This is a genomic window from Streptomyces sp. NPDC003393 (genome assembly GCF_053589015.1).
On record NZ_JBSFRB010000037.1, the window covers coordinates 1 to 56,572 of the forward strand.

Sequence of the window (56,572 nt, forward strand, 5' to 3'; positions counted from 1 at the left end):
CGAGACGTACTACAACATCGACGGAACACTCAAGGGCACCAAGGAGCCGGCCGTCGGAGGCCTTGAGTCGGAGGCGATCGACTACGGCTACGACGACCTGGGCGACCTGACGGACTTCGGCGGACTGACCGGCTACCTGCGGAACGTGTCCTACTCGGCCCTCGGCGAGCCGTTGCAGCTGACACTGGGCACAGGAGGCACCGACAACAAGAGCATCTACGTCACCAACAGATACGAGACCGGAACCGACCGCCTCACCCGCAGCCACGTCACGGATCAGTCGCATCCCTGGATGCTGCAGGACCTCAACTACAGCTACGACGAGTCCGGCAACGTCACCGCGATCAGCGACCCGACGACGCTCGGCGGAGACAACTCGCCCGACACCCAGTGCTTCACCTACGACGGCCACCAGAGACTGACCGAGGCCTGGACGCCCACCTCACAGAACTGCGCGGACTCTCGCAGCGCAACCAGCCTCTCCGGCCCGGCCCCGTACTGGACCAGCTACACCTACAACAACGCCGGCCAGCGACTTACCGCAACGGACCACAAAAGCACCGGCGACACCAAGACCACCTACTGCTACACCAAGCCCACCCAGCCCCACACCCTGACCGGCACCACAACCAAGACCGACTGCACCAGCCCGGAACGCGCCTACAGCTACGACACGACAGGCAACACGACGCAGCGCCCCGGAGCATCCGCGGCGCAGAGCCTGACCTGGTCACCAGAGGGCAAGCTGACCAAGCTGACGGAAGCCGGAACCTCCACAAACTACGTCTATGACGCCAACGGCTCACTCCTGATCCGCGCCACCGACAACGGCGAGCGCGTCCTCTACGCCGGGGCCACTGAACTCGACCTGCGTGCCAACGGCACCGCCTGGGCGCAGCGCTACTACTCCGCGGGCGGCATCACGGCCGCCTTCCGCTCCAACGAGTCGGGAACCAACAAGCTCACCTACCTGACGGGCGACCACCACGGCACATCAACTTTGGCGCTGACCCCGGACACCGCCCAGACCTTCACCAAGCGCTACACCACCCCGTTCGGCGAGGACCGAGGCAAGCCCCAGTACGGCCCCTGGCCCGACGACAAGGGCTTCCTCGGCAAAACACGGGACACTAACACCGGCCTGACCCACATCGGCGCCCGCGAATACGACCCCGTGATCGGCCAGTTCCTCAGCGTCGACCCCGTACTCGCCCCGAACGACGTGCAGAGCCTTAACGGATACAGCTACGCGGCAAACAACCCCATCACCCAGAGCGATCCCAGCGGCCTGTGCCATCCAGACCAGTGCGGCATCGGTTATCCAATCGGCGGAACAGGTACGAACGGAACCGACAAAGAATACGTCACTAAAGCGCCTCCTGGGGCAGGAGGAGTCGGTGCTTCCGGATACAGCGGTGCGGGATATCAAGGTGATCTCCCTGATGCTGCCCATGGCGATTCAAACAACATGGTCCAGATTCAGGGTGTGTGGAATGTCAGAATTTATCCGGCCGTCTACGTGCCCGCGAACAACCCGCATCTTGAGCAGATCGCAGAAGCTTTCCATAAATGGGTCGACTACGTTTGCAACGCGCGACTCGGCTATGACTACGGCTGTATGGCTCCACGGGACGACGGGACGGACCCAAATGCCTATCAGCGAGTCAAGGGAAAGATGTTCTCCTGTAACCACGACTGGGACTGCGGTGCCAACTGGTTCAATCCGACCGATTTGGTGAAGGCCGGTGCGGCTTCTGGGCTGGTTGCAGGAAATGGTCGAATAGCTGGTCGCCTGGGACGGAGGGGCGGCCGAGGGGCTTCTGCGGGAGGGCCATGCAGCTTTGACCCGGACACGCCGGTTTTGCTGAAAAACGGCAAGACGACGCCCATCGGCACCGTGAAGCCTGGAGACAACGTCGCGGCGGCCGATCCTGAAACAGGCAAGCGCAAGGGCTCGAGAACTGTCACGGCCCGACTGGTCCACCACGATGACGACCTCGTAGACGTGACCATCGAAAGCGGTGGCGGTCGCAAGTCGGTCATTCACACAACCTCACGGCACCCCTTCTGGGACGACACCCTCAGCACGTGGGTCCCCGCCGGAAAGCTGAAGTCTGGGCACGCCCTCAATACAGCCACGAACAGACATGCGCGAGTCGTGGCCGTTCAGAACCAAGCCGGTGCCGCCGACATGTACAACCTTACGGTCGAGGACCTGCACACGTACTATGTGCTGGCGGGCGAGACGCCGGTACTCGTTCACAACAGCAACTGTGGTGTTCGGAAGCACGACAAGGCTCGGGGTGCCGCCGGTGTTGATGAAATGACGGCGACGTTCGAGAAGTTCTACAAGAAGTCCGATATCTACAGCGAGAGCTACGGGAACGGACTCGAACTCTGGACCCCCTACGGCAAGCGGCAAGTGGATATCGCGGTCAGGCAGCCAAACGGCAACCTTCACCTTTATGAGGTGAAGGTGAATAAATCGAACTACACGAGGGGTCAGCGAAGGAAGGACGAATGGCTAGCGAAGACGTACGGGTTTGAAACCTCGGTAGTCCGTCGCGGCACAGAGTGTCCAATCTGCAACCCCTAACCTGAGAGGATGGCCAGTGAGTAGCGACTTCGGCTTCTGGAAGCGTTGCATCGGGGACCCCGAGGAAGTCTTTGACGCCCTCGCTGAAGGCGACACCAGTGACCTCGTGGCAAGTCCTGACGTATTGCGGTTTCGGGAAGAACTGCTGGCTAGGTGGCCGGACGTGGCCGACGTTCTGGAGCCGTCCCAGTTTGACCTGGAGGAGGAGCCTGACGATGCAGCCAAATACGTCCTCCTGACCCTTTCGGTTCGCCAGCTCGACTATCTCCCAGAGATTCTCGGCATGGCGAAGAGGAACGGTCTCGTTGGTTTTAGCGGAGTGGCGGGCGAGCCAATCGCCTGATCCTCCACAGGGGTGGCCTGCCTCTTCGCTCAGGCGAATAGGCAGGGCCGCTTCATGCCCTGTATGGGGCATTACGTCCTGCCTTGACGGCAGTAGTTGACGGCAACGGCGGCGAACACCAGGAGTGTTCGCCGCTGTTGCCGTGCGTGGGTCAGGGGCGGTCGAGAGCGTTGCCGAGGGCGGTCATGGCTTCGCGTTGGAGGCGGAGTCGGACGTGGGCGTAGACGGTGGCGGTGACGCCGATGTGTGCGTGGCCGAGGAGTTCCTTGATCACTACGAGTTCGACGCCCTGTTCCAGGAGCAGGGTGGCGGTGGAGTGGCGGAGGTCGTGGAAGCGGATGCGGCGGAGGCCTGCCTTGCGGAGGAGCGTGAGGAAGGTGCGGGTGAGGTTGGTCGGGTCGATCGCACCGCCCTGCGCAGCGGTGAACACGTGCCCGCTGTGCTGCCACGCGGCGCCCGCGGCCTCCCGCTCGCGCTGTTGCTGCTCATGGTGGAGCTTCAGCGACTGGACGCAGCGGGCGGGGACAGCGATGCGGCGCTCGGAGGCTCGCGTCTTGGTGGGCAGCGTGGTGAGACCGCCGGCATTGCGTTGGAGTGTGCGGCGGATGGCGGCGGTGCCTGCGTCGAGGTTGAGGTCTTCCCAGTGGAGGCCGAAAAGTTCGCCTTTGCGGAGTCCGGTGTGGAGGGCGAGTTCGAACAGGGCGTGCAGCCGGTGGCCTTGGGCTGTGGTGAGGAGCTGGCGGGCTTCGTCGGCGGTGAGGGGTTCGAAGCGTCGGGGCCTTGGGGTGCCGGTGCGGACGTTGCGGGCGACGTTGCGTGGGATCTCTCCTTCGCGGACGGCGTGCTCCAGGGCGGATTTGAGCACGGAGTGGATGTAGTTCAACGTCAGCGGAGAGAGCAGCTTGGAGCAGCACTGGCCGATTGCGCAGCAGCGGGGCTGGTCGCGCCGGGCGTCGAGGCGGCGGGTGCAGCACTGGCAGGTGGTGCGGAGCTGGTTGAGCCAGGTGCGAATGTCCTTGGTGGTGAGCTTGGTGAGCTTCTTCTTGCCGAGGCCGGGGATGAGGTACCGGTTGACGCAGGAGGTGTAGCGGGTGTGCGTGTTCTCGCGGAGGTGGTGGACGGCGACGGTGTCGAGCCAGTACGTCAGGTATGCGGCCACGCTGCCCTGCGCGGAGGGGATGGGGAGACCGCGGTTGCTGGCGGCGATCTTCTCGGTGAGCTTGGCCAGGGCGTCCTTGCGGGTGGCGCCGTAGACGCGGACGCGGCGGCGGGTGTTGCCGGGGGCGAGGACGTATCCGGCGGCTTCCCAGCGGCCGTCCTTGCGCTGGTAGACGGTTCCGTCGCCGTTGGCGCGCACACGGCGGGAGGCGGGGGTGTCGCGAGGCGTGGCCATCAGGCAGCTTCCTGTTCGAGGCGGGCGCGGATGAAGTCGGTGAGGGCGTGGGCGGGGATACGGCGGGCGCGGCCGAGGGTGATTGAGGCGAGCTGCCTGGTGCGGAGCAGGTCGTAGACGGCGGAACGGCCGAGCTGGAGGCGGGCCATGACCTGGGGCACCGTCAGCAGATCCAGCGCTGGCTCTGTCTCCGGGCGGAGGACAGTGGGCGGGGGCAAGGTCATCAGCAGCCCCCTTCAGCCGCGAACTGCCGTTCCAGTTCTCTGCGGTGCCATACGGAGGCTGCAAGGAGTGCAGCGCCGGGGCTGGAGCCGGTGCCGAGGTAGTCCCAGTGGCCGACGACGAGAGTCGTGTCCGCATCGGAATCGGGGAGGCTGGCGTGGGCGTGGGCCTGTTCGGTGCGCCAGGCGCGGCGGGCGGCGCGCAGCGCGCCGAGGGTGGTCGAGTAGGCGCGGGACTTGGTGGAAAAGTGGCCCCGGAAGCCGAGCATGTGGTCCCGCTTCCAGAGCTTCAGGCCAGCGAGCTCGGGCAGCCTGCCGAGTTCCCAGCAGGTGCGGATCATCTGCCGCACGTGCCGGGCGACGGCGAGCCGTGGCAGTGGGCGGGCCTGTCCGGTGCCGTCGCAGGCGGTGCACGGGAGCGGGGTTCCGTGGGGGAGGACGGTTGCGCCGCGTCCCTGGCAGGGGCGGCAGAACAGGGCGCGGTCGAGGGCGCCGGAGGCGTCGGCGGACTTGGTGGCGTACTTGGCCACGTAGGCGGCCACGGGCCTGGTCGGTGAATTCGGCGTCAGCACCGAAGGCGGCGATCTCGCGTACGTCGAGTTGTTCACCCCAGGCGAGTTCGCGTTCCCCGACCGCGTCCGACTCAACCGTGACACGAACCCGTGCGGCGGCGGCGCGTACGGCGTCGGTGAGCACGGCGACGGTGGCGTAGGGCGGCGGGGGCTGGCTGGTGCCGTCGGGGCCGTCGAGTCGGATCACGGCGTGGAAGTGGACCAGGCCGCGCTGCTGGTACTCGGCGACCTTGGCGAAGGAGATCCGCAGGACCTCGTGGGCGGCCTTCTGGGTCATGCCGAGCCGGGCGGCGAGTTCGCGGCGCAGGTAGGTGGTGAAGCGGGCCCACAGGGCTCCGGCGTGGGCGTTGAAGAGGACCGCGCCCGCGTAGTCGTACGTCTTCGGGTTCAGCGGCGTGCCGAGCAGGGGGTCCGTGGGTTCGTGGAGCTTGCGGCAGCGGCAGGGACGGATGTCGCCGCCGGGGCTGGTGGGGTCGGTTGTGGACGGGGCCGAAGGACGGTGGGGTGAGGGTGACGAAGACGCGGGGGTGGGTGCGGACGGTGTCGGGGACGTTCTTGCCGCCGGAGAGGCCGGCGCGGATGAGGTGGTAGGTGTCAGCGGCGTAGAGGCGGGAGCAGGCCGGGCAGCGGGAGGCTCGGCGGTTCCCGCACGCGGTGAGCAGGCTGCCCGTGGGCTCCTCCGTCGTCGTGTAGGAGCGCAGGACCTCACCGGTCGCGGTGTCGACGGTGGTGCTCTGCCCCGTCAGGCGGACGGGTTCGGTGCAGCCCCCGAGGCGTTCGATCTGCTGCTGGGCGCGGTCGAAGTCGGGCTGGTTGGCGAGGTGGAGCAGGTCCCGCACGGCGGGGCTTGCCACGTGGCGCAGGTCCAGGGTGACCATTCGGGGCGTGTCCCTTCTGTCGGGTGGGTGCCCCCGAGCAGCAACCAACCAGGCGAGGAGGCGTGTTGGTGCTGCTCGGGGCATGACGAACCAGGCCCATGGGGTGGGCGTGGATTTCAGGGAGGGGTGATCCGGCCGGTGGCCGGGTGGCTCAGAGTTGAGCGAGGGCGGCGGTGGCCACCGGCAGGGCGATGCCCATGCGGGTAGCGAGCTGGGCGGCGGTGACCGGTGTTCCGTGCTCGGCGTGGTGGGTGTCCGCGATGCGCCGGGCCGCACTCAGCAGTGCGGCGGGCAGGCGCCGGGCGAGGGCCGGTGGCAGGGGCCTTGGCGACGGCCGGGGCGGAGCCGGGCGCCTCCATCACGGCGGGTGCTTCGGCCAGGGTCGGCGCAGGTGTCGCGGTGGGGACCGGTTCAGGGGCCGGGGCCGGGGGCGCGGTCTCGGGAGCGGGCGCGGTAGTGGGCACCGGCTCGGCGATGGGCGCGGGGGCTGGGGTGGTTGTGGTGGCGTCCTCCTGGTGTGCGGCGGTGTGGAAGTGGGCGAGGAAGGTGGGGCCGACGTGGCCCCAGCCCAGGAGCAGGAGCGGGGCGACGGTGTCCAGGCAGGCCCGGCCGTAGCGTCCGGTCAGCAGGGGTTCGGCGGTGTTCAGCGCGAGGGTGAGCAGCCCGCACAGGTGCAGCAGCCGGGTGCCGGCCTTCAGCTCCGCCTTGGGGACGCCGCGCAGGGCCAGGTACCGGAGCGCGACCAGGAGGCCGACGACGGACAGGTCCACCATGGGCGCGATCAGCGGCGCGATCGGGCGGGGGACGCCGAGCCGCAGGGCGAGCGCCCAGACGTTCCCGAAGGAGAAGACGAAGGCCAGGACCGCGATGACCGCCATCACCATGGTCACGGTGCGCCGGGTGAACCGTTCCTCCACCATGCGCGGAACCTCCTCTCAATGCGTGGGATCGGGGGCGTTCAGGGCTTGGACAGGGAGACGACCGGACCGTCCGGCCCTTCGTCGTCGCCGGGGTTCGTGTTGCTGGTGGTGTCGAGGAGGGCGTCCAGACACAGGGCGGGGTCGGCGGTCAGGTGGGAGGTGGCTTCCGCGATGCGGGCGGCGTCGGCGTCGGCGACGTACGGGGTGCGGATGCGGGTGAAGCCGGGGCGGCCCTGCATCGCCATCACCGCGACACCGACATAGGTGGGGTCCTGCAAGGTGACCGGGCTGGCATCGGGCCAGTTGCGGATGTCGTCGCCGAGCGCGGCCACCGCGGCTTCCACCGTCTTCTGCGCGAACGAGAGCCCCACGGGGCACACATCGCGGATGAAGGTCGGGATGGCATCCCCGGTGGTCTTCTGGCTGATCAGGATGGTCAGGATGCCGACGCTGCGGCCCTTCTTGACCAGATCCTCCACCAGCCGGGTGTTCTCCGCCGTCAACGCGGCCAAACGTTTCGTCTCGGCGTCGCTGCCCTTGTACTCACGGAAGAACGTGTGCGCCTCATCGATGAGCACCACCGTGAGCGGCCACAGCCGCGAGGGGCCGACGTGCCACATGTTCTTCACGCCCAGCACGTCACGGATCACTGAGGACCGCCGCCGACGCAGCTCCACCAGCCGCTTGAACAGCGCGTTTGCCTCGTCCAGGTCGTCACCGCAGAACGCGAACATCCGCTTGACCAGGTCCGCGTAGTCGCCCTCCGAGGCCCGCGACACCTTCCCGTCGAAGCCGACGAACTGCACGGCCGCCGACGGCGCGAGGTCACAGACGAACTTGTTCACCGCCGAGGTCTTGCCCGCACCCGGGGTGCCGGCCACGGTCACCCCCGGCACATTCGCCAAGGACACGCACACCGGCGCCGCATACTCGTCCACCCCCAACTCCCAGCGCGACACCTCCTCCAGCGGGCGGCCGGTAGGCCGGTGCTCGGTCGACGTGGTCAAAGGGTCGGAGCGCACGCCACGGATCACCACCCGGCCGGGCCCGTCCGGCAGGACGGAGACCCGTGTGCACCGCCAGGCGTCCGCCAGAAAGCGTGCCGCCTTCTGGTACTCCTCCAATCCGACCTGCGGCAGCGTCCTGGCCCGCACGATCACACCGAACCGGTCCGGCTTCACCTTGATCCTGGGAGTCAGCACCCGAGGGGCCGGGGCAGGGCCGTCCTTCTGCGTGGTGATCTGCGCCAGCAGACCCGGCGTCTTGTCGGTAACCGTCAGTCCGGCCATCCGCGCCAGGCGCACCCAGCCCCAGCGCACCCGCACGGCCTGCCGCATACTGACCCGCGTGCCCCGGTCGGCACGGACGTAGCGCGCCATCGCCCACAGCAGCCACGCGCCCGCCAGCACGGCCACGATCAGCAGCACCTGCGGCACGCGGTCGGTCAGATCCTCCACGTCAGTCCCCCTCGGCCTCGGATATCAGGCGGAGTATCTCGGCCAGGTCCAGCCCGGCCGCGTCCGCCGGGTTCAGGCCAAGCAGTCCGAGCACAGCACCGGAGACGGCGAACGCCGCCTTGCCCTCGGTGCCCGGCAAGGGCCGCAGCGCGTGCAGCCTCCGCTGCGGCCCCCGGTTGCCACGGCCGGTCACTGGGCCGCCTCCGCCGCGACCAACTCCAGGCGGGCGGCGCGGTAGGCGACGCCGTCGGAGAGCTGACCGTTGAAGATCCGCGCCCACGGGGTGGCGAACAGTTCCACCGGCCGGACCATCACACCCGGCTTCAGTCCCGCTGCGAGGCCCGTTTCCGGGACGGTGATCTTCAGGACCTCGGCCCGGCCGTCCTCCATGAGCATCACGGTCACCGTGTACAGCGACGCGCCGGTCTCCCGGTCGGTGGCGACCCGCAACACGGATTCGAGACATGGCCATGCCATCACACCCCTTGATCGATGGGGCCGCTTGATCGGCTCGCTAGGAGCATAAAGAGATCATCGTTTAACTTGCAAGGTCGATTAGATCGTGAAGACGATTAGGTTGCGAGGTGCTCAGGTGGGGAACACGTGGATGTGCCTGTAGCGCTAGGGCTGGCCGGCGATACCGTGGTGGCATGACCCTGCCCTTGGACGAGGACTCCCGGCCGCCGTACCTCCAGGCCGCCGAGGCCCTGCGGGACGCGATCTTGAACGGCGAGTTCCGCCCCGGCGAGCGCCTGCCCTCGGCCAACGTGCTGCGGGACCGGTTCGGTGTCTCCAGCTCCACCGTCCAAAACGCCCTGCGTGTGCTCAAGCAGGAAGGGCTCGTCTACTCCCAGCTCGGTCGCGGCAGCTACGTCAGCGCCTCAGCCGGCCAGAGTGCCAGACCAGCCGACGACGACCACGGCGATGCCGAGTCCGAAGGCCCGGACTGGCCGGTCGACCTCATCCGCAACGAAGACAGCCGCCCGCCGTACGTTCAGGTGGCCGACATCCTCCGTCGCGAGATCGAGGAAGGTACCTATCCTCCGGGCTCCCAGCTACCCCCGGCCCGTGAGATCCAGGAGCGATTCCAAGTCGCCAACTCCACCGCGCAGAACGCCTACCGGAGCCTCAAGCAGGCAGGACTTGTGTACGCGGTCAAGGGGCGCGGTGTCTTCGTGCGCCAGGCCCCGGAGCCGGGCAAGCACCGCGGGCCGATCACGAACTACCTGCTGCGAGACGAGATCGCCCGCGAGGCCCGTGCGGCTGCCGCCGAGTTCGCCGACCTCAGCGATGACGAGTTGCTGGAGCGGGAAGCGGAGCTGGACCGGCGATGGGTCACGATCCGCGAGGAGCATCAGCGAGTCTTCAACGAGCGCCGGAAGGTAAAACGCGAGAAGAGCCGACGCGGCCTGTTCCTGCCACCCCTCCATGACGACGACACCACGTCGGACGTGTCGCCGAGCCAGAAGCTGGAGGCCGCACTGGCCGAGTCGAGGGAACGCCGGCAGCAGCGCACCTGATCGACAGTTTGACAGATCGATCAGTGGTGAGCTGTTCAGAGTTTCTTTACTTGATCAAGAAGGGCGCCCCGCTTTCGCGGGCCGCCGCGCGTCGGCGGCCGGTGGCCGCCGCCCGCTCCTGTCTGCCGCCCCGCTGGCGACGGCCACCGGCCACTCGGCGCGCAGTGGCAGGCAAGCGAGCCGACTCCGATCTCGGAAGCAACCGCAGCGGCGCCGCCAGGCCGACTCCGCCGAACGCCGCACAGCACCACGTCAGGCTGCGACAACCGAAGGCCGACCACGATCGATCGTCGTCGGCGTGGGGCACAGACGAAGCCACAGATCGAGCAGCCCGTCCCGCTGCCGAGCGGCCAGGCCGGAGCGGGGCGGATGCTGTGACGGAAGGAAGAGGCGTGGTTGAGGCCGGTGCGGGGTTGCTGGAAGCACACGTGGCGGGTGATCTGTCGGCGCACCCGCCGTCGTGGCTGACTTTCTGTGGCTGAGCTTGAAGGAGCGACGGGGATCAGGTGACCAGCGACGGTGGTGCGAGCGTCCGTGCTCGGTCGTACAGGTCGAGCGCCGTTGCGTTCTTCAGATGAGGGCGCAAGAGACCGAACATCGCCTTCACGCGCTCGTCGGCGCGGCCGGACTGCACCTTGGGGTAGTCGTCGAGGGCCTGGTGCCAGGTGACGCAGGCCGCTTCCAGGTGGCCGAGTTCCAACTGCCTCTCGGCCAGCAGTCCGCGACGGTGTACTCGTGTGCGCTGGTACGCGCTGGGGCGGAGCCGGTCCGCTTGTTGCATGGCTTCGACGGCTCCGGCCTTGTCACCGAGTTCGTAACGCACCTGGCTGACGTGGTAGTTGAGCGAAGAGGGGTCATACGAGCCGAACGCCTTGCCGCGTGACTCGGCACGGTCCATGGCCGCCTCGGCCTCCCGGATGTAGCGCAGCGCGCCCGCACGGTCGCCGGTCTGCGCGGCGGCGTGTGCCTGCTGGCCGACGAGGAAGGCCAGCATCCGAGGGCCGGCTTTCGGGGAAGCCGCGGCAGCGGCATCGGCCAACTCCATAGCCTTCGCCCCGTGGCGGAGGTCGACCGCCTGGACGCTCATGCCCCGCAGGGTGGTGCAGTACGTCAGGTGGTCCTCGGCAGCGCCTGCCAGCTCCAGAGCCTTGACGTAGTAGCGCTGCGCGAGACCGTGCAGACCTTCGTCCACGGCCATGTAGCCGGTCAAGTAGAGCAGGTCCGAGGCGGCGGACAGTATCGCCTTGCGTACATCCTCAGGCGCGTCAGCGCGCAGGTACGAGGCCACAGTGTTGACCATGAACGAGGCCGCCATAGGGCGTGCGTGACGGCCGCCGAACTCATCGTCCAGCTCCGAGACACGCTCGGTCATGGCAACGACCATGTCCACTTCGTTCATGCCGATGCGACTCGTGCGGCCGGACCGAATGGCATCGGCACGCCCAACCACATCAGGCCAGCCGGGAATGGTGACGGCCACGGAGAACAGGCCGGCACCCAGGACACTGCGGCGGGACGGGTCCATATCCAGCCTCCCCAGGTCGATCACCCCTTCCACGGTATCCGCAGCCGCGGAGGAGCGATCGCGTGGAACCGGCAGCCCGGCCTCGGCATGGGTGACGGGTCGGCCAAGGCGGCGGGAGAGAGCTTCGAGGATGCATCCGCGCACCGCGCCGCGAGGGACGGTGCCCCCGAGCCAGTGACTCACCGCCGACTCGTCATAGCACAGGGGGATTCCGGTCTCGGTGCCGACGCGGTTCACCGCCCGCGCGAACTGGCGGTGAGTCCAGCGGCTCTCGGTGAGCAGGCGCCCGAGCGCCCCGTTCGGTTCACGCTTGGCCATGCCCTCAACTCCCCGTGACCTTGCGAACTTTCAAGGCTTTCAAGTCCTGGCGCTGCGGCAACCGTACCGCTGAGCGTGGTCGTGCGGTTGCGTAGAGGCAGCAGGCAACGGCGAGTCCTCGCCGCAGCCGTCGTCTGAAGGGCTGAGGGATGAGAAGCGAAGCACGGGCCCGTCTGGCCCGGATGACCGAGGAGCGGGGCATGGACGGGGTGTTGAGGATCGACACCTACGAGGGCGCGGACCTGCCGCCGGGTTCGAACCGGTTCTCGCCGTGTCTCTGCCCGCGGCACGGGAGTGCCACGCCCGAGTACGGCGCGGAGAAGCTGAGCGTCGCAGTACGCGAGGCCAACCAGCGCAGCCGCGGAGAGCGGCTGTGAACCGGTTAGCCGCAGCCGTCGGCCGCTACGCCGGACCACTCCTGATCATCACCATCTCGGGATCGGTCGGCTTCGTCCTGGGCGTCGCCGCCGCATCCACACCCGCCTGACTCCTCCCCGTCACGCATCCAGGCTCCCCACCTGTGATGAGGGAGGGCCCGCCGTCGGAAGCGGTGGGCACCCCGTCCGGCTGCCTTCTTCGCAAGGGTCGGGCAGCCGGACGGGTCCAACTCCGCAGCATCCGCCGCGGAGTCCACTGAAAACCGTAAGGGAGAAAACGCCGGCGACCTGATCACCGGCGTCCCGGCCGTCGAAGCCGCGCTGCTCGACAAGATGCCGGGCGGCGGCGACAACAACGGCGACCACTGCAGCAAGTGATCCAGGGCTGACGCCAGGCGGGGCGGGGCCGTACGCGGCCCCGCCCCGCCGCACGACATCGGAAAGGGACGACATGCTGTCGATGCGTCTGCGCCTGGATGATCTCCAGGAGCCCAAGTGGAGATCGCAGGGCGGCCGTTGGACCAACGGCGAGCGCTGGATCGAGCCCGCGAACGTGTCCACTCTGGTCATGGAGGTCAACGACGACCAAGCGCCGCGCGTACGGGTCCGGGTGAAGGAGTGCAAGCGGGACGAGGCCGACTTCGTCGAACTCACGATGGAGCCGGGGGAAGCCCGTCTGTCGGCGGGTGTCTTCGGCACTGCCCCGCTCTATCTGACGGAGAAGGCCGAGGAGCTGCACGCCTCGTGGGACCTGACACTACTGCGACCGTATATGCAGGCCGATCGCCTGGTGTCGCGCGTTGTCGCCCGAACGCTGACGAGGCAGCACCGCTACACGTCCGAGACGCTCTTCGAAGGCGTCTACCGCCTCACCGAACGGGCAGCGGCCACGTTTACTCCTTCGGGACTCAGCATCCACTACCCCGACCCCGCCGAACACGTACTTGAGCCACGTACGCTGCGTGCCGGCGTTGATCCACTTGCCGCTCTGGATGAGTTGCTGACCGACGTAATCCGCCAGGCGCCGACGGCAACCGGATGCGTGGGCGTCGAACTGTCCGGCGGCGCGGACTCCGGGAACGTCGCCCTGGCCGTCAAGGCGGCCCGCTTCCCCGAGGTGTACAGCTTCGGCCTGCTGGTGGGAGGAAGCACCGGCAGGCAACAGCGCGAGCGCCGTCGGGTCCTTGTGGAGCACTGCGGCTTCCGAGACACGGCCACCCCCGCCATGCAGCACCCACCTTTCTGCCCCGGAGGCGTACGCGCTCTGCGCAAGCCGCACGATCCGGCGGGAGCCTTCTACCAGGAGGCCTTCGACGTCGTTCGCGAGCAGGCAGCCGCCCGGCGGTGCGAGATCATGTTCACGGGCAGCGGCGGGGACGAGATCAACGCCCACCACTCCAGGACGCGGGCCGAACTGCCGATGCCCGAACCCGTACCGTGGCTCGGAGCCAAGGCAGCCCGAGCGCTCACCGAGGTGAACGAGCACCTGGCGCCCATCCCGGTACTGCCCGTACCGACCCTGATGGCGTTCGGGATGCACAACCCCGGATTCCTCCGGGCCGGAATCTGGCCGGTGAGCCCGCTCGTGCACCCGCGGATCGTGCGGTTCATGGAGCAGCTGCCGCGCGAGCACAAGCGCGGCAAGGCGCTGTTCCGCGACCGGATCAGACGGGCCGGGCTGCCCGAGTGGGTAGCCGCGCCGGCCGAACCGGAGAACTTCCTGGCCGCCCTGGAGAAGGGCCTGCGGTCCTACGGTCTGCCCGTACTGGACGACATGCTGGAGGAGTCCATCCTGGTGGATCTCGGCTACGTTGACGGCAAGGCGCTCGCCGAGGCACGGAGGGATGCCGACGCTGCCCCGGTCGTTCCCGATCTGCTATGCGACGTGCTCGCCCTGGAGATCGGACTGCGAAGCCTCATGTGACCAGCCCCGACACGGAAGCCGAGCACGTGGAAGCCACCAACATCCTGTACCGCGATCCGGCACTCTACGACGTGGTCCAGTCCGACAGTACGAGCGCCGGAATGTGCCAGACCCTGATCGAACTGCACCGCCCGGACGCCCGGACCCTGGTCGACTTCGGATGTGGCACCGGCCGGGACCTTGAGATCCTGGCCAAGCACTTCGAGTGCATCGGCGTGGACCTGCAGCCCGGCATGGTCGACCACGCCCACCGGGCCCGGCCGGATCTGGACATCCGTACCGGCGACATGCGCACCGTACGACTCGGCCAGCGCATGGACGTCGTGACCTGCATGGGCAACAGCCTCGCCTACGTGCACGACAACAACGAGATCGACCAGGTCTTCGCCACCTTCGCGGCCCACGCCCAGCCCGGCACACTGCTCGTGCTGTGCTCCCCAATCGCCCCGATCACCCGGACCGAGCCGATCACCGCCACGGTGGACACCCCGAGGGGACGCGCTACCGTCACCATCCGGCACGAGTGGGACCTGCGGACCCAGATCAACACCATGCACCGGCACTGGGCGCTCCCCTCAGGTGCCGAGGCCCGAGACGAGATCCGCAGACGTGTGTTGTTCCCCCGCGAGCTGGAGCGCTACGCGGAGGGCGCCGGCTTCAAGGTCCTGGACATGCTCGACGGCACAGGGGAAGGGCTCACCGGCTCAACCGCATACACCGTGGCCCGATACACCCGGCAGTGACCGGCGGAGCGGAAGTCGCGCCAGCGCCAGCCACCTGACCCCTGACGGCAGTAGCGACGGCAACAGCCACGGATTTCCACGCACAACCACGGGCGCCAGCGGAACGCAAAACCCGCGCTGACCAGCGAAGAAGCAGGTAGAGCGGTGCTGCGTAGCACACGTACTATGTGCTGGCGGGGGAGACGCCGGTCCTCGTTCACAACAGCAACTGTGACCTTCCGGAGGGGTATACCTCTTCCCCTGCGCTCAAGGGTGACCCCTACCATCCGGACTCGGTGGCTGAGCGCAGTCGGCAGAACCGAGAGCTGTACGCCGGGACCGTGGCTGATCGGGCAGGCGCACTTGGGTACAGAACGAGAATTCCCGCGCAGAAAGCGCGGTTCAATTCGCATGGTCAGGTCGTCTTCTCCAACGGGAAGAACTACATCACGCCTGATGTCGATGGCCATAACGTGACGGACGGTTGGAAGATGTTCAACCGCAGAGGACAACGGATCGGAACCTATGACCCAGATCTCAACTACCTCAAGGAATAGCGGATTCTCGATCGAGGTGATCGACGATTCGGTTTCGGGGGGCGCGACCCCGTCACCATCTGAGGCTGTCGGCAGGATCTGGGTCGGCAGCTTCACGGAGACGTTCCTGATGGATCTGAGCTTCTGGTCGGTGGATGAATACCGTCGAAGCTGGGAGGGCGCTCTGAGGAGACTCGAAGGCTCCGAGAAGGAGATCTCTTGCCTCATTGCTTCGATCACCGATCCAGCAGCCAGTAATTTCATCTCCTGCTGGCCAATGTATCGGGACGGGGATATGATCCACGTCCAGAATTCGCTCATCTTCCTGGATGAGCTCGATGAACCCTTCGACCCGCAAGAGCCGTGGCGGTACGTAGAGCCTCACCGTGAAGTCGACGAGGATGGGAATCGCATCTCCGAGTGGGTGACGAGCGTGTCCGAAGTGCGGCAGTTCCGTGAGTCCACCTGGGGCTTGTGAGGGCACGCAAGCGCAAATATGAAGCCCCGCCAGGTTGCTTCTGGCGGGGCTTCTGCACGTCGTGACGGCAGTAGTTGACGGCAACGTCAGCGGACGAAGGCGGCGCAGGACGGCGGCTCATCGCCGTCGCTGTTGGCCGTCTCGGTGGTTTCGGGGCTGCCGAGTGCGGTGCTGAGGGTGTCGATGGCGTCGCGCTGGAGGCGGAGTCGGACGTGGGCGTAGACGGTGGCGGTGACGCTGATGTGGGCGTGGCCGAGGAGTTCCTTGATCACGACGAGTTCGACTCCCTGCTCCAGGAGCAGCGTCGCGGTCGAATGGCGGAGGTCATGAAATCGGATGCGCCGGAGGCCGGCCTGCGGAAGCGCATGGTGAAGGTCCGGGTGAGGTTGGCCGGGTCGATCGGCCTGCCCTGCGGCGTGGTGAACACGTACCCGCTGTGCCGCCACGCGGTGCCCGCGGTATCCCGTTCGCGCTGCTGCTCCTCATGGTGGTGCTTCAGCGACTGGAGGCAGCGGGCAGGGAGGGCGATGCGGCGCTTGGAGGACCGGGTCTTGGTGGGCAACGTGATGAGTCCGCCCGTGCTTGTGCGCTGCAAGGTGCGGCGGACGGCAGCCGTGCCCCGGTCAAGGTCGAGGTCTTCCCAGCGGAGGCCGAGAAGTTCGCCTTTGCGGAGTCCGGTGTGGGGTGCGAGTTCGAACAGGGCATGGAGCCGGTGTCCACGCGCGGCTGTGAGGAATTGGCGGGCTTCGTCGGCGGTGAGGGGTTCGAAACGTCGGGGCCGTGGGGTGCCGGTGCGGACATTACGGGCCACGTTGCGAGGGATTTCCTCCTCGCGCACGGCGTGCTCCAGGGCGGACTTGAGCACAGAGTGGATGTAGGTGAGCGTCAGCGGAGAGAGCAGCTTGGAGCAGCACGTTCCGACGGCGCAGCAGCGGGGCTCATCACGGCCCGCATCGATGCCGCGCGCGCAGCACTGGCAGGTGGTGCGAAGCTGGTTGAGCCAGGTGCGGACGTCCTTGGCGGAGGGGCTTGGCGAGCTTCTTCTTGCCCAGGCCGGGGACGAGGTACCGGTTGACGCAGGCGGTGTATCGGGTGTGTGTGTTCTCGCGGAGGTGGTGGACGGCAACGGCATCGAGCCAGTACGTCAGGAATGCGCCGACGCTGCCCTGTGCGGAGGGCACGGGGAGGCCGCGGTTGCTGGTGGCGATCTTCTCGGTGAGCTTGGCCAGGGCTTCCTTGCGCGTCGTGCCGTAGACGCAGACGCGGCGGCGGGTGTTGCCAGGGGCGAGGACGTATCTGGCGGCTTCCCAGCGGCTGTCCTTGCGCTGGTAGACGGTGCCGTCGCCGCTGGCGCGGACGCGGCGGGAGGCGGGGTTGTCGCGGGGTGTGGTCATCAGGCGGCTTCCTGGTCGAGTCGGGTGCGGATGAAGTCGGTGAGGGCATGGGCGGGGATGCGGCGGGAGCGGCCAAGGGTGATCGAGGCGAGTTGCCGGGTGCGGAGCAGGTCGTAGACGGCGGAGCGGCCGAGTTGGAGTCGGGCCATGACCTGCGGAACCGTCAGCAGTTCCTCGGGCGTGCTCGGCCCCTGGTGCGCGGCGGGTGCCTGCATGGTCATCAGCAGCCCCCTTCGGCGATGAACTGCCGTGCGAGTTCTCTGCGGTGCCAGACGGCGGCGCCGAGAAGTGTGGCGCCGGGGCTGTAGCCGATGCCGAGCTAGGTGTATTGCCCTGAGAGGTTAGGAACGCGGCTGGCGGGTGGTTGGCCCTTCAGCGCGGTGTGTCCGCGGTGGTGATTGTAGGTGTGCAGCCAGTCGGGGAAGGCGTCGCGTCGTTCCTGTTCGGAGCGGTAGGGGCGGGCGTAGGCCCACTCGTCGAGCAGGGTGCGGTTGAAGCGTTCGACCTTGCCGTTGGTCTGCGGCCGGTAGGGCCGGGTGCGCTTGTGGGCGATCCCGGCCGCGGTGAGGGTGTCTCGCCAGTCGCGTGAGCGGTAGCAGGAGCCGTTGTCGGTCAGGACCCGCTCGACGGTGATCCCGGCGGTGGTGAAGAACGCATGGGCCCGTTGCCAGAAGCCGGTGGCGGTCTCCTTCTTCTCGTCCGTGTGGATCTCGCTGTAGGCGAGGCGGGAGTGATCGTCGACGGCGGTGTGCAGGTAGCTGTAGCCGGCGCCGGAGCGGGTCTTGCGGCCCGCTTGCCGGCCCAGGACCTTGTGCCCGCCGCCGTCGGGGATGTTGCCGAGCTTCTTGATGTCGACGTGGACCAGTTCGCCGGGCTTCTGCCGTTCGTAGCGGCGTATGACGCGGCCGGTGGCCCGGTCCAGGTGGGTGAGGCGGGCCAGGCCGAAGTGGGTCAGGACGCGGTGCACGGTCGAGGGCACCAGTCGCAGAAGGTGGGCGATGCGGGCGGGTCCCCAGCGGCGCAGCACGCGGACCTTGATGATCCGGCGCTCGGTGCGGGTCGGGGTGCGGCGCGGGCTGGTGTGCGGGCGGGAGGAGCGGTCACGCATCCCGGCCTCGCCGGACTGCCGGTAGCGGTCGGCCCAACGTTGGGCCGTGGTCGGGAAGACCTGGAAGCGTTTGGCGGCCCTGCGCAGGGGCCAGCCGTCCTCGACCACGCATCGGGCCAGGCGCAGACGACCGGTCTCGGTCAGGGGTGCATTACCTGGGGCAAGAGGGCCTTCTCGGTGCTCGGTGGCGATGTCGCAATCCACACCGAAGCCGGAAGGCCCTCACTTGTTCAAGACCATCAAGTCGTGCCGTCCGTCACCAACCTCTGTGGACAGAACAGCTAGGCCGTGGCCGACGATGAGGGTGGTGTCCGGGTCGGGCTCTGGCTGGCCGGTGTGGGCGCGGGCCTGTTCGGTGCGCCAGGCGAGGCGGGCATCGCGCAGCGCGCCGAGCGTGACGGAGTAGCGGCGGGACTTGGTGGAGAAGTGGCCCCGGAAGCCGAGCATGTGCGCCCACTTCCAGAGCTTCAGGTGGTCGAACTCAGGCAGCCTGCCCAGCTCCCAGCAGGTGCGGATCATCTGCCGCACGTGCCGGGCGACGGCGAGCTGGGGCAGCGGCCGGGCCTGTCCGGTTCCGTCGCATGCGGTGCACGGGAGTGGAGTCCCGTGGGGCAGCACGGTGGCGCCGCGGCCCTGGCAGGGGCGGCAGAACAGGGAGCGGTCGAGGGCGCTGGAGGCGTCGGCGGATTTGGTGGCGTACTTCGCCACGTAGGCGGCCACGGCCTGGTCGGTGAATTCGGCGTCGGTGCCGAAGGCCGTGATCTCGCGTACGTCGAGTTGTTCGCCCCAGGCGAGTTCGCTAGCGTCGTCTCCAACGGGGAGCGAAGCTCCCATCGCCCCACCATCGGCCGACGAGCGTCGAGCCTTGAGCGACGACCGACTCAGGATCCGTCGACAGCTGGTGACCGAGCTGACCAGAACCTGGCTTCCGGCGCAGCAAGCTGTCCCGGCGGACGCGCTGATGCAGCAGGATCAAGTGCCTGCCCGCTCGCCGGCCCGGCGCACGGCCCCTACCCGTACCCGACCCCCACCCCAGGCAGGCGACCGGCCCAAGATCCCGCCGGCATTTGCGAGGACCGGCGCACGCACGTTCGGAGATCAGCTCCGTGGGGTGAAGCCCGGTGTCAGCGCGGGTCAGCCCCCGTATGCTGGTCTCGGTAGCCACATCCCGTCCCGTGGAGGTCCCGATGAGCACAGCCGACGCGGAGTACTCCGGCTGTCCACCGCTTCGGCCCCGCGTTTCGGTCGAGGAGCTGCTGGCCGCGAAGAACACCCAGCCGATCCGGTCCCTGGACGACCTCGCCGCCGACACCTTCGAGTCGGACGAGGAACTGGAGGAGTTCCTGGCCTTCACGTACGCCGAGCGCCACCGCGACGTCGCGTGAGCCGCCATGCAACCCGTCATCCTCGACACCGACGTCGCCTCGCTGTCCCATAAGCGCAAGCTCACCGGCCCGCTCGCCACCAGGCTGATCGGCCGCAAGCCGCTGATCACCTTCGTAACCTTCGGTGAACTGACCAAGTGGACCGAGATCCGCCACTGGGGCACCCGCAGCCGCCAGGAACTCGCCGACTGGCTCTCCGGCATCCCGATCCTGCCTGGCGATGAAGCCGTCGCCGCAACCTGGGGCCGCCTGTCAGCGGCGGGCATCCAGCGCGGACGCCCACGCCCGATCAACGATATGTGGATCGCGGCCTGTGCCCTCACCTACGACCTGCCGCTGGCCACGCTCAACCTCAAGGACTACGAGGACTTCCGAGCCCACCACGGTCTGCGCATCCTCGGCGCGGAGTAGCTGCTCGCCGCTGGCGCAGCCAGACCCGGTTCCCAGCCGAGGCAGTGGCCCGTGACCAGGCTAGCCAGAAACTGGCTGCTGGCGCGTCGCCTCCGACGGGGAGCGAAACTACCGGCCCCCTCCGAGCGGCGACCGCCCCGGCCCCCGCAACGCCAGACTGGCGGACGGACGAACCTTGCTGCGCGCCGATCGAGGGCCGCCTCGGAGGCCCGCCGCCGAGGCGGCGCGAGGCCCCAGCTCTGCCTGATTGGTCTAGGCCTTGACGGCAGTAGTGACGGCGACAACCATGAACAACCCCGGCCGAAACCGCACCCCAGCGGAACCACCAAACACCGTTTGATCTGCGAAAACGCGGGTAGAGAGGGGTCGGGTAGCACACGTACCATGTGCTCAGACCCGCGATTCGCGGCCACGTCGCCGACCACGCGCCTCGACTGGCGTACGCCCCTGGTAGCAGCCGTCCGGCCGGGGGAAGCGGTGTGAGCATGAGACAGACCGCTCGGCAGGCCAGAAGAAGTACGGGAACGGGGATGGCCACGGGGCCGAGGAAGGGCATGGGGCCGTGGCTGCGCTACGGGGCCGGCGGGGTGGCCGTGACCGCCGCCGCCGTGGTGGGGTCGCGTGCCGTCGACGCCGAGAGCCGCTGGTACAAGTCGCTGGGCAAGCCCGGGTGGCAGCCGCCGACGTGGGCATTCGGTGCTGTCTGGACGCCCTTGTACGCGACGATCGCCTACTCCGCCGGACGAGCACTGGGCACGGTGGAAGGGCGGGAGCGCAGTCGTCTGGTGGGCAGCCTGGCCGCCAATCTGACACTGAACGCGGGATGGAACTGGCTGTTCTTCGGCTTGCGCAGCCCCAGGGCCGGCCTGCTGGGCACCGTGCTGCTCGACCTCAGCAACGCGGAACTCATCCGCCGCACCGCCCGAACCGACCGCGCGGCGGCCGCCGCCCTGCTCCCGTACGCGGCCTGGTGCGGCTTCGCCACAGCACTGAACGGCTCCCTTGCCCGGCGCAACTGAGGGGCGCCGCCCCGGCGCCCAGTACCACTGGGCGGCGGCGAGTTCCAGAACGCCAAGCAACCCGGCCCCCTTCTGCCGGGCCGCGAAGGTGCGGGCGCACTCGACCCTCAGGCTTTCTCCCTCGGCGGAGCGCTGACGATCACACGCGCGGCTTCGGCGCGATGCGCCTGGCGGGGGGCACATTCGCGGTACATCCGCCGGCCGGCGCGAGATCGCCGTAGGGGCATCGGGGTGCTCCGCCGGGCGGTGGAGCCGGGCGTGATCGGCAGCGTTCGGGGGCCGCGGAAGCGACCTCGGAGAGCACCTGAAGTAGCACCGCCCACGAGGCTCTCACGGCCACACCGACGGCCGCTGGTCCCGACGGCAGCGCACGCCAGCCACTTGAGCAAACTAGAAATCAAAAGCCTGACCTGCGGAGACGCGACACGGAGAGGTTGGTCGGCGCACACGCTGTGTGCTTGCTGAGGTCACACAGGCCCTGGCGGGCAATGCCGGTGGATGCCCCGATTCGGATGCTGCCTCGCAGAGTGGGACGCGTCCAGCCAAGACTCATCCGGAACAGGTGGCGGTCGACTCCTTTCCCGCCACCTGTGCGCGGCGTGAGCCCCCTCCAGGCCGCGCACCCGCTCCCCGACCCCTACGCCGAGCGCAACATGTCCCCCAACGCCCCCAGAAACCCGTCCACCACCTCAGGCCCCCGCACCGCCACCCGCAGCCACTCGTCCCCCAGCCCGGGAAACGTGTCCCCGCGCCGCACCGCGTACCCTCGCTCGCGCAGCCGGCGCCGTACCTCCGCCGCCCCAGGCAAGCGCACCAGCACGAAGGGGCCCTCGGCCGGCTCCGCCACCCGCACCCCGTGGGCCGCGAACGCGTGCAGGCCCGCCACCAGGTGGGCGCGGTCCGCCGCGACGCGGTGGGCCGACGCTTCCGCTTCCGCCAGGGCGTGCGGCTCCATGCACGCCTCCGTCGCCGCGAGCGCCGGGGTGGAGACCGGCCAGAGCGGCTGGGCGCGTTCCAGTGCGGCGACGGTCTCCGGGGCGGACAGGACGTAGCCGATGCGCAGACCGGCCAGGCCCCAGGTCTTGGTGAGGCTGCGCAAAACCACCAGTCCGGGCATGTCCGTCCGGCCGGCCAGGGACTCCCGTTCGCCCGGTACGGCGTCCATGAAGGCCTCGTCCACGACCAGCACCCGCCCTGGGCGGGCCAACCGGGCGATCATCGCCGCCGGGTGCAGTACCGACGTCGGGTTCGTCGGGTTGCCGATGACGACGAGGTCCGCGTCCTCGGGGACGGCCGCCGGGTCGAGGCGGAAGCCCTCCTCCGCGCGGAGCAGCACCCGGTCCACCGTGTGACCCGCGGCCCGCAGTGCCGCCTCCGGCTCCGTGAACTGCGGGTGGACGACGACCGGTCGCCGTACCTTCAGCGCGCGCGCCAGCAGCACGAACGCCTCCGCCGCCCCCGCCGTCAGCAGCACCCGGTCCACCGGCAGCCGGTGCCGCGCCGCCACCGCCGCCCGTGCGGTCCGGCCGTCCGGGTAGGCCGCCAGACCGGTGAGCGACGCGGCGATCCGGTCCCGCAGCCAGGGCGGGGGAGTGTCCGCGCGGACGTTCACCGCGAGGTCGATCAGCGCCGCCCCGTCGTCCCGTACCTCCGCGTCCCCGTGGTGCCGCAGGTCGTGAGCGTCGTGTACGTGGTGGGCGTCCCCGTACGAGCCCTCAGTGCGCATGCGAGGGAGAGTGCCCTCCGTGATGGTGGTGGCCGTGTCCGTGGCCGTCGTCGTCCGGGTGGAAGTGCGGCTGCTGCGGCAGCCCCACCTTGTCCTCGAAGCCCGGCAGCGCGATGCGGTACACGCACGAGTCGCAGTTCATCCGCAGGTCGCCCTTCACCGCCTCCTCGTACCGTTCCAGCACCAGATCCAGCAGCTCGGGCTCCGGCCCGATGACGTCGGCGGACCGCACCTCGACCTCCGGATGTGCCGCCGCCCAGTCCCGCGTCTGCTGTCGCACCCGGTCCGGCAGGATGCCGGTGAACAGGAAGTAGGGGAGGACGACGATCCGGCGCGCGCCCAGCCGCGCGCACCGCTCCAGGCCGTTCGGCACGTCCGGTGCGGCCAGCGACACGAACGCCGTCTCCACGCCCGCGTACCCGCGTCCCTCCCACAGCAGCCGGGCCGCCTTGAACACCTCGGCGTTGGCGTCCGGGTCGGTCGAGCCGCGCCCGACCAGCAGCACGGTCACGTCCGACCGGTCCGCGGCGGTGCCCTCCAGGGCCTCCTCCAGCCGCCGCTGAAGCACCCGCAGCAGCGCCGGGTGCGGGCCCAGCGGGCGGCCGTAGGTGTACGAGATCCCCGGGTGCCGTTCCTTCTCGCGGGCCAGTGCTGCCGGGATGTCGCCCTTGGCGTGCCCGGCGGACACCAGCATCAGGGGGACGGCCGCGAACCGGCGCACCCCTCGCGCCACCATGCCGGCGACCGCGTCGGCCAGCGGCGGCGGGGACAGCTCGATGAAGCCGCCGGCGACGGGTACGTGGGTCAGGCGGAGCTGCAACCGCCGGACGAAGTCGCGGAACGCCTCGGCCCCGGCGTCGTCCCGGGTGCCGTGACCGGCGATGAGCAGGGCGGGCGGCGGGGTGGTCACGATCGCTCCTCGGAGTGTGAGACGGGGTGGTACAGCAGGGCGTTGAGCGCGGCGGCGGCGACCGCCGAACCGCCCTTCTCGGACACGTTGCTCACGGCGGGCAGCCCGCTCTCGCGCAGCGCGGCCTTGGACTCGACCGCGCCGACGAAACCGACGGGCAGACCGATGACGAGGACCGGCGCCGCGTCCAGGGTCAGCAGCTCCTCCAGCGCGGTCGGAGCGTTGCCGATCACCCACAGGGCGCCCGGGCCGACCTGTTCGTAGGCGAGCCGGACGGCGTGCGCCGAACGGGTCAGCCCCGGCCCGGACCCGGCGTCCCGCAGCCGGCAGACGGTCTCCCGCCGGGTGATCCCGGCGCCCACCATCTCGACGTCCACCACCACGGGGGCCCCGGCGTGCAGCGCCGCGTGCGCCGTCGCCAACTCGCCCTCGTCCATGACGAGATCGTTCGCGTACTCCAGGTCGGCGGACGAGTGGACGACCCGCTCCACCACCGCCCGGGTCAGCGGCGGGAAGTGCGAGGTGTCCAGGCGGGCGCGCAGCCGCCGGTAGGACTCCCGCTCGATCGGATGCACCACACGGGTCACCGGGTTCACCGGGCGCCCTCCTGCCAGCGGTAGCCGCGCGGGGTCACCATGCGCCCCGCGATGTTCCGGGTGGCGGTGTTGCCCACGGTGACGACCGTCATCATGTCGACCGTCGCCGGGTCCAGTCCGGCCAGCGTCGTCACCCGGCTCGACTCGTCCGGGCGGGACGCGTTGCGTACGACGCCGACCGGCGTCGTCGGCTCCCGGTGCTCGGCGAGGACGGCGAGCGCCTTGGGCAGCTGCCAGTCCCGGCCGCGGGAACGGGGGTTGTAGAAGGTCACCACGAGGTCCGCCTCGGCCGCCGCCCGCACCCGCCGCTCGATGACCTCCCACGGGGTGTGCAGGTCGGAGAGGCTGATCGACACGTGGTCGTGGCCGAGCGGCGCGCCCAGAATCGCCCCGGCCGCCAGCGCCGCCGTCACGCCGGGCACGCCGACCACGTCGATGTCGTCCGACGCCTCGGCGAGCGCGGGCGAGGCCATCGCGTACACGCCCGCGTCGCCGCTGCCGATCAGCGCGACCGCGTGCCCGCGCCGGGCCTCGGCGACCGCCGTGCGCGCCCGTTCCTCCTCGGCGCCGAGGCCCGACTCCAGGATCCGGGTGCCCGGGCGCAGCAGGTCGCGGATCTGGTCGACGTACTGGTCGAGCCCCACGAGCACGGAGGCGCGCCGCAGCTCGGCCTCCGCGCGCGGGGTCAGCAGGTCGCGGGCGCCGGGGCCGAGCCCGACGACCGCGAGCCGCCCGCGCCCCGGACGCCGTACGACGGCACAGGTCGCCATGGCCGGCCGCCCGTCGGCGCGCTCGGACTTCCGCTTCGCCACCAGGAGTTCGCCGCCGCGCGCCAGTGCCGCCGCCTCGGCCACGGACGGGGTGCCGACGGCCGCGAGCGGCGCGCCGGACGGGTTGGGCACCTCGACGGCCGCCAGTTCCCCGGCCGGGTACGTCACCAGGGGCACCCCCAGCCGTTCGGCGGCGGCCACGATGCCCGGCTCCCGCGACTTGGCGTCCACGGTGGCGAGTTCGGCCACCGACCTCGGCGAGAGACCCGCGTCCCGGAGCGCGTCCGTCACCAGCCCGAGCACCTCCTCCACGGGCGCTCCCTTGGACGCACCCACGCCGACGACCAGGGACGGCGGCCTGAGCAGCACCTCCCGTTCGCCCGGTACGACGTCCCGGTCGGTGAGCCGGATCGTGTACGCCCCCTGCGCGGAGGTCGGCAGCGGCGGCAGCGGCCACGGCACCTCGGTCTCCAGCGCCACCGGTTCGCCGTCCAGCAGGGCCCGCGACACCGCGGCCACCGACCCCTCGTACGGGAAGCCGAGCGTGTCCAGACCCGGCAGGCCCACGGCATCCGTCGCCGTCGTCACCACCGGCTCCGCGCCCAGCACCCCGCCCACCTCGCGGGCGAGCTCGTTGGCGCCGCCGCCGTGCCCGCCGACCAGCGACACCGCGAACCGGCCGCCCTCGTCCACGCACACCACGCCCGCGTCGGTCGTCTTGTCGCCGAGCAGCGGCGCGATCAGCCGCACCGCCGCACCCGTCGCCAGGAAGCACACCAGTTGCTCGCACTCCGCGAACGCGGCCCGTACGGCGTCCCCGACGGGACCCTCGTACACCCGGGCGCGGTCCGGCCACGCCGCGGCCAGCCGGTCCCGCGCCGCCGCCCCCGCCGCGGTGGCGGAAATCAGGCCGATCACTCGACAACTCCTCCATCAGAAGCCGGGGCTCTCACGCCCCAGAGCAGAAAAACGGGATTGGTGGCCGCCAGTCGGGTCACGGCTCCCGGCAGCGGCGCCAGCCGCGACGACTGGAGCAGCACGCCGTCGCATCGGAACCCGGCGGACGCGAGCGCCTCCCGCGCCGCCGGCACCCGGTCCAGCGCGGCCATGGCGACGACCACGGTCCGCCGCGCCCGCCGCGCGCACGCGCCGACGATCGCGGGCAGGTCCGCGCCCCCGCCGCCGACGAACACCGCGTCGGGGTCCTCCAGCCCGTCCAGGGCGGACGGTGCCGCGCCGCGCACCACACGCACGTCCACGCCGTGGGCCCGCGCGTTCGCGCGGACGCGCTCCGCCCCGTCCGCCGTCCTCTCCACGGCGACGACGGCCGCGCCGAGCCGCGCGCACTCCACGGCCACCGAGCCCGACCCGGCGCCCACGTCCCACACCAGGTCGCCGAGGCGCGGCCCGAGCCGGGCCAGGGCCAGCGCCCGCACCTCGAACTTGGTGATCATCGAGTCGCGGTACGCGAACGCGTCCTCCTCCAGCGCCCATCCGGCGGGCCGGTCCACAACCCCGGCGACCGTGCGCACCGCACCCAGCGCCCGCGCCTCGTCCAGGCAGACCACCACGCTCACCGCCGGCCCCCAGTCGCGGGCGGCGGCCTCCGCGGGCGTCACCCGCTCCACCTGCTCCCGCTCCGGGTCGCCGAGCGCGCTCGCCACGACCAGCACCCGATCGCCGCCCGCGCCGCCCGCGCCGCCCGCGCCGCCCGCGCCGGCCAGCGCGGCCCCCAGCTCGGCGGGCCCGGCCCCCGGCCCGGTCAGGACGGCGACCTTCGGCCGGGCCCGGCAGACGTTGACGGCCGTGCGCAGGTCCCTGCCGTGCGCGCTGACCACCACGGCGTCGTCCCAGGGCAGCCCGATCCGCGCGAAGGCGGCGGCGACGGAGGAGACGCCGGGACGGACGTCCAGCCGTCCGGACCCGAACCGCTCGGCCAGCGCCCGCACGATCCCGAAGAAGCCGGGATCGCCGGAGGCCAGCACGACCACGCGCCGCTCCTTGCGGGCGTACTCCTCGATGACGTCCAGGGCGGGCGCCAGCGGCCCCAGCACCACCCGCTCGGCGGTCTCCGGGAGCCGTGCCGCGTCCAGGTGCCGCCGGCCGCCCACGACGAGCTCGGCGCCGCGCAGCACCTCCTCGTCGTACGCCGTGCCCGTGCCCGTGCCCGTGCCGACGACCGTGATCCTGGACGTCATGTGCTCGCGCCCCGGGCGCGCAGGGCCTTGCGGGCCTCGGGGTCGGCCTTGCGGTGGCCGTGGAAGTGGCCGGGGTGGTACAGGTGCGAGCGGGTGCCGCGCGCGTCCAGCGCCGGGCCGACCAGGAACAGGGTGTGCTTCCAGAGCCGGTGCTGCTTGACCGTCTCCTCCAGCGTGCCGATCGTGCACTTCACGACCAGTTCCTCCGGCCAGGTCGCCTGGTACGCCACGACGACCGGCGTGGACGTCGGATAGCCGCCCTCCAGCAGCTCCCGCACCAGCTGCCCGCTGCGCGCCGCCGACAGGAAGACCGCCATCGTGGTGCCGTGCCGGGCGAACTCGCGCACCTCCTCGCCGGGTGGCATCGGCGTCTTGCCGCCGCCCAGCCGGGTCAGTACGACCGACTGCGCCACCTCGGGAATGGTCAGCTCGCGCTGCGCGAGCGCGGCCACCGCGGAGAAGGACGACACACCGGGCACCACCTCCGTGGCGATCCCGATCCGCGCACACCGGTCCAGCTGCTCCTGCGTGCCGCCCCACAGCGCCGGGTCGCCGGAGTGGATGCGGGCCACCTTCAGGCCCTCGGCGCGGGCCCGCTCGTACACGGCGACGACGTCCTCCAGGGACATGGCCGCCGAGTCCAGGATCTGCGCGCCCTCACGCGCGTGTTCCAGGACCTCCGCCTGGACCAGGCTGGCCGCCCAGATCACCACGTCGGCCTCGGCGATCGCGCGCGCGGCACGGAACGTCAGCAGGTCGGCGGCGCCGGGGCCGGCACCGACGAAGGTCACCTTGCCGGTGGGGGCATCGGCCATGGGGTCGGGTCCTCTCGTACGGTTTGTCATGATGTGTGGGGGTGGAAAGGCGGCCGGATGTGCGCGATCGGGGGTTGATCGGATAGCAAGGGCACATGGCGGTCTTCGTCGCGCTCGGCGCGTTCCTGATGACGCTGGCCGGCGGCTGGACGGCACAGCGGGTGACCGACCGTCGCCACCTGGTCCTCGGACTGGCCGGCGGCCTGATGCTGGGTGTGGTCGGCCTGGACCTGCTGCCGGAGGCACTGCACGCGGCGGACCGGGACGTGTTCGGCGTACCCGCGGCCCTGCTGCTGTTCGTGGCCGGCTTCCTGCTGGCCCACCTGGTCGAGCGGCTGCTGGCCGCACGGCAGGCCGCGCACGGTGGCGAGGAGCACGACCACCATCGGGCGCCCGAGGTGGGCCTGACGGCCGCCGCGGCGATGGTCGGCCACAGCGCGATGGACGGCCTGGCGATCGGCGCGGCCTTCCAGGTGGGCAGCGGCATGGGCGCGGCCGTGGCGCTCGCCGTGATCGCGCACGACTTCGCCGACGGCTTCAACACCTTCACCCTGACCAGCCTGTACGGCAACGCCCGCCGCAAGGCCCTCGCGATGCTCTTCGCGGACGCCGTCGCCCCCCTCGCCGGTGCGGCCGCGTCGGCGTTCCTCACCATCCCGGAGCCGGTCCTCGGCGGCTATCTCGGCCTGTTCGGCGGTGCCCTGCTGTACCTCGCCGCCGCCGAGATCCTGCCGGAGGCCCACCACGAGCACCCGGCCCGCTCCACCCTGCTGTGCACGCTGGCCGGCGCCGCGTTCATCTGGCTGGTGGTCGGCCTCTCCGGATGACCGCGTGACCGGAGCGCCGGACGACCGCTTGCCGGGTGTCACAGCTTGCCGCCCCGCCCGCCGTCCCGCCTGGGCGGCGCGATCAGCGTCGACAGATACGGCAACGGCGACCCGTCCAGTTCGGCGGCCCGCCGCACCGACTCCTCGGGCAGCCCGAGCGCCGACCCCCACACGGCGTCCCCGAGCCGCCCGGTCTCCCTCAGCACCTCGGCGACCTCGGCGGCCTGCCGCCCGAACTTGTACGCCACGACCGTCCCCGGCCCGGCCAGCGCCTCCTTCAGCACGGCGGAGCCGGCGGTCACCGGCACCAGCGTCAACGGCTCGGTGCCCTCGGTGAGCACGGCCCCGGACCGCGCCGCCAGATCCTGCATGGCGGTGATGCCGGGCACCGTCTCCACGACCACGCCGGGCACCAGATCCGCGACGGTCTGCGCGAGATACGTGAACGTCGAGTACACGTTGGGGTCGCCGATGGTGGCGAACGCGACCGAGCCGTGCTCCCTCAGCAGCCCGGCGACCCGTTCGCCCGCCGCGTCCCAGGCGGCCTCCCGGCGCGTCCGGTCGGTGCGCTCGTTCAGCGCGAACACCACCCGGACGACCTTCTCCGCGGGCACGTAGTGCAGCACCGTCGCCTCGGCGCGCCCGCGCTCCCCGGTGTCCATGACGGGGACGACGACGACCACGGCGGCGCGCAGCGCGCCCACGCCCTTGACGGTCACCAGCTCCGGATCGCCCGGGCCGACCCCCACCCCGATCAGCCTGCTGCTCATGACGTCCAGCACCTCTCCACGAACCGACGGGCGACACCGGGCGCGGCGGCCCAGTGCGTGTGCAGATAACTCGCGTGCACGCCCTGCTGTACGAAACCCTCGACCCGCCGCACGGGAGCCCTCAGCCCCCAGGCGGGAGCCGCACCGGCGCCGGGCTCGACGACCGTGCGGTGGAACTCGTGCCCCCGCATCCGCGTCCCGGCGGCGGCCAGGGCACTGTCCCCGACGGCCACCGCGTCCCGGTAGCCGAGGGTCAGCCGCTCACTCATGCGCGCGGTGGCGTCCAGCACGCCGCACATGGGGCGGCCGTCCAGCTCCCGGCACAGATACAGCAGGCCGGCGCACTCGGCGGCGACAGGGGCGCCGCTCAGCGCGAGGTCGGCGACGGCCTTGCGGAGGGGTTCGTTGGCGGACAGCTCGGCGGCGTACACCTCGGGGAACCCGCCGCCGACGACGAGCCCGCGGGTCCCCTCGGGCAGTCGCTCGTCGCGGAGCGGATCGAAGGGGACCACGTCGGCGCCCGCGGCGGTGAGCAGCTCGGCGTGCTCGGCGTAGGAGAACGTGAACGCCTCCCCGCCGGCCACCGCGACCACACCGGCGGCCAGGGCCGTACCGGCCGGGGACGGTCCGGCCACGGCCTCGGCCGCCTCCCAGGCCGCGTCCGTCAACGGACCCGCACTCCGCGCCAGCGCCACCAGCGCGTCCAGGTCACAGCCACCGGCGACCTGCGCCCCCATCGCCGCGACCGCCTCCACGGCCGCCGCCCGGCGTTCGGCGACCGGCACCAGACCGAGGTGCCGCGACGGCGTGTCGACCTGCGGCGCCCGCCGCAGCACCCCGAGCACGGGCACCCCGGCCGAGTCCAGCGCCTCGCGCAACAGCTCCTCGTGGCGGTCCGAGGCGACCTTGTTGAGGATCACCCCTCCGACCCGCACCCGCGGATCCCAGGTGAGGAACCCGTGCACCAGCGCGGCCACCGACCGGGACTGCGAGGACGCGTCCACGACGAGCACGACAGGGGCCCGCAGCAGCTTCGCCACCTGCGCCGTGGACGCCAGCTCGCCCTCACCCGCAGCCCCGTCGAACAGCCCCATCACGCCCTCGACGACCGCGATGTCGCAGCCGCGCGCCCCGTGCCGGAACAGCGGCCCGACCAGCTCGGGCCCGCACAGGTAGGCGTCGAGGTTGCGTCCCACGCGCCCGGTGGCGAGCGCGTGGTACCCGGGGTCGATGTAGTCCGGCCCGACCTTGTGCGGGGACACGGACAGCCCCCGCCCGGCCAGGGCGGCCATCAGCCCGGTGGCGACGGTGGTCTTGCCGCTGCCGGAGGCCGGCGCGGCGACGACCAGCCGGGGCACGGCCGCGGAACTCACCACTCGATGCCCCTCTGGCCCTTCTGCCCGACGTCCATGGGGTGCTTGACCTTGGACATGTCGGTGACCAGGTCGGCGAGATCGACGAGCTTCTCCGGCGCGTTCCGCCCGGTGATCACCACGTGCTGGGTGCCCGGCCGGTCGCGCAGCACCTCGACGACCTCGTCGGTGTCGACCCAGCCCCAGTGCATCGGGTACGCGAACTCGTCCAGCACGTACAGCCGGTACGTCTCGGCGGCCAGGTCCCGCTTGACCTGCTCCCAGCCCTCGCGGGCCTTGGCCTCGTTGTCCATCTGGGCGTCCCGCTGGACCCACGACCAGCCCTCGCCCATCTTGTGCCAGGCGACGCTCCCGCCCTCGCCGGAGGCGCCGAGCACGCGCAGCGCGTTCTCCTCGCCGACCTTCCACTTCGCGGACTTGACGAACTGGAACACCCCGATCGGCCAGCCCTGGTTCCAGGCGCGCAGCGCCAGCCCGAAGGCGGCGGTGGACTTGCCCTTGCCGACCCCGGTGTGCACGACGACGAGCGGCCGGTTGCGCCGCTGACGGGTCGTCAGCCCGTCGTCCGGTACGACACTCGGCTGTCCCTGTGGCATTACGCGGCCCTCCTGTCGCCCTGAACGTCCCTGACCAGTCCGGCGATCGAGTCGGCCCGCAGCTCGTCCAGCGTGACCGCCGTACCGCCCAGATCGGCGGCGAGCCGCCCGGCGAGCCCCAGCCGGACCGGCCCCGACTCGCAGTCCACGACCACCGAGGCGACCGAGTCGGCCGCGAACAGCCGTGCCGCGCGGCCGGCGAGCGCGACCGGATCCGGACCACCGGTGGCCCGCCCGTCGGTCACCACGACCATCAGCGCCCGCCGCGCCCGGTCCCGCAGCCGCTCCACCCGCAGCACCTCGTGTGCCTTCAGCAGCCCGGCCGCCAACGGGGTACGGCCCCCGGTCGGCAGCGACTCCAGGCGCGCGGCGGCGGCGTCCACGGACGAGGTCGGCGGGAGCGCCACGTCGGCGGCGGAACCCCGGAAGGCCACCAGCCCCACCTTGTCCCGCCGCTGGTAGGCGTCCAGCAGCAGCGACAGCACCGCGCCCTTCACGGCGCGCATGCGCTGCCGCGCCGCCATCGACCCGGAGGCGTCCACCACGAACAGGACGAGGTTGCCCTCGCGCCCCTCGCGCGTCGCCTGCCGCAGATCGTCCCGGCGGATCACCAGACCCGGCCCGGACCGGCCGCGCGCCCGCTGGTGCGGGGCCGCCGCGTGCACGGTCGCCGCCAGGTGCAGCTTGGTCAGCGCGCCCCGGGGACGCAGGGCCCCGGTCGTCCGCCCGTGCTCGGTGCGCGCCCGGGACCGCCGCCCGGCGGCGCCCTGGCCGAGACCGGGCACGCTCAGCACCTTCGTGCGGAACGGCTCCGCGGCTCGTACGGGCGACTGCTCCCGCCCCCCGGACGCCTGCGGCTCACCGCCCTCACCGGCCTCGGGCTGGGCAGCGGCGCCACCGTCCTGCCGCGGACCGTCCTCGGGTGCCGGCTGCCCGCCGCCCCCGTCCGGGCCGCCCCCGTCCGGGCCGCGGTCGGGGTCATCGTCGGGGGACGCGCCGGAGAACTCCTCCAGCGTCTCGTCCAGCTTGTCCTCGTCGAGACCGGGCGCGTCGAACGGGTTACGGCGCCTGCGGTGCGGCAGCGCGAGCAGCGCGGCCTGCCGGACGTCCTCGGCGAGCACGTCCGTCCGCCCCGCCCACGCCGCCAGCGCGGTCGCCGTGCGCGCCATCACGATGTCGGCGCGCATGCCGTCCACCTCGAAGGCCGCACAGGTCGCCGCGATCTGCCGGAGCGCACCGTCGCCCAGCCGCACGGACGGGAGCAACTCCCGCGCCCCGACGATCCGTTGCCGTACGGCGGCCTCGTCCTCGGCCCACCGGGCGGCGAAGGCGGCCGGGTCGTCGTCGTAGGCCAGCCGGCGCCGTACGACCTCCACCCGCTGGTCGGGCTCCCGCGAGGCCGCGACCTCCACGGTCAGCCCGAACCGGTCCAGCAACTGCGGCCGCAGCTCGCCCTCCTCCGGGTTCATGGTGCCGACGAGCAGGAACCGCGCCGCGTGCCGTACGGAGACGCCCTCCCGCTCGACGTAGGAGGCGCCCATCGCCGCCGCGTCCAGCAGGAGGTCGACCAGGTGGTCGTGCAGGAGATTGACCTCGTCGACGTACAGGATCCCGCGGTGCGCGTCGGCCAGCAGGCCCGGCTCGAACGCCTTCACGCCCTCGGCGAGCGCCCGCTCGATATCGAGCGCTCCGACCAGCCGGTCCTCCGAAGCGCCGACCGGCAGTTCGACCATCCGCGCCGCACGGGACTCGAACGCCCCCGGCTCGTGCGGCCCGTCCGGGCACCCGGGATCGGGGGACCCGGGGTCGCAGGAGAAACGGCACCCGGAGACGACGTCGACCTCGGGGAGCAGCGCCGAAAGGGCACGTACGGCCGTGCTCTTCGCGGTCCCTTTCTCACCCCGGACCAGGACGCCACCGACCGCGGGGCTCACGGCGTTGAGAAGCAGCGCGAGTCGCAGGTCGTCCTGTCCAACTACGGCTGTGAACGGAAAAGGGCTACTCACGCCGAGATCACTCCTTCGGGTGGCTGGTGTGATGACTGCGGGCTGCGGTCCCGATCAGCTGACAGACTGCGGGCATGTTCCCCGCTGTCGCGGGGGTGTCCCGCAGTCGAACCCCTGGGCACTGCGCGGGATGACCTGCTCCCCGCCGACGCGGGGGTTCGAGGGAGCCTCACGCGTCCCCCTCCAGATCTCCCTCAAGTTCCAGGTAGGTCGCCCGGAGCCGGTCCAGGGTCTCCTGGTCCGGCTCCGCCCAGAGCTCACGGTCCGCGGCCTCCAGCAGGCGCTCCGTGATGCCTCTCAGCGCCCAGGGATTGGACTTCCGCATGAAGTCCTGGTTCTCCTGCGAGAACACGTACTCAGCGGCCAGCTTCTCGTACATCCAGTCGTCGACCACGCCCGCCGTGGCGTCGTAGCCGAACAGGTAGTCCACGGTCGCCGCCATCTCGAAGGCGCCCTTGTAGCCGTGCCGGCGCATCGCCGCCATCCAGCGCGGGTTGACCACCCGCGCGCGGAACACCCGGTGGGTCTCCTCGCCCAGCGTCCGTGTCCTCACCTGGTCCGGCGTCGCCGAATCGCCCACGTACGCCTCGGGGTTGGCGCCGGTCAGATGCCGGACCATGGCGACCATGCCGCCGTGGTACTGGAAGTAGTCGTCGGCGTCCACCAGGTCGTGCTCGCGGGTGTCGACGTTCTTCGCGGCGACCGCGATCCGCCGGAACGCGGTCTCCATGTCCCAACGCGCGGCCCGCCCGTCGAGCCCGCGCCCGTAGGCGTATCCGCCCCACACCGCGTACACCTCGGCGAGGTCGGCGTCCGAGCGCCAGTTGCGGGCGTCGATCAGCGGCAGCAGGCCCGCGCCGTACGCGCCCGGCTTGGAACCGAAGATCCGGGCCGTGGCCCGGCGCCGGTCACCGTGCGCGGCGGTGTCCTCGTCGGCGTGCGCCTTCACGAAGTTCCGCGAGCCCGGCTCGTCCAGCTCGGCCACGGCCCGCACCGCGTCGTCGATCAGCCCCACGACGTGCGGGAACGCGTCCCGGAAGAAGCCGGAGATCCGGACCGTGACGTCGATGCGGGGCCGGCCCAGCTCGGCCGGGGGGACCACCTCGAAGCCCGTCACCCGCCGCGAGGCGTCGTCCCACACCGGCCGGCAGCCCAGCAGCGCCAGGATCTCGGCGATGTCGTCGCCCTGGGTGCGCATCGCGGACGTGCCCCACACCGTCAGCCCCACGGATTTCGGGTACTCCCCGGTGTCGGCCAGATACCGCTGGACGAGGGAGTCCGCGAGCGACTGCCCGACCTCCCAGCTGAGCCGGGAGGGGATCGCCTTGGGGTCGACGGAGTAGAAGTTCCGGCCCGTGGGAAGCACGTTGACCAGACCGCGGGTCGGCGAACCCGACGGACCCGCCGGGACGTAGCCGCCGTCCAGCGCCCGCAGGATGTGCGTGATCTCGTCGGTGGTCCGCGCCAGCCGCGGCACGACCTCGTCGCAGGCGAACTCCAGCACCGCGACCGCGTCCGGGAACCGGGTGCCGAGCGCGTCGTCGAGGACCGCGCCCACGGCCGTGCGGTCCCAGGCCCGTGCCTCCATGCCCTCCGCGATCCGCCGGCACAGCTGCTCCAGCAGGTCGATCGCGTCCGCCGCCGTACGGGACGGGCCCTCGACCAGGTCCGTCAGCTCCACCGGCGCCTTCACCGGCGCGCCCGGCTCGGCCAGCAACTCCCTCTCCACCAGCCTGAAATGGGAGGCCAGACAGGCCCTGAGGCCCGGTAGGGCGTTCGCCCGCCCGCCCCACACCTGCGAGGCGCGCAGCACGGCGAGGACGAGGTTCACCCGAGGCTCGCCGACCGGGCCGCCGCCGAGGATGTGGAGTCCGTCCCTGATCTGCACGTCCTTGATCTCGCACAGATAGCCGTCGATGTGCATGACGAACTCGTCGAACGCCTCGTCGTCCGGCTGCTCGGCCACGTGCAGGTCGTGGTGGAGCTCGGCGGCCTTCACCAGCGTCCAGATCTGCGCCCGCACGGCCGGCGCCTTCGCCGGGTCCAGGTCGCTCACCAGCGCGTACTCGTCCAGCAGCTGCTCCAGCTTGGCCAGATCGCCGTAGGTGTCGGCACGCGCCATCGGCGGCACGAGGTGGTCGACGACCGTGGCGTGCCCGCGCCGCTTGGCCTGGGTGCCCTCGCCGGGGTCGTTGACGATGAACGGGTAGACCAGCGGAAGGTCGCCGAGGACCGCGTCCGGGGCGCAGCCGCCCGACAGTCCGAGGCCTTTGCCGGGCAGCCACTCCAGCGTGCCGTGCTTGCCCATGTGCACGATCGCGTCGGCGCCGAAACTGTTCTCCAGCCAGCGGTAGGCCGCCAGGTAGTGGTGCGAGGGCGGCATGTCCGGGTCGTGGTAGATCGCGATCGGGTTCTCGCCGAAGCCGCGCGGCGGCTGGATCATGACGACGACGTTCCCGAACCGGAGGGAGGCGAGGACGATGTCGTCGCCGTCGACGTAGAGGGACCCCGGCGGCTCGCCCCACGCCTCCACCATCGCGTCCCTCAGTCCCGGGTCCAGCTTCGCGAACCACGCCTGGTAGTCGGCGAGCGGTACCCGTGCGGGCGCGGCGGCCAGTTGGTCCTCCGTCAGCCACTCCACGTCGTGGCCGCCGGCCTCGATCAGGCGGTGGATCAGCTCGTCGCCGCCGGACGGGTACGCGCTCAGCGCGTAACCGGCGTCCCTGAGCGCGTCCAGGACCCGTACCGCCGACGCGGGCGTGTCCAGGCCGACCGCGTTGCCGACGCGGGAGTGCTTGGTCGGGTAGGCGGTGAAGACCAGCGCCACCTTCTTGTCCCGGTTCGGCTTGTGCCTCAGCCGTGCGTGCCGTACGGCGATCCCGGCCACCCGGGCGGCCCGCCCGGGGTCGGCGACGTAGACCGGTACGTCGTCCGGGCCCTGCTCCTTGAAGGAGAACGGCACGGTGATCAGCCGGCCGTCGAACTCCGGGATCGCGACCTGCATCGCCGCGTCCATGGGGGACAGGGCGGCGTCGGACTCGTCCCAGGCGCTCTTCGACGAGGTCAGGCACAGTCCTTGCAGGACGGGGATGTCGAGCTCGGCCAGCGCGCCGACGTCCCAGGACTCCTCCTCGCCGCCCGCCGACGCCTGCGAGGCGTGCGTGCCGCCGGCCGCGAGCACGGTGGCGACCAGGGCGTCGGCCCGGCCCAGCAGCTCGTACAGCCCGGCGTCCGCGCCGCGCAGCGAACCGCAGTACACCGGCAGCGCGTTGGCGCCCCGCGCCTCGACCGCCTCGCACAGCGTGTCCACGAAGGCGGTGTTCCCGCTGAGTTCGTGGGCGCGGTAGAAGAGCACGCCGACGGTCGGGCGGCCGTCCCGCGGCTCGGGGGAGCCGTGGACGCCGTACTCCGGCATCTTCCGCGGCTCCTCGAAGCCCTCGCCGGTCAGCAGCACGGTGTCGGACAGGAACCGGGACAGTTCGAGCAGGTTCGCGGGGCCGCCCTCGACCAGGTACCGGAGGGCCTCGGCCACCACCCCGGCCGGCACGGACGACTCGGCCATCAGCTCGGCGTCCGGCACGGCCTCCCCGCCCAGCAGCACGGTCGGGACGCCGGACGCCTTCAGCGCGGCCAGCCCCTCCTCCCAGGCGCGCCTGCCGCCGAGGAGCCGTACGACGGCGAGGTCGGCGCCGTCGAGCAGACCGGGCAGCTCCCGCGTGACGTCCACCCGGGTGGGGTTGCCGATCCGGTAGGAGGCGCCGGAGGCCCGGGCCGCCAGCAGATCCGTGTCGGCGGTCGACAACAACAACACTGTGCTCATGCGGGCGCTCCCGGTGGAATGAAAGGCAGTCCTGGCGGCGCGCCCGACTCGATGAGCCGCCACAGCGCGTCCGTGTCCGCGTGCTGTTCGATCAGGTCGCCGAGCCGGTCCAGCTGCTCCTCGCGCAGCGCGGCGAACGAGGTGTCCGGGGCCGGAGCGAAACGGCGGCCCGCGGCGGCCGCGACCTCGCGCAGGAAGGCCCGCCGGAAGCCGTCCGACTCCAGCGAGCCGTGCCAGTGGGTGCCCCACGTCCGGCCGACCCGGCAGCCGTCCAGGAAGGGCTCGCCGCCGGTCACTTCGGCGACCCCGTGGTGGATCTCGTACCCCTCGACCCGTTCCCCGAGGGCCTCGCCGACCGGCCGGGTGAGGGTCTTCTCGCGGGCGAACCGCACCCGGACGGGGAGGACACCGAGGCCGGGGACGGCCCCGGTGCGCGACTCCACCTCGTCCTCGATGTGCTCGCCGAGGATCTGGAAACCGCCGCAGATCCCGAGGACCGGCCGCCCCTCGGCGGCCCGTCGGACAAGCGCGTCCGCGAGACGCCGCTCGCGCAGCCACTCCAGTGCCCGTACGGTCCCGCGTGTGCCCGGGACCACCACCAGGTCGGCGTCGGACAGCTCCTCGGGGCGGTCCACGAACCGCACGACGACCCCGGGCTCGGCGGCGAGCGCGTCCACGTCGGTGAAGTTGGACATCAGCGGGATCGCGCACACGGCGACGCGCAGCACGTCCTCGCCGACGGGCGGGGCCACGGCGGACTCGCGGACGGTGCCCCGCAGGGACACGCGCAGCCCGTCCTCCTCGTCGATGCCGAGTCCGTGCCGGAAGGGCAGGACGCCGTACGCGCGCCGCCCGGTGAGGTCCCGGAGCATGTCCAGTCCGGGCTCCAGCAGGCTGACGTCCCCGCGGAACTTGTTGACGAGGAACCCGGCGACGAGCGCCTGGTCCTCCGGTGAGAGCAGCGCGACGGTCCCGAAGAACGAGGCGAACACACCCCCGCGGTCGATGTCCCCGACGACCAGCACGGGAAGCCGCGCGTTCCGCGCGATCCCCATGTTCACGATGTCGGTCCGGCGCAGATTGATCTCCGCCGGGGACCCCGCCCCCTCACAGATCACGGCGTCATACGTGCCCCGCAGCTCGGTGAGGCAGTCCAGCACGGTGCCCAGGAGCCGCTGCTGCCGTCCGCCGTGGTAGCCGCGCGCGCTCATCTCGCCGACCGGCCTGCCCAGCAGCACCACCTGGCTGCTCCGCTCCCCGCCCGGCTTGAGCAGCACCGGGTTCATCAGCGCGGTCGGCTCGATCCGGCAGGCCTGGGCCTGCATGGCCTGCGCCCGCCCGATCTCCGCGCCCTCGCGCGTGACGAAGGAGTTGAGGGACATGTTCTGCGCCTTGAAGGGCGCGACCTTGACGCCTTGCCGCACCAGCCACCGGCAGATCCCGGCCGTCACGACGCTCTTGCCGGCGTCGGAGGTGGTGCCGGCGACGAGCAGACCGCCGCTCATGACGCGCTTCCCTTCGTCCGACGGTTGCCGCGCGTGCCGCGATCGCCGCGGCCGCGGTCGCACAGGAGCCCGACGGCGGCGCAGGTGCCGAGGGCGAGCCAGCCGACGCGCCGTGAGAGCCGTACCGCTCGCTCGATGTCCCCGACGCGCACGGCGCGCCCGGCGCCGTTGAGCACCGGGCGGTGCTCCAGACGCCCGCCGTACGAGAGCGTGCCGCCCATCCGCACCCCGAGCGCCCCCGCGAAGGAGGCCTCGACCGGACCGGCGTTGGGGCTCGGGTGCCGGCGGGCGTCGGCGCGCCAGGCGCGCAGGGCGCCCCGCGGGTCAGGGCCGGCCACGGCCGCCAGGACGGCGGTGAGCCGCGCCCCCGGCCATCCGGCCAGGTCGTCCAGGCGTGCGGAGGCCCAGCCGAAGCGGCGGTACCGGGGCGACTTGTGCCCGACCATGGCGTCCAGGGTGTTCACGGCCCGGAACGCGGCGAGCCCCGGCACCCCGGCGACGGCGCCCCACACCAGCGCGCCCACCACGGCGTCGGAGGTGTTCTCGGCGACCGACTCCACGACGGCCCGGGCGATCCCGTCGGCGTCGAGCGCCTGGGGGTCGCGCCCGCACAGGTGCGGCAGCCGCGCCCGGGCCGCCACCACGTCGCCCGCTTCCAACGCGCGCCCGATGGTGCGCGCCTCCCGGACGAGGGAGGTCCCGCCGACCACGGCCCAGGTGGCGGCGGCCGTCAGGGCGGCGGAGGCGACGGGGGAGGGGCGGACGGCGCGCGCGGCGGCGGCACCGAGCGCGGTGGCGCCGCCGGCGCACAGGGCCGTGTGAAGGGCGCCCCGACCTCGGTGGTCCCGCCACAGCAGACGTTCCACGGCGCCCGCGGCGCGGCCGAACACGGCGACCGGATGTCCTCGGCGTGGATCGCCGAGGAGGAGGTCACCGAGGAGGCCGGCGGCGGCGCCGTACGCGAAGACGCGATCGGCACCCATGGGTTCAGCCGACTTCGGGGCCGGGCAGAGCGTCGTCGATGAACCTCGGTCGGCAGCCGCGCATGGCGATATGTCCTCACTCAGGGTGTCCACGCCCTGGTTCGACGAGACCGGCGGTGAGAGTTCCTGGCTCCCGGGGTTACTACCCCGGTGACAGTGGCGGGACCGCGCCGGATTCGCACCGGCTTCCTCTCCTGCCGCCGTACATGGCCCCGGCAGTCCACCACGCCCCGCGAACACCCGTCAACTCACCGTTGACCTGCGACGGGATACTGAGATGAGGCCCACACCACCGGCGCGAGAAGCCCGCCCCGCCCGTTCGCCGAGGTGGCGGGGCGGGCGGGGCGGGTGGTGGGACGCTCTTGACTTCCGGGGTCCGGCAGGGGCCCTGACCGGCTGTCAGCCCGTGCCGACGATGAGGTGGATGCCGTAGGCCACCGCGGCGGCGCAGGTGGCGAAGCAGACGTAGGCGCCGGTGACCGCGAGGACCCCGCCTCCGTCGCCCCGCGCGACGGCACGCTCCCGCCGGGACAGGCCCGCGATGCCCAGGGTGAACAGTGCCACCAGGCCCACGGTGACCGCGAGGCTGACGCCGAAGACGGAGCCGAGGGCTGCCCAGTCGATCTTCATGGTGATGCTTCCTTGGGTGCCGGGTGAGCGGGGGTCAGACGGTGGCGGCCGGCGGGGTGGCCGGAGCGGCGGACGCGGTCGGCGCGGCCGTCGGATCGATGACGGGCGTGGTGACGGCCGTCGGATCGATGACGGGTGCGTCGATGGCGGGCGTGGTGATGGCTGTCGCGTCGATGACGGGCGTCTCGATGAGGGGCGCGTCGATGACGGGGGCGGCCGGCTGGGCGGGGATCGTCGCGGTGAGCGACTCGACGGCGGCGGACTCGTCCGTGGAGACCGGTGCCGTGGACGCGGGGGCGGGGGCCGCCGGGGGCGGGGTGACGGCGGCGATCGCCTGGGTCACGACGCCGGGCGGCTCCTCGGCCGCGGGCTCGGTGACGTTGGTGTGGTCGACGACCTGGCGGCGGGAGATCTTCCAGATCGCCGCGCTCGAGGTCACCAGGAACGCGGCGACGAGCGCGGTGCCCCAGTCGCCCAGCCCGGTGACCGCCTCCGCGCCCGCGCCGACCAGGGCCGCGGCGGGCAGCGTGAGGACCCAGGCGACGGTCATGCGGCCTGCGGTGGACCAGCGGACCACACCGCCTTTGCGGCCCAGGCCCGCACCCATCACCGAGCCGGAGACGACGTGCGTGGTGGAGAGCGAGAAGCCGAGGTGCGAGGAGGCGAGGATGGCGGTGGCCGCGCTGGTCTGGGCGGCGAAGCCCTGCCGCGGCTGGAGGTCGGTCAGGCCGGTGCCCATGGTGCGGATGATGCGCCAGCCGCCGATGTAGGTGCCGAGCGCGATCGCGAGGCCCGCCGAGAGGATGACCCAGGTGGGAGGGTTGGAGCCGGGGGCTGTGGCGCCGCCGGCGATCAGGGCGAGGGTGATGACGCCCATCGTCTTCTGGGCGTCGTTGGTGCCGTGGGCCAGCGAGACCAGGCCCGCGGAGGCGATCTGCCCGACCCGGTGGCCCTTCTCGGCCGCCGTGCCGTCCGCCTTCCCGCCGATCGTGTACGACAGCCGGGTCGCGACCATCGCCGCGAGACCCGCGACGACCGGGGCGGCCACCGCGGGGATGATGACCTTGGTGACCAGGGCGTCACCGTGCACCGCGCCCACGCCGGCCGAGGCGATCGTGGCGCCGATCAGGCCGCCCATGAGGGCGTGCGAGGAACTGGACGGAAGCCCGACCAGCCAGGTCAGCAGGTTCCAGAGGATCGCGCCGACCAGGGCGGCGAAAATGACCTCGGGACGGATGCCGGCCTCGTCGACGAGGCCCTTGGAGATCGTGTTGGCGACCTCCACGGAGAGGAACGCGCCCACCAGGTTGAGCGCGGCGGACATGGCCACCGCGACCTTGGGCTTGAGTGCGCCGGTCGAGATGGTGGTGGCCATCGCGTTGGCGGTGTCGTGGAAACCGTTCGTGAAATCGAACGCGAGTGCGGTTACTACCACAATCGCGAGGATCAGCGAGAAGCTTTCCATTTACCCAGGCAATCGTTCGAGCGTCATTGGCTGGTTGAACGTAGGTAACCAGGGTGAACAGAAGATGAACTGGGCCGGTCCGCGGAGTGTCCGAATCTGCTTCCCGGAGGTTCCGTTTCGCCGCCGCGGCCCGTCGTCCGTGACCCGGCGGAGCGGCTGTCCCTGTCCTGCCGCACGTCCGGGCTGAAAGGATCACGGCATGACGGAGCGGGACACACGAGTGACGGATGCGACAGACCCGGTGCGCGCTCGCCAGGCGCGGGAGCCGGAGGCCCGCGCCTGGCGCGAGCTGGTGGCCACGGCCCGGCGCACGGTGGCCGACGGGCTGGTGGTGGGCACCTCCGGCAACGTGTCGGTGCGGGTGGGGGAGACCGTGCTGGTCACGCCGTCGGGCGTGCCGTACGACCGGCTCACGCCGGACGACATCACCGGCGTCCGACTCGACGGCCGGCAGGTGCTCGGCACACTGGTCCCGACCAGCGAACTGCCCATGCACCTGGCGATCTACCGCGCCACCGACGCGGCCGCCGTCGTCCACACCCACGCCGTGCACGCGACGGCCGTCTCGACACTCGTCCCCGAACTGCCCCTGGTCCACTACATGGCCGCCGCGCTCGGCGGTCCGGTGCGTGTCGCGCCCTACGCCACCTACGGCACCGAGGAGCTGGCCCAGAACATGCTGCGCGCCCTCGCCGGCCGTTCCGGATGCCTCCTGCAGAACCACGGCACCGTCACCCACGGCGCCACCCTCGACCAGGCGTACGACCGCACGGCCCAGCTGGAGTGGATGTGCCGGCTGTGGCTGACCGCGTCCTCGGTGCCCGGCATGACGCCGTCCCTGCTGTCGCGCGAAGAGCTGGCGCACGTGACGGACCGGCTGCGGGGCTACGGACAACCGGGCCGCTGAGGGGCTGTCCGACGATGCGCGCCGTCGCCCGCGGCGGACGGGAATCGTCGGACAGTCCCCGGAGGGGTGAAGCCCGCTCTTTCTGGAACTCGCAGGAACATGTCACCCCGACCCTTCCGCCCACTGGCCGGTGACCGGGGACACCACGACACTGGATCCGTGCGCACAGTAGTCAGAGCGACGGCCGCGGCCGTCACCGCGACCCTGGCGGCCGGCGCGGCGAGCGTCGCCGCCGGACGGCTCGCCAGCGACGCCGCGCTCAAGGCGCCCCCCGGCCGGCCCCTGCCCACCGAACCCCGGCTCACCGTGCACAGCACGGCCGCGGGCCAGATCACGCTCACCCGGGACCTGGCCTCCCTGCGGCCCGGCACGTACGGGCTGGCCGGCGACGGCTCCCACGCGGTCGTCGGACCCGTCCTGCGGGACGCCCCGCACCTGCCGGACACCGTCGTACGCCGGCTGGAAGGGGTCACGCACGGACTGCTGCAGCCCCGGGACAAGGTCTGGTTCACCCCGAATGTGCACGTCGGCGACCCCCGGTCCGCCCTCGGCCTGCACCACGACGACGTGGAGGTCCCGGGCGAACTCGGCGCGCTGCCCGCCTGGTTCGTGCCGGCGGTCCGCGAGACCTGGGTGATCACCGTGCACGGGCTGGGCACCACCCGCGAGCACCCGCTGAACATCATGAGTTTCCTGCACCGCAGGCACTTCCCGGTGCTCGACCTCGCCTACCGCGGCGACCCGGGCGCGCCCCGCTCCCCGGACGGCCTGAACCACCTCGGCGAGACCGAGTGGCGCGACCTGGACGCCGCGATCGGCTACGCCGTGCGGTCCGGCGCCGAGCGGGTCGTGCTGCACGGCTGGTCCACCGGCGCCACCATGGCGCTGCGCGCCGCCCTCGACTCGGACCTGCGCGACCGCGTCTCCGGGCTGATCCTGGACTCGCCCGTGCTCGACTGGGAGGCGACACTGCGCGCCCTGGCCAGGGCGCGGCACACCCCGGGCCCCCTGCTGCCGCTCGCGGTGCGCGCCGCGCAGGGCCGCGTCGGCCTGCACGGCGACCGGCTCGCCCGGGCGAACGACCCGGCGCGGCTCACCGTGCCGACACTGGTCTTCCACGGCCCCGGCGACGAGGTGGCCCCCTGGCGCCACTCGCGCCGTCTCGCCGCCCGCCACCCCAACCTGGTCGCCCTGCACACGGTCCCCCACGCCCCCCACGGCGCCATGTGGAACGCCGACCCCGACGGCTACGAGGAGGCCCTGCGCCGCTTCCTCACTCCGCTGATGTGACGGGCCCGCGCGGCCCCCGCCGACGGTCCGCCGGGCGCCGGAGCGGTGCCGGGGACCGGCCGGCCGGGTGAGCCGGTGAGCGGGAGAGGCGATTCCGTTTCAGGGCTGGGGGGCCGGCTTGTTCCGCTCTGTCGGGCACCCCGGGGACCCCTGCGTTGGCCATCCCCGTCGCCCGCCGTGACATTCCGTTTGGGTTTTCGGACCGTCAAACGGAAGACTGCACCCGTGACGTCCCGTATCCCGCGCGACTCCAGGCTTCGACTCGTCCGACCGCGACCCCTGGCCGCCGCCCCCCGAGCCGTGAACCAGCGGCGCCCGCGCCGCGCCGCACCGCGCCCCCCGGAGGGCACCCCGGCCCCCGCGGAGCTGGCCAGAATGGCGCGCTCCGGCCTCGCCGGGGCGGTCCGCGTCGCCCGCTGGGCCGATGCCGCCCTCGGACCCGGCCGGAACGGGGCGACCGCCGACGGCAAGGCCACTCTCTCCGAGGCGACCGCGCGGCGGGCCGCCGACGCGCTGGACCTGGACGTCGCCCAGGTCCGCGCCGACTGGGACACCGCCCGCCTCGCCGGCCTGGTCGAGGTGCACGGCGACAACGCCCGCCCCGGCTGGCGCCTGCGGGCCTGGGACCGCGACGACAGCGCCGTGCTGCGCGGCTGGGTCGCCCTCTTCGACGCCTGGTCGCTGGCCTGCCCGGAGCCCGGGGACCAGGAGGCCGCCGCCGTCGCCGAGGTCGTCTCGGCCATGCCGCAGGTGCTCTCCTTGCTCCAGCTCTCGGCCGGTCCCGTCCCGGTCGAGCAGCTCCTCGACCTCCTCAGACAGCGCGTGACCGAGCTGCGCACCGCACGCTGCGAGGTGCCCTACGACGCCCAGCCCGCCGAGCCCGCCGAGCCCACCGCCGAGCCGGAGAGCCTTGAGGGTCCCGCCGAGGCCGCCGCACTGGCCCCCCTGCTCGACTGGGCGCTGCGGGCGCTCGCCTCCGTCGGCGCGCTCACCTACGGCGACGGGCAGGCCACGCTCACCCCGCTGGGCAGCTGGGCCGTCTGGGTCAAGCTGGAGCAGATCTGCGTCGCAGCCCAGAGCCCCGCCGGGAACATCGAACAGGCGGCCGAGGACATGCTCCGAGGCTGCGCCCAGCTGCGCCCGAACGCGGCCCGCGCCGAGTACCGCGCCTGGCTGGCCGCCCGTCCCGTCGGCAGCGCCGTCGCCGAACTGCTCGCCGCCGCACGCGGTGAGGACGCCCTGCTGCGCGGCCTCGCCTTCGAGGCCCTGCGCGTCGTGGGCGCCCCCGCCGAGCCGGATGTGAGCGCCGTGCTCGACGAACCGGCGCTGCGCCCGTACGCCCTGCTGTGGCTGGCGGAGCACGACGGCGTGGACCCGGAGGACGCCCACGAGGTCCTCACCCGTGAGGAGGCCACGTGGCTGTGGGTGGACACCGCCGCCGCCGTCGCCGACCACGGCGAGGCCCCGATGCTCGTGCGTCATCTGGAGGCCGCGCTCCAGCCCACCGTCCCCACGCTGCTCGACGAGGTACGGGCCGTCGGGCACCCGCGCACCGTGCAGGTGCTGGTCGCGCTCGCCGCCGCCCACCCCGACCCCGCCCTGGCGAAGGCCGTCCGCCGGGCCGCCTTCCAGGTGCACACGGGCGGCAGCTAGGGCTGTCCCGCAATCCCCGGCGGGCGCGCGGCGTATTACGGGACAGCCCTTGGCCGGTCCGCACCGGCGGCGCTCAGCCTTCCGTGCGCGGGGCGTACGTGCCGAAGCTCCAGACGTTGCCCTCGGTGTCCCGGGCCATGTAGTCCCGGGACCCGTAGTCCTGGTCCGTCGGGGGCATGAGGATCTCCACGCCGTGGTCCACCGCGCGCTGGTAGTGGCCGTCCACGTCGTCCACCGCGACGTACACCCCTACGGGACCCCCGCCGCGCATCGCCTCGTCGAAGCGGCCGCCGCGGCCCTTGGAGCCGAGCATCACCGCACCGTTGCCCTGCACCAGCTCGGCGTGGAGCACGAGGCCGTCCCCGCCCTCGTAGACCGTCAGTTCGGTGAAACCGAGGCCTTCGGTGAGCTGCTTGATCGCCGCCTTCGCGTCCGCGTAGAGCAGCGTGGGACAGACGCTCGCGCGTCCGCCGACCGTGTCCGTCATGCCGATCACTCCCTTGTGACTCGGTGCTCATGAATCGGTACTCACCGGAAATTCCGGCTGGTCGCCCAGTCTGGCACCGGCCAGTGACAACGCCCCGGCGCTCACGCCGCGAACGGGCGGGAAAACCGCTTGCACGCCCCCGTTAGACTGTTCGGCATGGCCATTCTCCTCGCGCATTAGAGGGCGGGTCCGTCCACAGCCGCCCATCCGCCCCCACCTGCCCTGGAGTCTGTCCGTGATCTCCGCTTCCGGCATCGAGCTGCGCGCCGGTGCCCGCATCCTCATCGAGAGCGCCACTTTCCGCGTCGCCAAGGGCGACCGCATCGGCCTGGTCGGCCGCAACGGCGCCGGCAAGACGACCCTGACCAAGGTCCTGGCAGGCGAGGGCATCCCCGCCGCCGGCACCGTCACCCGCTCCGGCGAGGTCGGCTACCTCCCGCAGGACCCCCGTACCGGCGACCTCGACGTGCTCGCCCGCGACCGCATCCTCTCCGCCCGCGGTCTGGACGTGCTGATCCGCAAGATGCGCGAGAACGAGCAGCGCATCGCCACCGGCAAGGGAAGCACCCGCGAGAAGGCGCTCAAGCAGTACGAGCGCCAGGAGACCGAGTTCCTCACCAAGGGCGGGTACTCCGCCGAGGCCGAGGCCGCCACCATCGCCGCCGCGCTCAACCTGCCCGACCGGGTGCTCGGCCAGCCCCTGCACACGCTCTCCGGCGGTCAGCGCCGCCGTATCGAACTGGCGCGGATCCTCTTCTCCGACGCGGACACGCTGCTCCTGGACGAGCCGACCAACCACCTCGACGCGGACTCGATCATCTGGCTGCGCGACTACCTGAAGACCTACCGCGGCGGCTTCATCGTCATCTCGCACGACGTCGACCTGGTCGACACGGTCGTCAACAAGGTGTTCTACCTGGACGCCAACCGTTCGGCGATCGACATCTACAACATGGGCTGGAAGCTATACCAGCAGCAGCGCGAGGCCGACGAGAAGCGCCGCAAGCGGGAGCGGGCCAACGCCGAGAAGAAGGCGGCCGCGCTCAACGCCCAGGCCGACAAGATGCGCGCCAAGGCCACCAAGACGGTCGCCGCGCAGAACATGGCCCGGCGCGCGGACAAGCTGCTCGCCGGTCTCGAGGCGGTCCGGCAGTCCGACAAGGTCGCCAAGCTCCGCTTCCCGGAGCCCTCGCCCTGCGGCAGGACCCCGCTGATGGCGGAGGGCCTGTCGAAGTCGTACGGCTCGCTGGAGATCTTCACCGACGTCGACCTGGCCATCGACAAGGGCTCCAGGGTCGTCATCCTCGGCCTCAACGGCGCGGGCAAGACCACCCTGCTGCGGCTGCTCGCCGGCGTGGAGCAGCCCGACACCGGCGCGGTCGTCCCCGGCCACGGGCTCAAGCTCGGCTACTACGCGCAGGAGCACGAGACCCTCGACCCGGACCGCACGGTCCTGGAGAACATGCGCTCGGCGGCCCCCGACATGGATCTCGTCGAGGTCCGCAAGGTGCTGGGCTCGTTCCTGTTCTCCGGTGACGACGTCGACAAGCCGGCCGGGGTCCTCTCCGGCGGTGAGAAGACCCGTCTCGCCCTGGCCACCCTGGTCGTCTCCTCCGCGAACGTGCTGCTGCTGGACGAGCCGACCAACAACCTCGACCCGGCCAGCCGCGAGGAGATCCTCGGGGCGCTGCGCACCTACAAGGGCGCGGTCGTCCTCGTCACGCACGACGAGGGGGCGGTCGAGGCGCTCCAGCCGGAGCGGATCATTCTGCTGCCCGACGGTGTCGAGGACCTGTGGGGCTCCGACTACGCGGACCTCGTCGCCCTGGCCTGACCGGGCTCGCCCGGCCCGGCGCTCCGGCCGGGCCCCGCGCCGCCTGTGGTCACCCTCCGCTCATCCTCTGATCAACGGCGTATGGATCATTCGGCCCATCGGTGATCCACCATCTGTGTGAGATCTCCTCGTATCGAGGTGTGTCGTACACGGATTTTCCGGCCGAGCCTTTACGTACCAAGGGCTCGGCCGTCGTACGCCTGTGACCAGGGGCTTCGTGGAACAACCCGTTCAGCGGTGTTGACGGCGCCGCATGGAATGAGGGATTCCGCTTGTGGGGGCCGACTCCTGTCGTCACAACCATGTCTCACAGACCTTGCCGAATGGGTGGCCATCGGGCCCGGGAGGGGTGATCATGAGGAGACCAGAGCGCACTTCCCATGAGGAGGCACGGGTGGCCGAGACTCTGAAGAAGGGCAGCCGGGTGACCGGCGCCGCGCGCGACAAGCTCGCGGCAGACCTGAAGAAGAAGTACGACGCCGGTGCGAGCATTCGGGCGTTGGCCGAGGAAACCGGCCGCTCGTATGGCTTCGTGCACCGGATGCTCAGCGAGTCGGGCGTCACGCTCCGTGGGCGTGGCGGGGCGACACGGGGCAAGAAGGCCCCGTCGGCCTGACCTCGGGAGACCCATCGGCTTCGATGGTGTGGCCACCCGGTCGGGCAGCCGAACGGCCGGGTGGTTACTGTGCAGTCACTTAGGATGCCCGCGCTGGCATCCCGGACGACCGCACCCATCGGAGGCGCACCATGGTTTCGCCCGAGCACGACCCCGACTCGGTACGTGACTCAGTATCCGACGTACTCGACAAGGACGGCGTGCGGCTCACCGTGGACGACTCGATCGCCACGGTGACGCTGACCAACCCGGCCAAGCGCAACGCGCAGAGCCCCGCCCTGTGGCGGGCGCTCGCCGAGGCCGGGCGGCTGCTGCCGGGCTCCGTCCGTGTCGTGCTGCTGCGCGCCGAGGGCAAGTCCTTCTCGGCCGGCCTGGACCGGCAGGCGTTCACGCCGGAGGGCTTCGATGGCGAGCCGTCGTTCATCGACCTCGCGCGCGGCAGCGACGCCGAGCTGGACGCGACCATCGCGGAGTACCAGGAGGCGTTCACCTGGTGGCGGCGCAGCGACCTGGTGTCCGTCGCCGCGGTCCAGGGGCATGCCATCGGGGCGGGCTTCCAGCTGGCGCTCGCCTGTGATCTGCGCGTCGTCGCCGACGACGTGCAGTTCGCCATGCGCGAGACCAGCCTCGGCCTGGTACCGGACCTCACCGGCACGCATCCGCTGGTGGGGCTGGTCGGCTACGCCCGTGCCCTGGAGATCTGCGTGACCGGCCGGTTCGTCACCGCCGAGGAGGCGGTGAACACCGGGCTGGCCAACCTCGCCGTGCGCCGCGACCAGCTCGACGCGGCGGTCCACGACCTGGCCTCGGCGATCACCGCCGCGCCCCGCGACGCGGTGATCGAGACCAAGGCCCTGCTCCAGCGCGCCGGGACGAACACCTATGAGGCCCAGCGCGCCGCCGAACGCCAGGCCCAGGCCCGCCGCCTGCGCGACCTGGCCGGCCTCGGCGAGTAGCCCGCGCCGGGTCCCACACCTGTGGGGTCCCGGTCCGTGGAGAGGACGGCGTCGACGGGCGGACGCGGTGGCTTGCGACCGTCCGCGCCCGCCACGGGAACCGGCGCGGCTCAGTAGCCGTGCCGGGCGCCGCCGTCGACCGGGAGCATGATGCCGGTCAGATAGGACGCCGCCGGCGACAGGAGGAACGCCGCCGTGCGGCCGAACTCCTCCGGGGTGCCGTACCGGCGCAGGGGGATGCGGGACTCGTTCGCCGCACGGGTCGCCTCCGGGTCCGCCGAGAGCCCGTCCAGCTCGCGCACACGGTCCGTGTCGATGCGGGCCGGGAGCAGACCGAGGACCCGGATGCCGCGCGGCCCCAGTTCGTCCGCGAGGGACTTGGCGAACCCGGCGAGTCCGGGCCGCAGGCCGTTGGAGATCGTCAGTCCCGGGATCGGCTCGTGCACGGAGCCGGACAGCACGAACCCGATGACACCGCCCGTGTTCAGCTCCGCCGCCGCGGCCCGGGCCAGCCGCACCGCACCCAGGAACACCGATTCGAACGCCGACTGCCACTGCTCGTCGGTGTTGTCGGCGAGGAAGCCGGGGGCCGGCCCGCCGACGCTGACGAGAATCCCGTCGAAGCCGCCGAAGTGCTCACGCGCGGCCGCGATCAGCCGTGCCGGGGCCTCCGCGTCGGCGTTGTCCACGGCCACCCCGACGGCGTTCGGGCCGAGCTCGGCCGCCGCGTCGGCGGCCCGCCCCCCGTCCCGTCCGGTGATGACCACCTTCGCCCCGTCGGCGACCAGCTCGCGCGCGGCGGCGTTGCCCAGCCCCCGGGTGGCCCCGGTGACGATGTACACCCTGTCCTTCAGTCCAAGATCCATGCCCCTATCCTGCCTGGTCGTCCCCGAACAGGGCGAGGGCGGTGTTCACCAGACCGATATGGCTGAACGCCTGAGGGAAGTTGCCGAGTTGCCGGCCCGCGCCCGTCGCGCCGTCCACCCAGTACTCCTCCGCCAGCAGTCCCACGTCGTTGGCGAGCCCCACCAGCCTCTCGAACAGCTCCCGGGCCTCACGGGTCCGGCCGGTCATGTGCAGCGCGTCGGCGAGCCAGAACGAGCACACCAGGAAGGTGCCCTCGCCGCCGGGCAGCCCGTCCACGGCGTCGGCACCGTCCGGGTCCGTGCTGTAACGGTGCACCAGGCCGTCCCTGCCGAGCTCCGCCCGGACCGCGTCGATGGTGCCGGTCACCCTCGGGTCGTCCGGCGGCAGGAAACCCACTCGCGGGATCAGCAGCAGGGCGGCGTCGAGCTCGCGCGAGCCGTAGGACTGCGTGAACGTGTTCCGTCCGGGGTCGTAGCCCTTCTCGCACACCTCGCGGTGCACCTCCTCCCGCAGCTCCCGCCAGCCCTCCAGGTCGCCGCCCAGCGCCGGGTTCTCCTCGAGCGTGCGCACCATCCGGTCGGCGGCCACCCACACCATCACCTTGGAGTGCACGAAGTGGCGCCGGCCGCCACGCACCTCCCACAGCCCCTCGTCGGGCTGCCGCCAGGCCCGGCGCAGGAAGTCCAGCAGAGAGCACTGCATCGCCCACATGTGCGGCTTCGAGGGCAGGCCGGAGCGACGGGCCAGCGACAGCGAGTCCAGGACCTCCCCGTACACGTCCAGCTGAAGCTGTTTCACCGCGTCGTTGCCGATCCGTACCGGCACCGAGCCGGCGAAGCCGGACAGCCACGGCAGCTCGTACTCGGGCAGCCGTCGCTCACCCGCGAGCCCGTACATGATCTGGAGATCCGCGGGGTTTCCCGCGACCGCGCGCAGCAGCCAGTCGCGCCATGCCTCGGCCTCCTCCTGGTAGCCCGCCGACAGCAGGGCGCCCAGGGTGAGCGTGGAGTCGCGCAGCCAGCAGTAGCGGTAGTCCCAGTTGCGCACCCCGCCCAGCTCCTCGGGCAGGGAGGTGGTCGGGGCGGCGACGATGCCGCCGGTGGGGGCGTAGGTGAGCGCCTTCAGCGTGATCAGGGAGCGGACGACGGCGTCCCGGTGCGGGCCGGTGTAGCGGCAGCGCGCCGCCCACGCCCTCCAGTCGACGACGCTGTGGTCCAGCGCCCGGAACGGGTCGATCAGCGGCGGGCGCGGATCGTGCGAGGGGTGCCAGGTCAGTACGAACGCCACCTTCTCGCCCTCGGCGACGGTGAACTCCGCGTGGGTGCGGAGGTGCTCGCCCCAGGTGTGCACCGGAGGCTCGCTGCGCAGCCACGCCGAGTCCGGCCCGGCGACGGCGACCCGGTGGCCGTCGGCCTTGCGCACCCAGGGGACGATCGAGCCGTAGTCGAAGCGCAGCCGGAGCGTGCTGCGCACGGTCACCCGGCCGCTGAGACCCTCCACGATCCGTACCAGGTCCGGGGCCTGGTCGCGTTGCGGCATCAGGTCGGTGACGCGCACCGAGCCGTCGGGGGTGTCCCACTCGGTGTCGAGGACCAACGTGTCCGGGCGGTAGGCGCGGCGGGCGCAGGGGCCCTCGGCGTCCTTGGGGGCGAGGCGCCAGTGACCGTTCTCCTCGTCGCCGAGCAGCCGGGCGAAGCAGGCGCCGGAGTCGAAACGGGGCAGGCACAGCCAGTCGATCGAGCCGTCCCTGCCGACCAGTGCGGCGGTCTGCTCGTCCCCGATGAGCGCGTAGTCCTCGATCCGTGGGTGCACGGATGTCCGGATTCCCGGCGGAGGCGCCGGACAATCAGGCGCCTCGTCCAAGGGCCGTCCCGCCCTCAGACCGTGGCGGGTTCCGTCTCCTTGCGCGCCGCTTCCTCCGCCGCCCCGGCACGGTCCTTCAGTTCGCGCCGGACCAGGATGAGCCAGCCCACGGGGACACCCACGGCGAACAGCCACCACTGGACCGCGTAGGGCAGGTTGATGTCCCCTATGCCGATCCAGCTGGTGTCCTCCTTGGGCGACGGCAGCAGTCGGGGACTGCCACCCTTGGGCGCGGGAGAGGTCAGCTCGATGTAGCCGCCGAACACCGCCTTGGCGGAGGCGTCGCCCGAGTCACGCAGCAGTGCGCCGACCTGTGCGCTGTTGATCAGCATGATCTGGCGGTCGGGCAGCCCCTTGACGTCCTTGATGCCGCTCGCGGCCGTCGTCTCGTCCCGCATCAGCCGCCCGGTGACGGTGATCTCGCCCGACGCCGGTGCCGGAATCGTCGGAAAGGCGGTCTGCGAGGCGGGGGAGGGGATCCAGCCGCGGTTGACGAGGAGGGTCCTGCCGTCGTCCAGCACGAACGGGGTCAGCACGTGGTAGCCCACCTGGTCGTCCGCGTTCGTACGCCGGCGCACCACCAGTTCGTGCGCCGTGTCGAAGTGGCCCCTGGCGGTGACCCGGCGGTATATGGCGTCGTGCGCTACGGATGCGCCGACCGAGGTGAGCGACTGGACGGGCACGGGCCGCGCCGCCAGCGAGGCGTTGATCACCTGGTTCAGTTTCTGCCGGTGGTCGTGGCGGTGCAGCTGCCAGAAACCCAGCCAGATCATCGTCGGGATGAGCAGGAGAGCCACGAGGGTGATGATCACCCACTGGCGGGTCAACAGGAAGCGGTACACCCCACGACGGTACCTCCCCGGCCGCGGGGTTCTTGCCGCAGGGGGTTCCGGGCCTCCTCAGACGTGGTCGACGATTCCGACCCTTCCCTCCGCGCGGGCGCAGTGCCCGCCGCAGTACCAGTGGCCCTCGACCTCGACGCCCTGACCGATGATCTGCACCCGGCAGTGCTCGCAGATCGGTGCCATGCGGTGGATCGCGCAGGCGAAGCAGTCGAAGACGTGCACGGCGCCCTGGGCGTGCACCTCGAAGGTCATACCGTAATCATTGCCGCATACTTCACATCTGGCCATGCGCCACAGGGTGAGCCGTGGCCGCCTCGCGGGCGAGCGGCCGCCGGGCGAGTCGCCCGGCAATCACCCGTACGCGCGCCCGTCCGCCGCTCCGGCGTCCCCCGGCCGCTCCGGTGTCCGTCCGCCGCTCCGGCACCCGGCAGTCGCTCCGCGGTCCCTCAGTCGCCGTCCGCCGGTTCCACGTCGGCGAGCAGCTGTCCGAACGCCGCCTCGTCCACGACCGGTGTGCCGTGCAGCCGCGCCTTGACCACCTTCGACGTGCCCGAGTCCGGGTCGTTGGTGACGAGCAGGCTGGTCAGGCGCGAAATGCTGGTGGCGACATGCAGCCCGGCCTCGGTCGCACGGTCCTCCAGCAGCTCGCGGTCGACGGAGGTGTCACCGGAAAAGGCGACACGCATGCCCTGTTTGAGCCGTTTGCCTTCTTCATAACGGCCCGGGTTGGGATAAGGGCATGCGGGTCTCTTGCGCGACGGGCGCCAACTGCCCGCCCGATGGCCGCCGTAGCCGCCGGACGGCTGCCTCGGCACGGGCCGGTCCGACCACTCCGTCAGCGGCCGGCACTCCAGCAGCGGCAGCCGCACACCGTCGGCCGCCGCCGCCGCCAGGCTCGGCCGGAACGCCTCCGCCAGCACCCGAGCGTCGTCCAGCGCGTGGTGCGCCCGCCGCTGTACGACGCCGAAGTGCGCCGCCAGCGACTCCAGTTTGTGGTTCGGCAGCGGCAGCCTCAGCTCCTTGGAGAGCGCAATGGTGCACAGCCGCTGCCGCACCGGTGCCTCGCGCTTCGCCCGCGCGTACTCCCGGGCGATCATCTGCCAGTCGAACACCGCGTTGTGCGCGACGAGCACCCGGCCGGCCAGCCGGGCGGAGAATTCGTCCGCGATGTCCGCGAAGAGCGGCGCCCCTTCGAGTACGTCGCTCGTCAGGCCGTGGATCCATACCGGTCCCGGATCCCGCTCCGGATTGACCAGCGTGTACCAGTGGTCCTCCACCTCGCCGCGCGCGTCCAGCCGGTAGACCGCCGCGGAGATGATGCGGTCGTCCCGGGCCAGGCCGGTGGTCTCCACGTCAACGACCGCGTATCCCTGCGGATACGCGGCCGGCCACGGTGCGGGGGAGGGCCCTGCGAGCGTGCGGTCTTCGAGCATGGTCACTGAGGATACGGGCCGCGACCGACAGCCCGGTCGCTCAGGTCGCCACCGCGCCACCCGCGCACACCGGCACGCCCGTACGCCACTTCGCGCGCCGGTCACACGCGCGTGCCGCAAAACGGGCGAATCCCAGCAGAGTTCGTCCCGTCGGGCGCCACTCCGCTCCCCACCGGCGCCGGCCACCTGCACGCCCTCGCCCACGCTTCACCCGCACGGACGCACGGACGCACGGACGCACGGACGCACGGACGAAGGGACGCACGGACGAACGGATGCCGTGACGCGGGGACGCACGGACGCCGCCGTGGCCCCGTGGCTGCTTGCGGCACTTCTGCGCGCGACGGCGCCGCGGGCGCCGCGCGTCGCCGGGCCGCTGTCCCGCGCGGGCCGCTCGGCTCCGACGGATCGTCGGACGGCGTGACGTCACGCCCAGCGGGCCGCGTCCGCCCCCCAGCGGCCGGGTGGCCGGGCCCAGGCGGCGGGGCCGCCGGCGAAGGTCACGGGCGGTAGGGCGTACCGCAGCCGGCCGATCCGGCTGTCCGTCTCGCCGAGCCAGGGTTCCGGACCCTCGTACGGGACGCCCCGCACGGAACCCGGCACCGTGCCCGTCCCGGCGGTTCCCGGCGCATCGCCCGGCCCGCTCGCGCGCGGAGCGTGCGACCGCGTCAGCCACGCCGCCGTCCGTGCCAGCGACAGCCGCACGACCCGGCTGCCGCCCTCCGAGGACCGCTCGGTCAGCGCCCGCAGCACCGCCCCCGCCAGCAGATAGCCCGTTCCGTGGTCCAGTGCCTGTGCGGGCAGCGCGCCCGGCCCCTGCGCCGACCCCTCGACCGCCGCTATGCCGGTGGCGACCTGGACGAGGCTGTCGAAGCCGCGCCGCCCGCGCCACGGCCCGCGCCCGCCCCACGCCGACAGCTGCGCCACGACCAGCCCGGGCCGCCGCTCGGCCAGCGCCTCGGGGGAGAGGCCGAAGCGGTCCAGGGCGCCCGGACGGTAGCCGGTGACGACGACGTCCGCCTCGGCCAGCAGTTCCTCGAAGGCCGTCCCGTCGGCCGCCAGGTCCAGCAGCGCCGACCGCTTGCCGAAGCCCGTGTCGGCGTGCTGGTCGGCCAGTTCGGGCAGCAGCGGCGCGTCCAGGCGCAGCACGTCCGCGCCCAGCAGGGCGAGGGTGCGGGTGGCGACGGGCCCGGCGATGACCCGGGTGAGGTCCAGGACGCGCAGCCCGGCGGCGGGCAGCGCGGGTGGGCCGGCGACGGGCGGCAGCGCGGCGACGCGTGTCTCGTCCAGTCGCTCGCGCTCGACCAGCGGCCGGGCGGCCACCGCGGCGCCCTGCTCGTGCGCGGCCCACTCCTCGGGCGTGCGCAGTGCGACGGCGAGGCCGCCGGCCGCGTACACGGCGTCCTCGACGTCGAGTGCGGACCGCTCGGCGAGCGCGGCCTCCACGGCCGCCGGGTCCGCGTCCTGGGGCAGCCCAAGCGCCCTGAGCAACCGCTGCCGGTGGTGGGGGTAGTTGGCGTGCGTGCGCACCCAGCCGTCGGCCGTGCGCCAGAACCGTGACAGCGGCGCGAAGGAGACCGGGGACCGCCCGTCGACCCGCAGATGCCGTTCACTGGTGAACGCGGTGGCCACGGCACCGTCGTCCACGCGCGTCGCGGGCACCTCGGTGAGCCCGGCCCGTCGTGCGGCCAGCTCCGCGGCGGCCAGCGCGCAGGCGCCCACGCACGCGCGGGC

General features: G+C 71.7%; 50 protein-coding genes, 3 pseudogenes and 1 riboswitch (1 of these 54 cut by a window edge). Of the genes and pseudogenes, 18 read left to right on the forward strand and 35 right to left on the reverse strand.

The features are described 5' to 3' along the window. Positions 1–2,596, forward strand: a 2,596-nt coding sequence (locus ACWDUZ_RS28750; RefSeq protein ID WP_451634707.1) for a polymorphic toxin-type HINT domain-containing protein, incomplete at its 5' end; no start/stop codon positions are given. Positions 2,597–2,612: 16 nt separating this feature from the next. Continuing rightward, positions 2,613–2,939: a hypothetical protein gene (locus tag ACWDUZ_RS28755; protein WP_451634708.1), complete on the forward strand. Its 327-nt coding sequence runs from the start codon at positions 2,613–2,615 to the stop codon at positions 2,937–2,939. A gap of 151 nt (positions 2,940–3,090) precedes the next feature. Here the strand turns inward: ACWDUZ_RS28755 and ACWDUZ_RS28760 are convergent, their stop codons facing one another. From ACWDUZ_RS28760 to ACWDUZ_RS28795, 8 genes and pseudogenes are all read right to left on the reverse strand, one after another. Beyond that, positions 3,091–4,332: a tyrosine-type recombinase/integrase gene (locus ACWDUZ_RS28760; RefSeq protein WP_451634709.1), complete on the reverse strand. Its 1,242-nt coding sequence runs from the start codon at positions 4,330–4,332 to the stop codon at positions 3,091–3,093. Next, positions 4,332–4,556, reverse strand: coding sequence for a helix-turn-helix domain-containing protein (locus tag ACWDUZ_RS28765; protein ID WP_451634710.1), 225 nt, complete (start codon positions 4,554–4,556; stop codon positions 4,332–4,334). Before ACWDUZ_RS28765 ends, ACWDUZ_RS28760 begins: the two co-directional genes overlap by 1 nt. Continuing rightward, positions 4,556–5,095, reverse strand: a complete 540-nt coding sequence (locus ACWDUZ_RS28770; protein WP_451634711.1) for a replication initiator — start codon at positions 5,093–5,095, stop codon at positions 4,556–4,558. Before ACWDUZ_RS28770 ends, ACWDUZ_RS28765 begins: the two co-directional genes overlap by 1 nt. 82 nt (positions 5,096–5,177) lie before the next feature. Then, positions 5,178–6,087 (reverse strand): annotated as a pseudogene (locus tag ACWDUZ_RS28775) (replication initiator); the annotation flags it as partial. A 32-nt stretch (positions 6,088–6,119) separates the two neighbouring features. Beyond that, positions 6,120–6,923, reverse strand: coding sequence for a DUF2637 domain-containing protein (locus ACWDUZ_RS28780; RefSeq protein ID WP_451634712.1), 804 nt, complete (start codon positions 6,921–6,923; stop codon positions 6,120–6,122). A gap of 38 nt (positions 6,924–6,961) precedes the next feature. Further along, on the reverse strand, positions 6,962–8,380 hold the full coding sequence (locus tag ACWDUZ_RS28785; protein ID WP_451634713.1) for an FtsK/SpoIIIE domain-containing protein: 1,419 nt from the start codon (positions 8,378–8,380) through the stop codon (positions 6,962–6,964). A gap of 1 nt (position 8,381) precedes the next feature. Beyond that, a complete protein-coding gene (locus ACWDUZ_RS28790) occupies positions 8,382–8,573 on the reverse strand; it encodes a hypothetical protein (protein WP_282698281.1) in 192 nt (63 codons plus the stop codon). Further along, positions 8,570–8,857 carry a hypothetical protein gene (locus ACWDUZ_RS28795; RefSeq protein WP_451634714.1) on the reverse strand — a complete coding sequence of 96 codons (288 nt, stop codon included), beginning with the start codon at positions 8,855–8,857 and terminating at the stop codon, positions 8,570–8,572. Before ACWDUZ_RS28795 ends, ACWDUZ_RS28790 begins: the two co-directional genes overlap by 4 nt. A gap of 173 nt (positions 8,858–9,030) precedes the next feature. Between ACWDUZ_RS28795 and ACWDUZ_RS28800 the strand changes: the two genes are divergently transcribed. Further along, positions 9,031–9,900, forward strand: a complete 870-nt coding sequence (locus tag ACWDUZ_RS28800; RefSeq protein WP_451634715.1) for a GntR family transcriptional regulator — start codon at positions 9,031–9,033, stop codon at positions 9,898–9,900. 502 nt (positions 9,901–10,402) lie between these two features. Here the strand turns inward: ACWDUZ_RS28800 and ACWDUZ_RS28805 are convergent. After that, positions 10,403–11,743: a tetratricopeptide repeat protein gene (locus tag ACWDUZ_RS28805; RefSeq protein WP_451634716.1), complete on the reverse strand. Its 1,341-nt coding sequence runs from the start codon at positions 11,741–11,743 to the stop codon at positions 10,403–10,405. A 149-nt stretch (positions 11,744–11,892) separates the two neighbouring features. On the opposite strand from ACWDUZ_RS28805, the gene ACWDUZ_RS28810 reads away from it, so the two are divergent. The 5 genes from ACWDUZ_RS28810 (at position 11,893) to ACWDUZ_RS28830 (ending at position 15,780) form a co-directional block, all read left to right on the forward strand. Continuing rightward, positions 11,893–12,120 carry a hypothetical protein gene (locus ACWDUZ_RS28810; protein WP_229886607.1) on the forward strand — a complete coding sequence of 76 codons (228 nt, stop codon included), beginning with the start codon at positions 11,893–11,895 and terminating at the stop codon, positions 12,118–12,120. Between the two features lie 451 nt (positions 12,121–12,571). Beyond that, positions 12,572–14,044: an asparagine synthase gene (locus tag ACWDUZ_RS28815; protein WP_451634717.1), complete on the forward strand. Its 1,473-nt coding sequence runs from the start codon at positions 12,572–12,574 to the stop codon at positions 14,042–14,044. Beyond that, positions 14,041–14,787 (forward strand): class I SAM-dependent methyltransferase, encoded by a 747-nt coding sequence (locus tag ACWDUZ_RS28820; RefSeq protein WP_451634718.1) that lies wholly within the window; start codon positions 14,041–14,043, stop codon positions 14,785–14,787. Before ACWDUZ_RS28815 ends, ACWDUZ_RS28820 begins: the two co-directional genes overlap by 4 nt. Before the next feature lie 275 nt (positions 14,788–15,062). Then, a complete protein-coding gene (locus tag ACWDUZ_RS28825; RefSeq protein WP_451634719.1) occupies positions 15,063–15,323 on the forward strand; it encodes a toxin C-terminal domain-containing protein in 261 nt (86 codons plus the stop codon). Beyond that, entirely contained in the window at positions 15,292–15,780 is a 489-nt protein-coding gene (locus tag ACWDUZ_RS28830; protein WP_451634720.1) for a hypothetical protein, read from the forward strand. Before ACWDUZ_RS28825 ends, ACWDUZ_RS28830 begins: the two co-directional genes overlap by 32 nt. 86 nt (positions 15,781–15,866) lie before the next feature. Here the strand turns inward: ACWDUZ_RS28830 and ACWDUZ_RS28835 are convergent. The 4 genes and pseudogenes from ACWDUZ_RS28835 to ACWDUZ_RS28850 form a co-directional block, all read right to left on the reverse strand. Beyond that, positions 15,867–17,174, reverse strand: a pseudogene (locus tag ACWDUZ_RS28835) (tyrosine-type recombinase/integrase). Beyond that, a complete protein-coding gene (locus tag ACWDUZ_RS28840; protein WP_451634721.1) occupies positions 17,174–17,395 on the reverse strand; it encodes a helix-turn-helix domain-containing protein in 222 nt (73 codons plus the stop codon). Before ACWDUZ_RS28840 ends, ACWDUZ_RS28835 begins: the two are co-directional and overlap by 1 nt. A 98-nt stretch (positions 17,396–17,493) precedes the next feature. Continuing rightward, the gene (locus ACWDUZ_RS28845) at positions 17,494–18,474 is read right to left on the reverse strand and encodes an IS481 family transposase (protein ID WP_451634786.1); all 981 of its coding nucleotides are present in this window, start codon (positions 18,472–18,474) and stop codon (positions 17,494–17,496) included. Positions 18,475–18,570: 96 nt separating this feature from the next. After that, positions 18,571–19,104, reverse strand: a pseudogene (locus tag ACWDUZ_RS28850) (replication initiator); the annotation flags it as partial. 365 nt (positions 19,105–19,469) lie between these two features. Here ACWDUZ_RS28850 and ACWDUZ_RS28855 point away from each other — a divergent pair. The 3 genes from ACWDUZ_RS28855 to ACWDUZ_RS28865 all read left to right on the forward strand — a co-directional run bounded on the left by ACWDUZ_RS28855 (position 19,470) and on the right by ACWDUZ_RS28865 (position 21,097). Further along, positions 19,470–19,667 (forward strand): hypothetical protein, encoded by a 198-nt coding sequence (locus tag ACWDUZ_RS28855; RefSeq protein WP_451634722.1) that lies wholly within the window; start codon positions 19,470–19,472, stop codon positions 19,665–19,667. A 6-nt stretch (positions 19,668–19,673) separates the two neighbouring features. Beyond that, a complete protein-coding gene (locus ACWDUZ_RS28860; RefSeq protein ID WP_168488495.1) occupies positions 19,674–20,078 on the forward strand; it encodes a type II toxin-antitoxin system VapC family toxin in 405 nt (134 codons plus the stop codon). Positions 20,079–20,608: 530 nt separating this feature from the next. Next, positions 20,609–21,097: a TspO/MBR family protein gene (locus tag ACWDUZ_RS28865; RefSeq protein ID WP_451634723.1), complete on the forward strand. Its 489-nt coding sequence runs from the start codon at positions 20,609–20,611 to the stop codon at positions 21,095–21,097. A 637-nt stretch (positions 21,098–21,734) separates the two neighbouring features. Here ACWDUZ_RS28865 and cobC read toward each other — a convergent pair. The 6 genes from cobC to cobM are packed head-to-tail and all read right to left on the reverse strand — an operon-like array spanning position 21,735 to position 28,112. Further along, complete coding sequence (gene cobC / locus ACWDUZ_RS28870; RefSeq protein WP_451634724.1) at positions 21,735–22,823, reverse strand: Rv2231c family pyridoxal phosphate-dependent protein CobC; 1,089 nt, start codon at positions 22,821–22,823, stop codon at positions 21,735–21,737. After that, entirely contained in the window at positions 22,813–23,733 is a 921-nt protein-coding gene (locus tag ACWDUZ_RS28875; protein WP_451634725.1) for a sirohydrochlorin chelatase, read from the reverse strand. The genes cobC and ACWDUZ_RS28875 overlap by 11 nt, the downstream gene beginning before the upstream one ends. After that, positions 23,730–24,320 (reverse strand): precorrin-8X methylmutase, encoded by a 591-nt coding sequence (locus ACWDUZ_RS28880; protein WP_451634787.1) that lies wholly within the window; start codon positions 24,318–24,320, stop codon positions 23,730–23,732. Before ACWDUZ_RS28880 ends, ACWDUZ_RS28875 begins: the two co-directional genes overlap by 4 nt. Positions 24,321–24,325: 5 nt before the next feature. After that, on the reverse strand, positions 24,326–26,017 hold the full coding sequence (gene cobJ / locus ACWDUZ_RS28885) for a precorrin-3B C(17)-methyltransferase (protein ID WP_451634726.1): 1,692 nt from the start codon (positions 26,015–26,017) through the stop codon (positions 24,326–24,328). After that, on the reverse strand, positions 26,014–27,297 hold the full coding sequence (gene cbiE, locus ACWDUZ_RS28890) for a precorrin-6y C5,15-methyltransferase (decarboxylating) subunit CbiE (protein ID WP_451634727.1): 1,284 nt from the start codon (positions 27,295–27,297) through the stop codon (positions 26,014–26,016). The genes cobJ and cbiE overlap by 4 nt, the downstream gene beginning before the upstream one ends. Continuing rightward, positions 27,294–28,112 carry a precorrin-4 C(11)-methyltransferase gene (cobM, locus tag ACWDUZ_RS28895; protein ID WP_451634728.1) on the reverse strand — a complete coding sequence of 273 codons (819 nt, stop codon included), beginning with the start codon at positions 28,110–28,112 and terminating at the stop codon, positions 27,294–27,296. Before cobM ends, cbiE begins: the two co-directional genes overlap by 4 nt. Positions 28,113–28,207: 95 nt before the next feature. Here cobM and ACWDUZ_RS28900 point away from each other — a divergent pair, with 95 nt between their 5' ends. After that, positions 28,208–28,939, forward strand: a complete 732-nt coding sequence (locus tag ACWDUZ_RS28900) for a ZIP family metal transporter (RefSeq protein WP_451634729.1) — start codon at positions 28,208–28,210, stop codon at positions 28,937–28,939. Positions 28,940–28,977: 38 nt separating this feature from the next. Here ACWDUZ_RS28900 and cobI read toward each other — a convergent pair whose 3' ends face one another. From cobI to ACWDUZ_RS28945, 9 genes are all read right to left on the reverse strand, one after another. Continuing rightward, complete coding sequence (gene cobI, locus ACWDUZ_RS28905; RefSeq protein WP_451634730.1) at positions 28,978–29,709, reverse strand: precorrin-2 C(20)-methyltransferase; 732 nt, start codon at positions 29,707–29,709, stop codon at positions 28,978–28,980. Beyond that, a complete protein-coding gene (locus ACWDUZ_RS28910; protein WP_451634731.1) occupies positions 29,706–31,085 on the reverse strand; it encodes a cobyrinate a,c-diamide synthase in 1,380 nt (459 codons plus the stop codon). The genes cobI and ACWDUZ_RS28910 overlap by 4 nt, the downstream gene beginning before the upstream one ends. Then, entirely contained in the window at positions 31,079–31,678 is a 600-nt protein-coding gene (gene cobO, locus ACWDUZ_RS28915; protein WP_451634732.1) for a cob(I)yrinic acid a,c-diamide adenosyltransferase, read from the reverse strand. The genes ACWDUZ_RS28910 and cobO overlap by 7 nt, the downstream gene beginning before the upstream one ends. Beyond that, the gene (locus ACWDUZ_RS28920; protein ID WP_451634733.1) at positions 31,678–33,684 is read right to left on the reverse strand and encodes a putative cobaltochelatase; all 2,007 of its coding nucleotides are present in this window, start codon (positions 33,682–33,684) and stop codon (positions 31,678–31,680) included. The genes cobO and ACWDUZ_RS28920 overlap by 1 nt, the downstream gene beginning before the upstream one ends. A 169-nt stretch (positions 33,685–33,853) precedes the next feature. Further along, positions 33,854–37,504 (reverse strand): cobaltochelatase subunit CobN, encoded by a 3,651-nt coding sequence (cobN, locus tag ACWDUZ_RS28925; RefSeq protein WP_451634734.1) that lies wholly within the window; start codon positions 37,502–37,504, stop codon positions 33,854–33,856. After that, a complete protein-coding gene (locus ACWDUZ_RS28930) occupies positions 37,501–39,009 on the reverse strand; it encodes a cobyric acid synthase (RefSeq protein ID WP_451634735.1) in 1,509 nt (502 codons plus the stop codon). Before ACWDUZ_RS28930 ends, cobN begins: the two co-directional genes overlap by 4 nt. Beyond that, positions 39,006–39,992: a cobalamin biosynthesis protein gene (locus tag ACWDUZ_RS28935; protein ID WP_451634736.1), complete on the reverse strand. Its 987-nt coding sequence runs from the start codon at positions 39,990–39,992 to the stop codon at positions 39,006–39,008. Before ACWDUZ_RS28935 ends, ACWDUZ_RS28930 begins: the two co-directional genes overlap by 4 nt. Before the next feature lie 101 nt (positions 39,993–40,093). Beyond that, a riboswitch (cobalamin riboswitch) is annotated at positions 40,094–40,232 on the reverse strand. 159 nt (positions 40,233–40,391) lie between these two features. Next, complete coding sequence (locus ACWDUZ_RS28940) at positions 40,392–40,622, reverse strand: hypothetical protein (protein WP_451634737.1); 231 nt, start codon at positions 40,620–40,622, stop codon at positions 40,392–40,394. A gap of 34 nt (positions 40,623–40,656) precedes the next feature. Further along, positions 40,657–42,087: an inorganic phosphate transporter gene (locus ACWDUZ_RS28945; protein ID WP_451634738.1), complete on the reverse strand. Its 1,431-nt coding sequence runs from the start codon at positions 42,085–42,087 to the stop codon at positions 40,657–40,659. Between the two features lie 199 nt (positions 42,088–42,286). Here ACWDUZ_RS28945 and ACWDUZ_RS28950 point away from each other — a divergent pair, with 199 nt between their 5' ends. The 3 genes from ACWDUZ_RS28950 (at position 42,287) to ACWDUZ_RS28960 (ending at position 45,937) form a co-directional block, all read left to right on the forward strand. Beyond that, positions 42,287–42,994 (forward strand): class II aldolase/adducin family protein, encoded by a 708-nt coding sequence (locus tag ACWDUZ_RS28950; protein ID WP_451634739.1) that lies wholly within the window; start codon positions 42,287–42,289, stop codon positions 42,992–42,994. A 159-nt stretch (positions 42,995–43,153) separates the two neighbouring features. Further along, positions 43,154–44,284, forward strand: a complete 1,131-nt coding sequence (locus tag ACWDUZ_RS28955; protein WP_451634740.1) for an alpha/beta hydrolase — start codon at positions 43,154–43,156, stop codon at positions 44,282–44,284. 375 nt (positions 44,285–44,659) lie between these two features. Then, positions 44,660–45,937, forward strand: coding sequence for a hypothetical protein (locus tag ACWDUZ_RS28960; RefSeq protein WP_451634741.1), 1,278 nt, complete (start codon positions 44,660–44,662; stop codon positions 45,935–45,937). A gap of 73 nt (positions 45,938–46,010) precedes the next feature. Here the strand turns inward: ACWDUZ_RS28960 and ACWDUZ_RS28965 are convergent, their stop codons facing one another. Continuing rightward, a complete protein-coding gene (locus ACWDUZ_RS28965; RefSeq protein WP_451634742.1) occupies positions 46,011–46,424 on the reverse strand; it encodes a VOC family protein in 414 nt (137 codons plus the stop codon). A 235-nt stretch (positions 46,425–46,659) separates the two neighbouring features. Between ACWDUZ_RS28965 and ACWDUZ_RS28970 the strand changes: the two genes are divergently transcribed. The 3 genes from ACWDUZ_RS28970 (at position 46,660) to ACWDUZ_RS28980 (ending at position 49,830) form a co-directional block, all read left to right on the forward strand. Continuing rightward, positions 46,660–48,258 (forward strand): ABC-F family ATP-binding cassette domain-containing protein, encoded by a 1,599-nt coding sequence (locus ACWDUZ_RS28970; protein WP_451634743.1) that lies wholly within the window; start codon positions 46,660–46,662, stop codon positions 48,256–48,258. A gap of 394 nt (positions 48,259–48,652) precedes the next feature. Continuing rightward, complete coding sequence (locus ACWDUZ_RS28975; protein ID WP_029385158.1) at positions 48,653–48,874, forward strand: helix-turn-helix domain-containing protein; 222 nt, start codon at positions 48,653–48,655, stop codon at positions 48,872–48,874. Positions 48,875–49,005: 131 nt separating this feature from the next. Then, a complete protein-coding gene (locus tag ACWDUZ_RS28980; protein WP_451634744.1) occupies positions 49,006–49,830 on the forward strand; it encodes an enoyl-CoA hydratase/isomerase family protein in 825 nt (274 codons plus the stop codon). 110 nt (positions 49,831–49,940) lie between these two features. Here the strand turns inward: ACWDUZ_RS28980 and ACWDUZ_RS28985 are convergent, their stop codons facing one another. The 6 genes from ACWDUZ_RS28985 to ACWDUZ_RS29010 form a co-directional block, all read right to left on the reverse strand. Next, positions 49,941–50,696, reverse strand: coding sequence for an SDR family oxidoreductase (locus ACWDUZ_RS28985; RefSeq protein ID WP_451634745.1), 756 nt, complete (start codon positions 50,694–50,696; stop codon positions 49,941–49,943). Between the two features lie 4 nt (positions 50,697–50,700). After that, the gene (locus tag ACWDUZ_RS28990; protein ID WP_451634746.1) at positions 50,701–52,509 is read right to left on the reverse strand and encodes a glycoside hydrolase family 15 protein; all 1,809 of its coding nucleotides are present in this window, start codon (positions 52,507–52,509) and stop codon (positions 50,701–50,703) included. 65 nt (positions 52,510–52,574) lie between these two features. After that, on the reverse strand, positions 52,575–53,402 hold the full coding sequence (locus ACWDUZ_RS28995) for an SURF1 family cytochrome oxidase biogenesis protein (protein ID WP_451634747.1): 828 nt from the start codon (positions 53,400–53,402) through the stop codon (positions 52,575–52,577). Positions 53,403–53,459: 57 nt separating this feature from the next. Continuing rightward, positions 53,460–53,693: a hypothetical protein gene (locus tag ACWDUZ_RS29000; RefSeq protein ID WP_451634748.1), complete on the reverse strand. Its 234-nt coding sequence runs from the start codon at positions 53,691–53,693 to the stop codon at positions 53,460–53,462. Between the two features lie 158 nt (positions 53,694–53,851). Then, positions 53,852–54,838, reverse strand: coding sequence for a DEDDh family exonuclease (locus tag ACWDUZ_RS29005; RefSeq protein WP_451634749.1), 987 nt, complete (start codon positions 54,836–54,838; stop codon positions 53,852–53,854). A gap of 426 nt (positions 54,839–55,264) precedes the next feature. Next, a protein-coding gene (locus ACWDUZ_RS29010; RefSeq protein ID WP_451634750.1) for a CoA transferase crosses the window boundary here: on the reverse strand, positions 55,265–56,572 show its 3' portion. The gene runs 117 nt beyond the window's last position; the window shows 1,308 of its 1,425 coding nt (coding positions 118–1,425); its start codon lies off the right edge, out of view; the stop codon is at positions 55,265–55,267.

Coding starts and splice junctions, on each gene's coding strand:
- ACWDUZ_RS28760 (WP_451634709.1), bottom strand. CDS start 4,332: ATGGCCACGCCTCGCGACACCCCCGCCTCCCGCCGTGTGCGCGCCAAC.
- ACWDUZ_RS28765 (WP_451634710.1), bottom strand. CDS start 4,556: ATGACCTTGCCCCCGCCCACTGTCCTCCGCCCGGAGACAGAGCCAGCG.
- ACWDUZ_RS28780 (WP_451634712.1), bottom strand. CDS start 6,923: ATGGTGGAGGAACGGTTCACCCGGCGCACCGTGACCATGGTGATGGCG.
- ACWDUZ_RS28795 (WP_451634714.1), bottom strand. CDS start 8,857: ATGGCATGGCCATGTCTCGAATCCGTGTTGCGGGTCGCCACCGACCGG.
- ACWDUZ_RS28800 (WP_451634715.1), top strand. CDS start 9,031: ATGACCCTGCCCTTGGACGAGGACTCCCGGCCGCCGTACCTCCAGGCC.
- ACWDUZ_RS28805 (WP_451634716.1), bottom strand. CDS start 11,743: ATGGCCAAGCGTGAACCGAACGGGGCGCTCGGGCGCCTGCTCACCGAG.
- ACWDUZ_RS28810 (WP_229886607.1), top strand. CDS start 11,893: ATGAGAAGCGAAGCACGGGCCCGTCTGGCCCGGATGACCGAGGAGCGG.
- ACWDUZ_RS28815 (WP_451634717.1), top strand. CDS start 12,572: ATGCTGTCGATGCGTCTGCGCCTGGATGATCTCCAGGAGCCCAAGTGG.
- ACWDUZ_RS28830 (WP_451634720.1), top strand. CDS start 15,292: ATGACCCAGATCTCAACTACCTCAAGGAATAGCGGATTCTCGATCGAG.
- ACWDUZ_RS28840 (WP_451634721.1), bottom strand. CDS start 17,395: ATGACCATGCAGGCACCCGCCGCGCACCAGGGGCCGAGCACGCCCGAG.
- ACWDUZ_RS28855 (WP_451634722.1), top strand. CDS start 19,470: ATGAGCACAGCCGACGCGGAGTACTCCGGCTGTCCACCGCTTCGGCCC.
- ACWDUZ_RS28860 (WP_168488495.1), top strand. CDS start 19,674: ATGCAACCCGTCATCCTCGACACCGACGTCGCCTCGCTGTCCCATAAG.
- ACWDUZ_RS28865 (WP_451634723.1), top strand. CDS start 20,609: ATGGCCACGGGGCCGAGGAAGGGCATGGGGCCGTGGCTGCGCTACGGG.
- cobC (WP_451634724.1), bottom strand. CDS start 22,823: ATGCGCACTGAGGGCTCGTACGGGGACGCCCACCACGTACACGACGCT.
- cbiE (WP_451634727.1), bottom strand. CDS start 27,297: ATGACGTCCAGGATCACGGTCGTCGGCACGGGCACGGGCACGGGCACG.
- cobM (WP_451634728.1), bottom strand. CDS start 28,112: ATGGCCGATGCCCCCACCGGCAAGGTGACCTTCGTCGGTGCCGGCCCC.
- ACWDUZ_RS28900 (WP_451634729.1), top strand. CDS start 28,208: ATGGCGGTCTTCGTCGCGCTCGGCGCGTTCCTGATGACGCTGGCCGGC.
- cobI (WP_451634730.1), bottom strand. CDS start 29,709: ATGAGCAGCAGGCTGATCGGGGTGGGGGTCGGCCCGGGCGATCCGGAG.
- cobO (WP_451634732.1), bottom strand. CDS start 31,678: ATGCCACAGGGACAGCCGAGTGTCGTACCGGACGACGGGCTGACGACC.
- cobN (WP_451634734.1), bottom strand. CDS start 37,504: ATGAGCACAGTGTTGTTGTTGTCGACCGCCGACACGGATCTGCTGGCG.
- ACWDUZ_RS28930 (WP_451634735.1), bottom strand. CDS start 39,009: ATGAGCGGCGGTCTGCTCGTCGCCGGCACCACCTCCGACGCCGGCAAG.
- ACWDUZ_RS28935 (WP_451634736.1), bottom strand. CDS start 39,992: ATGGGTGCCGATCGCGTCTTCGCGTACGGCGCCGCCGCCGGCCTCCTC.
- ACWDUZ_RS28940 (WP_451634737.1), bottom strand. CDS start 40,622: ATGAAGATCGACTGGGCAGCCCTCGGCTCCGTCTTCGGCGTCAGCCTC.
- ACWDUZ_RS28945 (WP_451634738.1), bottom strand. CDS start 42,087: ATGGAAAGCTTCTCGCTGATCCTCGCGATTGTGGTAGTAACCGCACTC.
- ACWDUZ_RS28950 (WP_451634739.1), top strand. CDS start 42,287: ATGACGGAGCGGGACACACGAGTGACGGATGCGACAGACCCGGTGCGC.
- ACWDUZ_RS28960 (WP_451634741.1), top strand. CDS start 44,660: ATGGCGCGCTCCGGCCTCGCCGGGGCGGTCCGCGTCGCCCGCTGGGCC.
- ACWDUZ_RS28965 (WP_451634742.1), bottom strand. CDS start 46,424: ATGACGGACACGGTCGGCGGACGCGCGAGCGTCTGTCCCACGCTGCTC.
- ACWDUZ_RS28980 (WP_451634744.1), top strand. CDS start 49,006: ATGGTTTCGCCCGAGCACGACCCCGACTCGGTACGTGACTCAGTATCC.
- ACWDUZ_RS28985 (WP_451634745.1), bottom strand. CDS start 50,696: ATGGATCTTGGACTGAAGGACAGGGTGTACATCGTCACCGGGGCCACC.
- ACWDUZ_RS29000 (WP_451634748.1), bottom strand. CDS start 53,693: ATGGCCAGATGTGAAGTATGCGGCAATGATTACGGTATGACCTTCGAG.
- ACWDUZ_RS29005 (WP_451634749.1), bottom strand. CDS start 54,838: ATGCTCGAAGACCGCACGCTCGCAGGGCCCTCCCCCGCACCGTGGCCG.